We start from the raw sequence: 57,671 nt of genomic DNA on the forward strand, positions 1-57,671 counted from the left end.
CCGCCTGGTCCAGGACCACCGCCCCGATGACCTGGTGGCCTGCATGGACGCCGACTGGCGCCCCCAGTGGCGAGTGGCGCTGATCCCCTCCTACAAGGCGCACCGGGTGGCCGAGGAGGTGGCGGACGAGGTGGACGAGGAGGAGGTCCCGGACACCCTCTCCCCCCAGGTCCCGGTGATCGAGCAGGTGCTGGACGCCATTGGCATCGCCCGGGTGGGCGCCGCGGGATACGAGGCCGACGATGTGATCGGCACCCTGGCGGTGCGCGCCACCGGCCCGGTGGATGTGGTCACCGGCGACCGCGACCTCTACCAGCTGGTGGACGACCGGCGCGGGGTGCGGGTGCTCTATCCGGTCAAGGGAGTCGGCACGCTGCAGGCGGTGGACGAGTCCTGGCTGAAGGAGAAGTACGGGGTGGACGGACCGGGGTACGCCGATCTGGCGCTGCTGCGCGGCGACCCCAGCGACGGCCTGCCGGGTGTGCCGGGGGTCGGCGAGAAGACCGCGGCCAAGCTGCTGGCCTCCTTCGGCGACCTGGCCGGGATCATGGCGGCGGTGGACGATCCGGCGGCACGGCTCACCCCGGCGCAGCGGCAGCGGCTGACCTCGGCCCGGTCGTATCTGACGGTGGCGCCCAAGGTGGTGCGGGTGGCCACGGATGTCCCGCTGGCCCCGTTCGACGCCGCCCTGCCGTCCGCGCCCCGCGATCCGGAGACCTTGGAGGCGCTGGCGGGCCGCTGGGGCCTGGGCGGCTCCCTGCAACGCCTGCTGTCCGCACTGCCGCAATAGATGTTAGGTTAGGCAGACCTAACTTATTTTCCTGGGGGAAGCGTCATGACCGAACGTCCTGAACGTCCCGTCCGCAGCAGCAAAAACCGGGTCACCCGGGCCCGTGTGGTACGTACCGAACGGCTGACCCCGCATATGACGCGGGTGGTGCTGGGCGGGGAGGAGCTGGCGGAGTTCGGGGCGGGGGTGCACACCGACCACTACGTCAAGCTGCTGTTCCCGGTGGCGGGGGTGGACTACCCCGAGCCCTTCGACATCGAGGCCGTCCGCCGGGACTTCCCGCGCGAGCAGTGGCCCCGGACCCGTACCTATACGGTGCGCTCCTTCGACCCTGAGGCGCGCGAACTGACCCTGGATTTCGTGGTCCATGGTGACCAGGGCCTGGCCGGCCCCTGGGCGGTACGGGCCCAGCCGGGCGAGGAGATCCTCTTCCTGGGTCCCGGCGGTGCCTACTCCCCCGATCCGGCCGCCGACTGGCACCTGCTGGCCGGCGACGAGAGCGCGCTGCCCGCCATCGCCGCCTCACTGGAGCGGATCGAGGAGGGTGCCATGGTCCATGCGTTTATCGAGGTCGCCGGTGAACAGGAGCGGCAGAAGCTGGAGTTGGCGCCCGGCATCGAGGTGGTCTGGCTGCACCGGGACGGCCGGCCGGTGGGCGAGGCCCTGACCCAGGCGGTACGGGCGCTGGAGTTCCCGCCCGGCGAGGTCCATGCCTTCGTCCATGGCGAGGCCGGTTTCGTCAAGGAACTGCGCCGCCATCTCCGCCTGGAACGCGGGGTTCCGCGAGAGCGGCTGTCCATCTCCGGCTACTGGCGCCGGGGCCATGACGAGGACGGCTGGCAGGCGTCCAAGCGGGAGTGGAACCAGCGGGTGGAGGCGGAGCAGGAGGGTTCCGCGGCTTAGAGTCCCCCCTGTAAGGGGCGCGGCGGGCGGCGCCGCCGCGCCCAACAGGCTTGGCTACACCGACCGCTGGTAGGAGCGGAAGGTCCGGGTGGACAGCCAGACCGCCACCACCGCCGCCAGCAGCAGCGCCCCGCCGCGGCCGAGCACCACGCCCCAGTCCGGGTCGGCGGACATCGCCGAACGGCCCGCGACCAGTGCCCAGTTGAGCGGGTTGAAGTCCGCGATATGCCGCATCCAGGACGGCATCAGCCCGGGCTTCATAAAGGCTGAGGACAGGAAGGTCAGCGGCAGCAGCAGAAAGCTGTTGATGCCGATGATGGACTCCCGCTGGCGCACCAGCATGCCCAGGGCGTTGGAGCCCGCCCCGATGAGGGTGCCCAGCAGCACCGAGGCGATCACCAGGATCGCCAGACCGCCCACTCCGCCGGGGTACGTGGCCCCGCCCGCCTTGCCGAGCAGCACAATCACCAGCGACTGCACCGCCGTGCTCAGCCCCTGCTGCACCACATTGGCGTTCATCAGCGCGCTGCGGCTGACCGGAGTGGTCAGAAAGCGGTTGAGCGTGCCGCGTTCGATCTCCTCCAGGGTGCCCATGCCCGCCCACATGGCGGTGGACAGAGCGCTCATGGCGACCACCCCGGGCACCAGGTAGTCCAGGTAACTGCCGCCGAAGCCGGGCAGTTCCACCACCTTGCGGAACAGCGCCCCGAAGAGGAACAGCCAGATCACCGGCTGGATCAGGGTGATCAGCAGGTAGGCGGGCTGGCGCACCATCGCCATCAGCTGACGCTGAGTCATATACCAGGTCTGACGCAGGGTCTCGCTCACCGGGCACCTCCGGCGAGCGCCGGGACGGAGTCCGCGTCGGCGAACCGGCGGCCCGCATGACGCAGATAGACGTCGTCCAGGGACGGACGGGCGACGGTGACCGAGGCGGCCCGGGCGCCCTCGCGTTGCAGTACGGCCAGTACGGCGGGCACCGCGACGCCTCCGTCGTCGGCCCGGGCGCTGAGCCGGCGGCCGTCGAGGGTGACCTCGCGGATCCCGGCGAACTCCCCCAGCGCGGTGGCCAGCAGACGCGCGTCCACCTCGCCCGGGGCCTCGTACAGCTCCACCTGGACGGTGTCGCCGCGCAGTTCGGCCTTGAGGCCGTCGGGGGTGCCGGTGGTGACCACCCGGCCGCGGTCCACGATGGCGATGCGTTCCGCCAGGCGGTCCGCCTCTTCCAGGTAGTGAGTGGTGAGCACGATGGTCAGCCCCTCGTCCCCGGCCAGCCGGCCGATCTCCTCCCACATGGCGGTGCGCGCCTCGGGGTCCAGCCCGGTGGTGGGCTCGTCCAGGAAGAGCACCTCGGGGCGGTGCACCAGGCCCAGCGCCACATCCAGCCGGCGCTGCATTCCACCGGAGTAGGTCTTCACCGGGCGGGCGGCGGCGTCCGCCAGCGCGAAGCGGTCCAGCAACTCCTGGACGCGGGCGGTCAGCCGGGCGCCGCGCAGACCGTACAGCCGCCCCTGGAGCAGCAGGTTCTCCCGGCCGGTGGCCACCGGGTCGGCGCCGGAGCGCTGGGCCACCACGCCAATGGCCCGCCGGACCCGGTCGGGGTGGCGCAGTACATCATGGCCGGCCACGGTGGCGGAGCCGGAGTCGGGCCGGGCCAGGGTGGTGAGGATCTTGACGGTGGTGGACTTTCCGGCGCCATTGGGGCCCAGCAGACCGAAGACGGTGCCGGGCCGCACGGTAAGGCTGAGCCCGTCCAGGGCGGTGACCTTGCCGGGATAGGTCTTGGTCAGTGCGCTCGCCTCGACGGCGGGCGGGGCTGTGCTCATCGGTGAGCAACCTCCGTGATCTGGGTGTTCGGTGCAGGCCGAACCGATCCACGGAAGGAAGCCGGGCTATTGTGGGTGTGCCGCACCTCGAGCGCCCGGCCTGCCTGACCGCAGGTCCGTTCGGGGTTATGGACCCCGGCGGGGCTGTTGGCGCAGCGCCGCCGGGGTTCGTCTTTTCCGGCCGGTGATGTCCCGGGTCAGCGATATCCGGGTCGGTGGTCTCCAGCCGGTGATGTCCGGTCGTGGTCTTTAGTCGGTGATGTCCTCCAGGTCCCGCAGGACGTCCGGGATCCTGCCGGTCTCGCTGATCTCGCGCCAGACCTCGGCGCCGCCGAGGGTGCCCCGGTCCAGTTCCTCCTGGAAGCCCTGGATCCAGGCAATTTCCGCCTCGATCATGTGCAGTTGGAACTCCAGCTCGATGAGCACCACTCTGGGCAGGGTGTCCGTGAGGCTGGTGAGGTCCGCGCGGATCGCGGCGGCCTGCGCCCGCCGGGTGGCCAGGCGCCGGCCGAGCAGCTCCCGGGCCTCGTCGATATGCAGGGCGGGCAGCAGCGAGAGGGCCGTCTCGAAGAGCGGGAACTCCCGCGCCGGGACGGCCACCAGCTCGGCCAGCCAGTCATGCATCTCCCGGCGCCCTTCGGCGGTGAGCGCATAGACCGTGCGCTCGGGGCGGTTGCCCTGCCGCTGGACCCCGGAGACCTCGATCAGGCCGTGCTTGCGCAGGCCATGGACGACGGTGGAGAGCGAACCGTAATTGATCTTGATGCTTTGCTCCTTGCCGCGTAGCCGCAGCAGGCGGGCGATCCCGTACTGGTGCATGGGCCGCTCCGCCAGGACGGTCAGCACAGCCAGCGCCAGGGGGTTGTTCACCTTGCGCTTGGCCACCATTACGATTCCTCGCTTCCATATACTCGTGGCCGAGCATATCGCGAGTACCATGCCGCGGTCCAGTACGCGTTATATCGCGTATCGGTAAAGAAAAAGGCCCGCCCCCCGGCAAGGGGGGGCGGGCTCTGCGGCAAGGGGCCGTCAGCCCACCGAGGAGTACGCCACCACTCCGCGCAGCAGACCGTCCACCGCCTTGCGGGCGCTGCGCGCCACCGTGCTGCCGGGCGGAGCGGCCGCCGCGATCTGGCCCAGTACGTCGATCAGTTGCTTGCACCAGCGGACGAAGTCACCGGCGGGCAGCTCCATTTCCCGGAGCACCTCGTCCAGGCTGCCGCCGGATGCCCAGCGGTGCGCGGCCCAGGCGAAGCCCAGGTCCGGCTCGCGCTGGCCGACGCCCTCGGCCTGGTTGATCTTGTGCTCCTCCTCCAGGGCGTCCAGCCGGCCCCAGATGCGCACCATCTCGGTCAGCGCCGAACGGGCCGGTCCGGAGGGCGCCTTGGGCGGCATGGCGTCGTCGGTCTGCCGGGACTCGTACACCAACGCCGAGGCACAGGCGGCCAGATCGGCCGGGCCCAGGCCCTCCCAGATGCCCTCGCGCAGGCACTCCGAGGCCAGCAGGTCCAACTCGCCATAGAGCCGGGCCAGTCGGTGACCATGCTCGGTCACCTCCTCGCCCCGCAGATAACCCAGATCGGTCAGCAAACGGCAGATCCGGTCGAAGGTGCGGGCGATGGTGTTGGTACGGCCCTCGATCCGCCGCTCCAACTGGCGGGTGTCCCGCTGCAGTCGGTGATAGCGCTCGGACCAGCGGGCGTGGTCCTCCCGCTCGTCACAGCCATGGCAGGGGTGCGCCCGCAGCTCGGCGCGCAGCCGGCTGATCTCGGTGTCGTCGGCGGCCGCCGCGCGGGAGCGGCGGTGCCGCTGGGGCACCAGATGACCGGCCTTGGTACGCAGCGCGGAGGCCAGATCCCGGCGCGACTGGGGGCTGCGCGGATTGAAGCTGCGCGGGATGCGCATCCGCTCCAGCGCCTCCACCGGAACCGGGAAGTCCATCGCGGCCAGCCGCTTGACCTGCCGCTCGGCGGTGAGCACCAGCGGCCGCGGACCGTCGAAGGAGTCATAGCCGCGGTGCCGGTCGCTGCGGCCGGGCAGGCCCGGATCCAGCACCAGCGCCAGACCGGCGTACTTGCCGGTGGGCACATGGATCACATCACCGGGCTTCAGCCGCTCCAGCGCCGCGGCCGCCTGCGCCCGGCGCTGGCTGGCGCCCTGCTTGGCCAGCTCGTTCTCGCGCTCCTTGAGTTCGCGGCGCAGCCGCATGTACTCCTCGAAGTCGCCCAGGTGACACTGGATCGCCTCGCGGTAGCCGGCCAGGCCCTCCTCGTTGCGCTGCACCTGGCGGGAGATGCCCACCACCGACTTGTCCGCCTGGAACTGGGCGAAGGAGGTCTCCAGCAGCTCCCGCGAGCGGTGCCGGCCGAACTGGGCGACCAGGTTGACCGCCATGTTGTACGAGGGCTTGAAGCTGGAGCGCAGCGGATAGGTACGGGTGCCCGCCAGGCCCGCCAGCGCCGCCGGGTCCATCCCGCGCTGCCAGAGCACCACCGCATGGCCCTCGACATCGATACCGCGCCGCCCGGCCCGTCCGGTCAGCTGGGTGTACTCGCCGGGGGTGATGTCGGCGTGGGTCTCGCCGTTCCACTTGACCAGCTTCTCCAGCACCACCGAACGAGCGGGCATATTGATGCCCAGCGCCAGGGTCTCGGTGGCGAACACCGCCTTGACCAGGCCCTGCACAAAGAGCTCCTCCACCACTTCCTTGAAGGTGGGCAGCATGCCCGCGTGGTGGGCGGCGATGCCCCGCTCCAGGCCCTCCAGCCACTCGAAGTAACCCAGGACATGCAGGTCTTCACGGGGGATGGACGCGGTGCGCTCCTCCACCAGGGCGCGCACCCGGTGGCGGGCGGCCTCGTCATTGAGCCGCAGGCCGGAGTAGAGGCACTGCTGGACGGCCGATTCACAGCCCGCCCGGCTGAAGATGAAGGTGATGGCGGGCAACAGGCCCTCGGCGTCCAGCCGTTCGATGACCTCCACCCGGCTGGGCGTCCAGATGCGGCTGCGCTGGCGGCGCTCCCGCTCCCGGTCGGCCTCGCGCAGACTGCCGCGCCGCCGGTCCCGGCCCAGCGGGCGGCTGTTCTCCAGCCGGGCCAGGCGCACCAGGTCCGGGTTGACCTCGCGCCGGGTGCCCTGGGCACCCTCCTTCTCCTCGAAGAGGTCGTACATCCGCCGGCCGGCCAGGACGTGCTGCCACAGCGGCACCGGGCGGTGCTCGGAGACGATCACCTGGGTGTCACCGCGCACGGTGTCCAGCCAGTCGCCGAACTCCTCGGCGTTGGAGACGGTGGCGGACAGGGAGACCAGGGTCACCGAGTCCGGGAGGTGGATGATGACCTCCTCCCAGACGGCGCCCCGGAAACGGTCGGAGAGGTAGTGCACCTCGTCCATCACCACATAGCCCAGCCCGGCCAGGACCTGGGAGCCGGCGTAGAGCATATTGCGCAGCACTTCGGTGGTCATCACCAGCACGGGGGCGTCCCCGTTGATGCTGTTGTCACCGGTGAGCAGGCCGACCCGGCCGGCCCCATAGCGGGCCACCAGGTCGTTGTACTTCTGGTTGGAGAGGGCCTTGATGGGGGTGGTGTAGAAGCATTTGCGGCCCTGGGTGAGGGCCAGGTGGACGGCGAACTCGCCCACGATGGTCTTGCCGGAGCCGGTCGGCGCGGCGACCAGCACTCCCTTGCCCGCCTCCAGCGCCTTGCAGGCCTCTATCTGGAAGGGGTCGAGCTCGAATTCGTACATCTCGCGGAACGGGGCCAGAGCGGTGGCCTGCTCCGCGGCGCGCTGCCGGGCCAGGGCATAGCGCTCAGCAGGGGACATGTCCTCGGTCATCTTGCTTACGAGCCTACCGGCGGGCTCTGACAAGCACCCGATCTTTATCGCCGCTCCCGGTCCTGACCGGGCTCGGGCCTTTGCGGGGCTCCCGTCGTCAGCGGGCTCCCGTCGTCAGCGGGCTCCCAGCACCCGCACCGCTCCCGGCACGGCTTCGGCGGTCAGCGGCAGCGGCCCCAGCGGCTCGCCGTCGGCGTAGCCGGTGACCGCCTCGGCGGCCAGGCTGACCCGGGCCGCCCGGTGCACGGTGACCTTGGGGTGGCCGAGATGGCTGCCCCGGTAGACCCGGGGGAAGACGGTCAGCAGGGTGCGGCGGTGGCAGGGACCGACCACGGTGATGTCGAAGAGCCCGTCGTCCAGCCGGGCGTCCGCGCAGATACGCATCCCGCCGCCGTAGCAGGAGCCGTTGCCCACCGCCACCAGGGTCGCCTCCAGTTCCTGCTCGGGCCCGTCGTCCAGCCGCATCCGGTAGCGGATGGGGCGCAGCGCGGCCAGTTCGGCCAGCAGTGCCAGGTCGTAGCGCAGCCGGCCGCGGGGGAAGCGCAGCCGGTTGCCGCGGTCGTTGACCCGGGAGTCCAGGCCGGAGGCCAGTACGGTGCCGAACCAGGTGCCGGAGCCGGTGACCAGGCCCAGGTCGCGCGGGCGTCCGCCGTCCTCCTTGAGCGAGGCGGCGATCAGCCGGGCGGCTGCCTCGCCGTCGCGTACCGGCAGGCCATTGGCGCGGGCGAAGTCGTTTCCGGTGCCCACCGCCACCACACCCAGCGGGGTGCCGGTGCCGGCCACGGCCTGCAGGGCCAGCGAGACCAGGCCGTCCCCGCCGACCGCGATCAGCGCGCCGGTGCCGGCCGCCACCGCCTCGCGGGCCCGGCGCAGCGCGTCGGGGGCGTCCATGCCCAGGACGGTACGGACCGAGTAGCCGGCCCGGCGCAGCACCCGGGCGGCGGGCAGCGCCGCGCGGGCGCCCCGGCCGCGGCCCGCCGTGGGATTGACGAAGAGCGTGAGATCGCTGGTCACCTGCGGACCTTATCGGCAGCCCGGCGATCCGCGGGCCGCGGGACCGGCGGGCGGGCCGGATCAGGTCACATCGTCATAGCCGCCGCGGTGGGCGGTGCGGTCCTCAGGGTGCTCGGGCAGCGCGGGCACCGGCTCGGCTTCGCCGATGGCCTGCGGGGTCAGGTCCAGCTGGGAGGCCTCGTCGTCGGACAGCCCGGCGTCCGGGTCGCGGCGCCGGCGGCGCTTGTCGTTGAGCAGGGCGATGCCGACCGCGATGAAGTAGAGCACCACCATCGGCCCGGCCAGGGCGAGCATGGAGAAGGCGTCGGCGGTGGGGGTGGCCACGGCCGAGAAGACCGTGACGCCCATGATCATGCCGCGCCACCAGCTGAGCATCCGGCGGCCGGTGAGCACCCCGCCGAAGTTGAGCATGATCAGCACCAGCGGCAGCTCGAAGGCCAGGCCGAAGACCACCACCAGGCGGACCACCAGGTCGATGACCTCGTCCAGCGGCAGCAGGTTGGTGACCCCGCCCGGGGTGAAGTCGATCAGCATCCGGGCCGCCTTGGGCAGGATGAGATACGCGAACCAGCCACCGGCGGCGAACAGCGGAACGCCGGCCGCCACAAAGCCCAGGGCGTACTTCTTCTCGTGCCGGTGCAGGCCGGGGGCGAGGAACGCCCACAGCTGGTAGAGCCAGATCGGGCTGGCCACCACCAGGCCGGACATCACCGAGACCTTCACCGCCAGCGAGAACGGCTTCATCAGGCCGGACATGGTGATGTTGCCGCAGGGCTTGTGGTCGCTCTTGTGGCTCAGCTGCGCCAGATCGACGTCACACTGCACCGCCTTCTGGATGGGGTGCTGGAAGAGCTGGATGATGTCCTTGTAGAAGAAGGCCGCGATGATGGCCACGACCACGATCGCGAAAACGGACTTCGCCAGCCGGTTGCGCAGCTCGCGAAGGTGCTCCACGAGCGGCATCCGCCCCTCGGGGTCCTTCTCCATCTTGCGGGCGGACTTCAGCAACCCACATCCCTATCTCGTGCGGCAGACGGTGACCGGGGACGGCCGTCTGATCGTCCTGGTCAGCCCTGCGGGGAACGGTCGGCGTTCTGGTGCACCGGGCGGGAGTTCACAGCGCCGGGAGCCGCCTTGATCGTACGTGGCGCGGGCCGCCCCGCGTCAGCGGGCGGGCCGCCGGCGGCGTCCCCGCCGTCCGGGCACGGGAGCCCGCGCGGGCCGAGCCGTCCGAACATAAGCGTGTACCTTCTCACCGAAGCGCAGGGAGGGTGCGATCGTAACGCGCGGTGGTGAACGCCTGGCAATGCCTTGACGTACACCGGGTTCCGCCCGCCCGGTCCAGGGTAACCGGCGGGCGCGGTGATCACTCCTGACGCAGGGTGCGGGCGGCCCGGGCGGCCAGCGGGGTGGCGGCCCGTTCCAGTTCCTCGGTGGCGCGGGTGATCCGCCGCGAGCTGACATCGATCTCCCGGGCCAGTCGGCGCACCTGGACCAGCACACGGGCGGTGAGCACGCCGAGCGCGGCGATCCCGCAGAAGCCGAGGGCGATGGCGGTCATGGGCCAGAACATGCGGTGAAACCTATCGGTGGCCGGGGCGGGGGTGTGATCAGGCGGTGGAGTGCAGCCGCAGGGTGCGCACCCCGCCGCCGGTGAGCAGTTCGACAATGCGCTCACCGGCCGGTTTGCGCACCGCCGAGCCGCAGTCGGGGCAGGTGAAGGAGTAGAAGGTGGTGCGGCTGCTGGCGCCGATGGCCAGCCGCAGCGCCCCCGCGTGCAGTTCGAAGCGGCCCCGGCAGTCGGGGCAGGCGGCCTTGAAGACGGCGGTGGCGGTGGCGGTCGCGTCCATGGCCGGCCCTCACTCCCCGTACGCGGCCAGGGCCGCCCGGGCCGCCTCCCGGGCGCTGTCGGCCAGGTCCGGCGGGGAGACGATCCGGCCGTCCGGGCCCAGGCGCAGCGCCAGCCGGCGCAGCGAGGCCGGGTCGGGGGTGCGCAGGGTGATGCGCAGGCCGCCGTCGGGCAGTTCCTCGGCGCTGTCATGGGGGTAGTACTCGGCCACCCAGCGGCCGCCCGGTCCGACCTCGATGATCACCTCGGGGTCCTCGGCGGCGGGCTGCACCAGCCCGGCGGACAGATCGCGCAGTTCGACCGGCGGCGGGTCGGCGGGCTCGTCCAGCAGCCGGATCTCGGCCACCCGGTCCAGGCGGAAGGTGCGCCGGGCCTCGGAGAGACGGCACCAGGCCTCCATATAGGTGTGGCCCACGGCGAAGAGCCGGATGGGGTCCACCTCGCGCTCGGTGAGCTCGTCCCGGGCGGGCGAGTAGTAGCGCAGCCACAGCCGGCGGCGCTCGGAGATGGCCCGGTCCACATCGGCGAAGACTCCGCCTTCGGACTCGAAGCTCACCGAGAGCCGGGAGCTGGCCCCGGCGGCCTCGCCGGCCGCGGCCTCGATCTTGGCGGTGGCCCGCAGCAGGGCCTGGCGGTCGCTCTCCCGGAGACCCGGCAGGGTGGCCACGGCGCGGGCGGCCACCAGCAGGGCGGTGGCCTCGTCGGCGGCCAGCCGCAGCGGCTCGCCGGTGCTGGTGCCGGAGGCGTCCGGGTTGTGCCACCAGATGCGGTCGCCGTCGGTGTCGATGTCCAGCAGATCGCCGCCGCGGAAGCTGGTGCCGCACATGGGCAGTACGTCCAGGTCGCCGATCAGCTCGTCCTCGGTGATACCGAAGGCACGCGCCACATCGGCCACCCGGGCCCCGGGACGCTCGCGAAGATAGGTGACCAGGGACAGCATCCGGCGGGTCTGGTCAATGGCGTTTCCGGCCATATGAAGTGGGTTCCGTTCCCTTCCCGTGGGAGTCCTGTGGAGCCTGCTCAGCCCTTGGCCACGGCACGCAGCCGCTCGACGACCTCGGCGCGCAGTTCGGCCGGTTCCAGCACCACCACATCCGGGCCGAACTCCACCAGCCAGGCGTCCAGCCCATGGCCGTAGGGGATTTCCAGTTCGTCCCAGCCCTCGCCCAGCTCGCGCACCTTCAGCGCGCGGGCGCGCAGCGGATAGCCGTGGCCGGCCCGTACCTTGATGCGGGCGGTGCCGGTGGCGGTCTCGCCCGCCCAGCTCTCCACCGTCTCGCGCACCGTGACATGGTCGGGGACCGGGGCGGTGAAGGGCAGCGAGCGGGAGCGGACCTTGCCGGTGATCCGGGAGAGGCGGAAGACCCGCTCGGCCTGCCGGTCGCGGTCCCAGCCGGCCAGATACCAGTGGCCGCGCCAGCACTCCAGGGTCCAGGGCTCGACCTGGCGCTGTTCCGGGCGGGCGGCGTTGGCCTTGCGGTACTCGAAGACCACCGGGCGGCGGTCACGGGCGGCCAGCATCAGCGGCTCGAAGGCGGCCTCGTGCACCGGGATACGGGGCTCCAGGGCGCTCTGGGTCCCGTACGGGTCCTCGGCCGGCGGCATTCCGGCGGCGGCCAGCTTCTGCAGCGCCCCGTTGGCGGCGGCGGCCAGCCGGGCCTGCTGCCAGACCTTGGCGGCCAGCCCCAGGGCGGCGGCCTCCGCCACATCCAGGGTGATGGGGGGCAGCCGGTTGCTGTCGCGGCGGGCGAGGTAGCCGGTCTCGCCGTCCACACCCTCCACGGTCTCGATGATCAGGCCGAGTTCGCGGAGGTCTTCCTTGTCCCGCTCGAACATGCGGTTGAAGGCGTCGTCGCTGCCCTGAGTGGTCACGCCGGACCCATTGACCGAGCCGAACGCCGCGCCGCTTCCCGGCCCGAAGGCCTCGATGTATGCCTCGATGGAGCCGCGCAGCTCCCGCTTGCTCAGCGGACGGCGCGTCCCCAGCAGGCACAGCGCCAGATTCATCAGCCGCTCGGCCTTGGCAATCGCCATCGACGCCCTCTCGCCCCGTCCTGGTGTTGTTTCAACCGATGACCGTACCGTCCGCAGCGCGCACGGCAAAAGCCGAGGGCCCGCGCAACTGCGCGGGCCCTCGGCTCCGGGATGCGGACCCCGGAAGGGGTACGGACCTCAGACGCCCATCAGGTCACAGACGAAGATCAGCGTCTCGCCGGGGGCGATGGCGTTGCCCGCGCCCCGGTCGCCGTAGGCGAGGTGGGCCGGGATGGTCAGCTTGCGCCGGCCGCCGACCTTCATGCCCTGGATGCCGCGGTCCCAGCCCTCGATGACCTGGCCGGCGCCCAGCTTGAACTCCAGCGGACGGCCCCGGTTCCAGCTGGCGTCGAACTCCTCGCCGGTGGAGAAGGCCACGCCCACGTAGTGGACCTTGACGAAGTCTCCGGCCTTGGCGACCGGGCCGTCGCCCTCCCAGATCTCGACGATCTCCAGGTCGGTCGGAACCGGACCCTCCGGGAAGTCGATCTCCGGCTTCTCGATGTTCACCTAAGTGCTCCTAGGAACGGGTGCTGCGGATAACCGTGCAAGTTTCGCAGATGACCGGTCAGACCTTGCCCACGATGTCCACCACAAAGACCAGGGTGGCTCCCTTGGGGATGCCGCTGGTCTGCGGGGGGTTGTCGCCATAGGCCAGATTGGCCGGGATCACCAGCTCCACCCGGTCCCCCACATGCTTGCCGACCAGCCCCTTGTCCCAGCCGGGGATCACCGCGCCCACCCCGATCTGGAAGGCGGTGGCGCCGGGCGGGGAGTGGTCCCAGGTGGAGTCGAACTTCTTGCCGTCGTCCCACTTGACCCCGGTGTACTGGGCGATCAGCCCGTCCCCGGTCTTGACCTCGGGGCCGCTGCCCTTGATCAGCAGCTGCTGCTTCAGATCGGCCGGCGGCTTCTCCCCCTTGGGAATGGTGATCTCCGCGGGCTTGTGGGACTCCACCATGACCTGCGGCAGACCCGCCTGGGGCGGCTGCGGCTGCCCGGAAGCCTCCGCCTTGGGGTCCACCTGCTGGGCCCCGACCACATCCAGGACCCACAGCAGACCGTCCTCGGGGTTCAGCTGGCTCTGCCCGGCCTGGTCGCCGAGCATCGACTTCACCGTGCCCTCGACCCGTACCCGGGAGCCCACCCGCTGCCCCTGCAGCGCGTCGATCACCTTGGGCGGCACCAGCTGGCCGGCCGGCAGCCCCAGCTGCTGCACCGCCTGGCGGCGCACCCCATTGCCCACCTGGGACTGCTGCGCCCAGGAACCGTCGAAGGTCTTGCCGTCCTTGAGCGTCTCGGCGGCATAGTCGGCCCGGACGAAGGCGCCCTTGGCCACCCTGGGCCCATTGCCCTGGGACACCACCGACACCGTCAGACTGTCCTTGGCCTTGGCGCCCTTGGAGGAGGAGATCACCGGCTTCTCGCCGAACTTGCCCTCCACGGTGACCTTTCCGGACCCCTCGTCGGAGCCACAGGCCGCGGCGGTGAACAGCAGCAGCGGGACGGCCAGCGCGGTGACCCGCCGGCGAATCCGCCGGGCATTCCGCGGATTCGGATTCTTCGGACAGGAAGGAAGACGGGGGATATGCACCCCGGAGAATCGCAGCATCGGTCCAACTCGGGCTAGGGGGTGGCTGAACAGTGGCCGCCACTCTATGACCTGAGTCGCTCCGGATTGCCGCGTTCGACACGGAGATACGCCGGATCCGACGAACCCGGCGCACACCCCGTCACATTCCGGCGATCAGCTTTTCCACCCGGTCGTCAACCGACCGGAAGGGGTCCTTGCACAAAACGGTGCGCTGCGCCTGGTCGTTGAGCTTGAGATGCACCCAGTCGACGGTGAAGTCCCGCCGCTGTTCCTGGGCCCGCCGGATGAAATCCCCGCGCAGCCGGGCCCGGGTGGTCTGCGGCGGCACCGACTTGCCCTCGAAGATCTTCAGGTCATTGCACACCCGGGCCGCCTGGCCGCGCCGTTCCAGCAGGTAGTACAGGCCGCGGCGGCGGTGGATGTCATGGTAGGCCAGGTCTATCTGGGCCACCCGGGGGTGCGACATGGTGATGTTGTTCTTCGCCCGGTAGCGCTCGATGAGCTGATACTTCATCACCCAGTCGATCTCGGTGGCAATACGGTCCAGGTCCTCCTCCCGCACCGCCTCCAGGGAGCGCCCCCACAGCTCCAGCACCCGCTCCACGGTGCCGGTGCGGATGCCGCGGCGCTCGCAGAAGTCCACGGCCTTCTCGTAGTACTCCTGCTGGATCTCCAGCGCGGAGGCCTCCCGCCCGCTGGCCAGCCGCACCTTGCGCCGGCCCGTTATGTCATGGCTGACCTCGCGGATGGCGCGGATGGGGTTCTCCAGGGTCAGGTCCCGCATCACGGTGCCGGCTTCGATCATGCGCAGCACCAGGTCGGTGGAGCCCACCTTGAGCAGGGTGGTGGTCTCGGACATATTGGAGTCACCGACGATCACATGCAGCCGCCGGTAGCGCTCGGCATCCGCGTGCGGCTCGTCCCGGGTGTTGATGATCGGACGCGAGCGGGTGGTCGCCGAGCTGACGCCCTCCCAGATGTGCTCGGCGCGCTGGCTGACGCAGTAGACGGCGCCGCGCGGGGTCTGCAGCACCTTGCCCGCCCCGCACAGCAGCTGCCGGGTGACCAGGAAGGGAATGAGGATGTCCGCCAGCCGGGAGAACTCCCCATGTCTGGCCACCAGATAGTTCTCATGGCAGCCGTAGGAGTTCCCGGCCGAATCGGTGTTGTTCTTGAACAGATAGACGTCGCCCGCGATCCCCTCCTCGTGCAGGCGGCGTTCGGCATCGACGAGCAGGCCCTCGAGAATGCGCTCCCCCGCCTTGTCATGGGTGACCAGCTCGATCACGTTGTCGCACTCCGGAGTTGCGTATTCCGGGTGCGAGCCCACATCGAGGTAGAGCCGGGCGCCGTTGCGCAGGAAGACATTGCTGCTGCGCCCCCAGGAAACGACTCGGCGGAAGAGGTAGCGCGCCACTTCGTCAGGGGACAGCCGGCGCTGTCCCCTGAAGGTGCATGTGACGCCGTACTCGTTCTCCAGCCCGAAAATGCGGCGGTCCATGCCTGAACACTACGCCTGATGCCCTGAGCTGAAACCGGGTTCGACGGCAGCGTTCCGATCGTTTTCCGAGCGCGCCACGACCTCCGAGCGGGTCGCGGGAGCGGTCAGCACGCGCCGGCCCAGGACCAGCACCAGCAGCGCCGCGGCACCGCCGCCCACCGCGACCCCGAACCCGGCCGGGACACCGCCCTGTTCGACGGCCGGGCCGGCGAGGGCGGTGCCGATGGAGGCGCCCACACCGAAGGAGGTCACCAGCCAGGAGAAGGCCTCGGTGACGGTGCCGCGCAGCGCATGCCGGTCCACCACCACAAAGGCACAGGCCAGCGAGGGCGCCAGGAACACACCGGCGACCCCGGCCAGCACCGTCATCCACAGCGCGCCGGGCACCAGCAGCAGCGGAAGGTAACCCAGGGCCAGCCCGGCGACCAGCACCCGCAGCCGCTGCTCGGGGCTGCCGGCCCACTGGCGGGCGCCGTAGACGCTGCCGCCGATCAGGGCGCCCACGCCCAGCGCGGAGAGCAGATAGCCGGCCACCGCGTCACCGCCGTGCTCCCCGCCGTAGGCCACCGCGGCCAGGGCGATGGAGCCCAGCGCGCAGCCTATGCAGAAGAAGGCGCCCAGCAGCACCAGCAGTCCCGGCGAGCGCAGCGCGCCCAGCCAGTGGGCCTCGCGCGGCTCGCTGCGCCACTGCCGGGAGGGCGGGGTGGTGACCACGGCCAGCGCGCCCAGCACCCCCAGCAGGCTGATGACGCCCAGCGCGGCGGCCGGGGACCACAGGCCCACCAGGCCGGTGATGATCAGCGGCCCGACCACGTACATCACTTCCTGGGCGATGGCGTCCAGGGAGTAGGCGGCGTGGATGCGCCCCTCGTCCTTGAGCACCGAGGGCCACAGGGCCCGCAGCCCGCCCTCCAGCGGCGGGGTGAAGAAACCGGAGACGATCATGGCGGCATAGGCCGCCGGCAGCGGGTCCAGGCCCAGGACGGCGAAGAGGGTCATGCCCAGCGCGGCCAGGGTGGCCGAGGGCAGCATCACCCGGGGCTGGCCATAGAGGTCCACGGCCCGGCCCAGCAGCGGCTGGCCCACCGCGTTGGCCACGCCATAGACCGCGGAGAGGGCGCTGGCCAGGCCGAGGCTGCCGCCCTCGGCGCGGACGAAGAGGACGATCGCCAGCGCGGCGGTGGCATTGGGCAGCCGCCCCACCAGGGTGCCGGTGAGCAGTCGCGCCGCATGCCGCGTCTTGAGCATTTCGACGTATCCGCCGCCGCCCGCCATCGTTTTCCTCTCGGTTTTACGTATAACCTTCGACGTTATACGTACCATGACGGCAAGCTCACGGTCCAACCGTGTGCAGGTGAGAGGGGCGGAGGGGCCGTGACCGAAGTCGAGCGTGCCGGGGAACGCTGGCCCACCGTCCGGGGCACCCGGGCCGCCCCAGCCCGCGCCACCAGCCGGGATGTCGCCCGCGCGGCCGGAGTCTCCCAGGCCACCGTCTCCCTGGTGATGGGCGAGAAATGGCGCGGCCGGGTTTCCGAGCGGCGCGCCGAGGCGGTCCGCTCGGCCGCCCGCGCCCTGGGCTACCGGCCCAACCGCGCCGCCCGCGACCTGCGGCTGGGCCGCACCCGCACCGCCCTGCTGGTGGTGCCCGCGCTCACCAATGAGTTCTTCGCCCGGGTCTACGCGGGCGCCGCCCGGGTGGCCGGCGAGCATGGCGTGGGCGTGCTGCTCTACCCCTCCCTGGAGGGCATCGGCCAGGCCCGGGACCCCTTCCCCTCGGCCCGGGCCACCCTGGACGGGGTCATCGCCTCCTCCATGGCGGCCGACGCCCTGACCGAGCTGCGCGAGGGCGACCTGCCACTGGTGATGCTGGACAGCGACCCCGGCCGGGCCGAGGCGGCGGCCACCGTCAACTTCGACATCGCCGACGGCATACGGCAGGTCACCGGACATCTGCTGGCCCTGGGCCACCGCCGGATCGCCCACCTCGCGGCCGATGTGGACTCCTGGACCTTCCGGGTACGCGCCCAGGCGCTGGCCGAGGCGGTGCGCCGGGCCCCCGGCGCCGAGCTGACGGGCACCGAGACCGCCGCCCTGACCGTGGCGGCCGGGCGGGCCGCCGCCGAGCGGGCGCTGACCGGCCCCGGGCCCCGGCCCACCGCACTGGTCTGCGATGACGACATCCTGGCCGCGGGCGCCTGCAAGGCCGCCCGCCGGCTGGGCCTGCGGGTACCGGACGAGGTCTCGGTGACCGGCTTCGACGATCTGTCGCTGGCGACCGCGGTGGACCCGGAGCTGACCACCGTGCGGCTGCCCGCGGAGGCGGTGGGCGAGGCGGGTATGCGCACCCTGATGGCCGTACTGGACCAGCGCCCGGCGCCCGGCGCCGCCCTGCCGGTGGAGCTGATAACCCGCGGCTCCACCGCCCGCCCCGCGCAGGCGAGTTGACGCCACGGCAATGCCCCGGGCCCTGAACCGCGCGGTAGGGCCGCGTGGTTCAGGGCCCGGGGCAGGCAGCGGCAGGCGCTACTCCGCGCCGGAGCCCTCCTCCGGCTCCTCGGCGACGGCCGCGTCCGCGCCCGGCCCGTCCTCCAGCAGCCGCTGGAGCTGGCGGCCCAACAGCCGCTTGAACTTGCGCTGTTGCGGCCGCGTACGGTCCAGCACGGCCACCTCCAGCTGCTCGGCGGTCAGTGTGCGCTCACCGCCGTTGGTGTCCCGGGCCAGCGACTCCACGGCCAGCTTGAGCGCCTCGGAGAGGGTCATCCCGTCCCGGTGACGCTGGCCGAGGTAGTTGCTGATCTGGTCGGCGTTGCCGCCCACCGCCACCGAGCCGTGCTCGTCCACGATGGAGCCGTCGTGCGGCAGCCGGTAGATCTGGTCGTCCTCCGGCCCCTCCCCGACCTCGGCCACGATCAGCTCGACCTCATAGGGCTTCTCCCCCGCGCTGGAGAAGATGGTGCCCAGGGTCTGCGCATAGACATTGGCCAGGCCGCGGGCGGTGACATCGCCCCGGTCGTAGGTGTAGCCGCGCAGGTCCGCATAGCGCACCCCGCCGATGCGCAGATTCTCGAACTCGTTGTACTTGCCGACCGCCGCGAAGGCGATCCGGTCATAGATCTCGCTGACCTTGTGCAGGGCGCGGGACGGGTTCTCGGCGACGAAGACCACGCCGTCGTTGTACTGGAGGACCACGACACTGCGGCCACGCGCGATGCCCTTGCGGGCGTACTCGGCGCGGTCGGCCATGGCCTGCTGGGGTGAGACGTAGAACGGCGTCGACACCGGTTATCCGTCCCTTTCTGTCAGTGGCGAATACATCCCGGAAGCCCTAGAGCAGCGCGGCCCGCGGACCGTCCGGCTCCTGGAGCCGGCGCTCATGGATCGCCCGGACGATCTCCGAGCACTGGTCCTCGGTCAGCCGCCGGAACCCCTCGTCGGTGATCACGGTGACGATCGGGAAGATCCGTCGCGCCAGATCCGGGCCGCCGGTCGCCGAGTCGTCGTCCGCGGCGTCATAGAGCGCCTGGACGACCAGGGTGGTGGCCTGCTCCTCGGTCAGGTCCTCGCGGAAGAGCTTCTTCAGCGCCCCCCGGGCGAAGAGCGAACCGGAGCCGGTGGCCGCGTAACCCTGCTCCTCGGAGCGCCCGCCGGTGACGTCATAGGAGAAGATCCGGCCCTTCTGCCGGTCCGCATCCCAGCCGGCGAACAGCGGGACCACGGCCAGGCCCTGCATCGCCATGCCCAGGTTGCTGCGGATCATCGTGGACAGCCGGTTGGCCTTGCCTTCCAGCGAGAGCGGGACGCCCTCCACCTTCTCGAAGTGCTCCAGTTCCAGCTGGAAGAGCTTGACCATCTCCACGGCGAGGCCGGCGGTGCCGGCGATGCCCACGGCCGAGTACTCATCGGCCGGGAAGACCTTCTCGATATCGCGCTGGGCGATGACATTGCCCATGGTGGCCCGCCGGTCGCCCGCCAGCACCACCCCGCCGGGGAAGGAGGCCGCGACGATGGTGGTGCCATGCGGGATCTCCAGAGCTCCCTTGACCGGCGGCAGCGGCCGGTTGCCCGGCAGCAGCTCCGGCGCGTGGCTGCCGAGGAAGTCCATAAAGGAGGACGAGCCCGGCGTCAGGAAGGCAGCTGGTAGACGCCCGGTGCTACGAGGGTTGGCTTCCACACGTTTCCTTCCAGGTAAGCGATGGCCCGGCGCAGGCGCCGGGATCGTCGTTCAACTTGCCGAGTGCCGAATTGCAGTTGAAGCACAGTACGCCACGGACCTTACCTGTCTCGTGGCAATGATCCACATGGGCTGCGGGGGCCACCAGGCGGATACGGCAGACCCCTACCTGCTCTGCGATCATCTCGTCTCGCTCGGCTTGGGTGATTCCGTAGGTGCGCCTGAGATGGCCCGAGCGGCCGGCGTCGGCCCGGCATGTCTTGCAAGCGGTTGCCAAGCCATCGGAGGCGGAGGCGTTGCGATGCCACGCGGAGTGCGGCCTGGTTACCCCGCAACGCAGGCAGTGCTTGTGCCCTTCGGACACATCCACCCTTGGGCGAACCCTTTTGCCCAGCAGTACCTGACGCTTGCGATGGTACTCAGCCACGCAGTCGCGACAGTGCCGCTGCAAGCCGTCCGGGTTCGACCTCTTGACCGCGAAGCACGTGCGCGGTTTGTCCTGGCCACAACCCGCGCACCGCTTCGTCTCCGCGCCCTTCACCCAACCCCCAGACCTTCGATTCGAAGGTGAAATCGCGATTCGGAGCCCTATTCGCCGCCCTTTTGAACGAATGACCTCACGAAGTCCTCCGCATTCTCCTCGAGGACATCATCAATCTCATCCAGCACCGAATCCACGTCGTCCGACAGTTTCTCGTGCCGCTCCTTGAGGTCCTCCGAAGCCTGCGCGTCCTGCGCCTGCTCCTCCACCTCCTCCGTCGAGCGCGTGGCCTTCTGCTGTCCGCCGCCGGTGTCCTTGGTCGCCATACCCCTCACCCCGCTCGTTCGACGTGCAAGATCGGACGTACATTTCCTGACCCTACAAGCCGGGGCCGACATCGGCTCCGTACTTGCTCCAACGCCCGGGAACCACCCTGATGATTCCCGGAACACCTCTGTCTCAGACGCTCGGCCGCCCGGCCCCTCGCCGCTCAGCCGCCCGACAGCACCCGTACCAGCTCCTCCGCCGTGCGGCAGCGGTCCAGCAGCTCCTTGACGTGGTTGCGGGTGCCGCGCAGCGGTTCCAGGGTGGGCACCCGCTGCAGGGAGTCCCGGCCGGGCAGATCGAAGATCACCGAGTCCCAGGAGGCCGCGGCCACATCGTCCGCGTACTGCTCCAGGCAGCGGCCGCGGAAATAGGCCCTGGTGTCCTCCGGGGGCGCCGTGCAGGCCCGTTCCACCTCGCTCTCGTCCAGCAGCCGCTTGATCCGGCCGCGCGCCGCCAGGCGGTTGTACAGGCCCTTGTCCGGCCGTACATCGGCGTACTGGAGATCCACCAGGTGCAGCCGGGCCGCGTCCCAGCCCAGGCCGTCCCGGCGCCGGTAGCCCTCCAGCAGCTCCCGCTTGGCCACCCAGTCCAGCTCGCCGGACAGACTCATCGGGTCGCTCTCCAGCCGGGTCAGCACATCCTCCCAGCGGGCCAGGACGTCCTTGGTCTGCTCGTCGGCGTCCGCGCCCAGCCGGTCCTCCACATGCTTGCGGGCCAGCTCGAAGTACTCCATCTGCAACTGCACCGCGGTCAGCGTGCGCCCGCTGCGCAGGGTGATCAGCCGGCGCAGCGTGGGGTCATGGCTGACCTGGTGCAGGGTGCGCACCGGCTGGTCGATGGCGAAGTCGGCGGAGATGAAGCCGTCCTCGATCATGGACAGCACCAGCGAGGTGGTGCCCAGCTTGAGGTAGGTGGAGATCTCGGAGAGATTGGCGTCGCCGATGATCACATGCAGCCGGCGGTACTTCTCGGCGTCCGCGTGCGGCTCGTCCCGGGTGTTGATGATGGGCCGCTTGAGGGTGGTCTCCAGCCCGACCTCCACCTCGAAGTAGTCGGCCCGCTGGCTGATCTGGAAGCCGTGCTCCCGGCCGTCCTGGCCGATGCCCACCCGGCCGGCGCCGGTGACCACCTGGCGGGAGACGAAGAAGGGCGTCAGATGGCGCACGATGTCCGAGAAGGGGGTGTCCCGCTTCATCAGGTAGTTCTCATGTGTGCCGTAGCTGGCGCCCTTGTTGTCGGTGTTGTTCTTGTAGAGGTGGATCGGCTGGGCACCGGGCAGCCGGGCGGCCCGCTCGGCGGCCTGCGCCATGATCCGCTCCCCCGCCTTGTCCCACAGGACCGCGTCCCGGGGATTGGTGATCTCCGGGGAGCTGTATTCGGGGTGGGCGTGGTCCACATAGAGCCGGGCGCCATTGGTGAGGATGACATTGGCCAGGCCGATGTCCTCGTCGGTGAGCTGGCTGGCGTCCGCGGCCTCACGGGCGAGGTCGAAGCCACGGGCGTCCCGCAGCGGATTCTCCTCCTCGAAGTCCCAGCGGGCACGGCGTGCCCGTTGCATCGCGGCCGCGTAGGCGTTGACGATCTGGGACGAGGTGAGCATGGCATTGGCGTTCGGGTGACCGGGGACGGAGATCCCGTACTCCGTCTCAATGCCCATTACTCGCCGTACGGTCATGCGGCCCTCCTTGCCCGGCGCCCCCTGGTGGGTTCGGCGCTCAAGTACCGCTGCGCATCCGATCCGTGTACGGTCCGCGATCCCCCACTGCGCTTCGCGGCGGTACCGCAGAGCCTAGAACGGCTTTGCGGTGGTGGGGAGATCATTACAGTCATTGCTCCGGTTCGTGCCGCTCGGCGTGGACCAACGTGTTCAACGTCTTCCCAGGCGTAAAACACGTCCGGCCGCGGAGTCCCCGGACCGGCCCGCCAGGGGCGGGTGGTCCGGGGACATCCGCAGCCGGACGGGGCTGTTACAGGTACTGGCCGGTATTGGCCACCGTGTCGATGGAACGCCCGGTGTCCGCGCCCTGCTTCCCGGTGACCAGGGTGCGGATGAAGACGATCCGCTCGCCCTTCTTTCCGGAGATACGGGCCCAGTCGTCCGGGTTGGTGGTGTTGGGCAGGTCCTCGTTCTCCTTGAACTCGTCCACGCAGGCCGCCAGCAGGTGGGAGACCCGCAGGCCCTTCTGGTCGTGGTCGAGATAGGCCTTGATCGCCATCTTCTTGGCCCGGTCCACAATGTTCTGGATCATGGCGCCGGAGTTGAAGTCCTTGAAGTAGAGCACTTCCTTGTCACCGTTGGCATAGGTGACCTCGAGGAAGCGGTTCTCCTCGGACTCGGCGTACATCTGCTCCACCACCGACTGGATCATGCCGTCCACGGTGGCCCTGGCGTCCCCGCCGTGCTCGGCGAGGTCGTCGGCGTGCAGCGGCAGGTTCTCGGTGAGGTATTTGGAGAAGATGTCCTTGGCGGCCTCGGCGTCCGGACGCTCGATCTTGATCTTCACATCGAGGCGGCCGGGGCGCAGGATCGCGGGGTCGATCATGTCCTCGCGGTTGGAGGCGCCGATGACGATGACGTTCTCCAGCCCCTCCACACCGTCGATCTCGGAGAGCAGCTGCGGGACGATGGTGTTCTCCACGTCCGAGCTGACCCCGGAGCCGCGGGTGCGGAACAGCGAGTCCATCTCGTCGAAGAAGACGATCACCGGCGTGCCCTCGCTGGCCTTCTCCCGGGCGCGCTGGAAGATCAGCCGGATGTGCCGCTCGGTCTCGCCGACGTACTTGTTGAGCAGCTCGGGGCCCTTGATGTTGAGGAAGAAGCTCTTCCCCGCGGGCTTGCCGGTGACCTCGGCGACCTTCTTGGCAAGGGAGTTGGCCACCGCCTTGGCGATCAGCGTCTTGCCGCAGCCGGGCGGGCCGTAGAGCAGAACACCCTTGGGCGGCCGGAGTTGGTGCTCCTTAAACAGGTCGGGGTAGAGGTAGGGGAGTTCGACCGCGTCGCGGATCAGCTCGATCTGGTTGCCCAGGCCGCCGATCTTTGTGTAGTCGATGTCCGGTACCTCTTCGAGGACGAGCTCCTCGACCTCGCTCTTGGGGATCACCTCGTAGACATAGCCGGAGCGGGGCTCCAGCAGCAGGGCGTCGCCGGGGCGGATGGTGGTGTCCAGCAGCGGCTCGGCGAGCCTGACCACCCGCTCCTCGTCGGTGTGCCCGATCACCAGGGCGCGTTCGCCGCCCTCCAGGATCTCCTTGAGGGTGACGATGTCCCCGGCGCGCTCGAAGGCCATGGCCTCGACCACATTGAGGGCTTCGTTGAGCATGACCTCCTGGCCGGGCCTGAGCTCGCCCGCGTCCACACTGGGGCTGACGTTCACCCGCAGCTTGCGGCCACCGGTGAAGATGTCCACCGTGCCGTCCTCGTTGTTCTGCAGGAAGACACCGAAGCCGGCGGGCGGCTGGGCGAGCCGGTCAACCTCTTCCTTGAGGGCCACGATCTGATCGCGGGCCTCACGCAGGGTGTTGGCGAGCCGCTCGTTCTGAGCGGACACCCCGGCCAGGTTGGTCTGGAGCTCGACGATCCGCTCTTCGAGAATCCTCGTGTGACGCGGAGAGTCGGCGAGCTTCCGCCGCAGGACGGCGATCTCCTGCTCGAGATAGGCAACCTGGCCCGCGGGGTCGTCGGACCCCCGCCCCGGCCGGATGCCGCGGTTGTTGTCGTCGTCGTGGGCTGCCACGGTCCTCACCTCCTCCAAGGGGAGCTGGACGCTTCCTGACCCTACCTGGGCCGGTGCAGGTTGAAACCCCTAGATCACAAACCCGGTAGGAGTGTGTCCGATCTTCACCCTTGCGCACGTCCTCACGTGAGGGGAATACCCACCCATCAACATCGGAAAGCGGGCGGTTGTATCGTCAAGACGGTCAACACCCGTCAGTGCTGGCTCTAATTGGTTCATCGCAGGGAGAGGAACGGCAGTCGAGATGACCGTGCAGAACGAAGGCCCGGCAGCCGTCGCCGAGGAAGCCCTCGAGGTGTGGATCGACCAGGATCTGTGCACCGGGGACGGCATCTGTGCGCAGTACGCGCCGGAGGTCTTCGAGCTGGACATCGACGGTCTGGCCTATGTGAAGAGCCCCGACGACGAGTTGCTGCAGGACAAGGGCGCCACCACCCCCGTTCCGCTGGCCCTGTTGACCGATGTCCGGGACTCCGCCAAGGACTGCCCGGGGGACTGCATCCACGTACGGCGCGTATCGGACAAGGTCGAGGTCTACGGCCCGGACGCCGAGTGAGGCACCGGGCGAAGCGCTGAGTGACCCCTTAGACACTCCCCGCGACCGGCGCCGCGGTCAGCGCGAACTTGCCGTCCTGCCAACGCCATTGGACCGAGCGCCGCAGGTCGGGACAGCAACGCGGCACGCTGGGCGCCGAGTAGCCGAGCAAGGTGGCCGAAATCAGGCCCTGGCGCACCGAGAAGCCGGTGACGCTCATCTTCTGCGCGGGGTCCACCAGCGTGGCGGTCAGCCGGGGCGCCCCGCCCGGTCCGGCGGCCGGGGAGAGCACATAGACACCGCTGGGCGGGGTACCGCCGCCGGAGGCGCAGCGCACCACCGCGACCGTCTCCGGCCGTCCGTCTCCGTCGAGATCGGCGACGGCCTGATGGACCACATCCAGGCCCGCCGGGCCGCAGTTGAGCGGATAGTGCGCGGTACGGGCGTCGGGCGCGGCCGCCGGGGGCGCGGAGGCGGTGGCGGTGTCGTCGCCGGGGCCGAGCAGCGCGGCGCCGGTGAGCACCGCGGCCAGGGTCAGGGCGGTGACCAGCCAGTGGACGGGGCGGGTTCGGGTGTGCGGGAGTCCTGCCGGGGGCTGCACGCGCGCTGGCTCCTGTGAGGGCGGTGGCTTCAGGGAACGGCCGCATCGTCGCACACCACTTGACGGCGGGGAACGGCGGGCTTGGGCCAACGCCCGGGCGCCGCCGCCGAGTTCGGCTCGGCGACGGCGCCCATGGTTCGGTGCTGCTCGGCGGTGGGTCAGGAAGCGCTCTGCCCGCCCGGCCCGGTGTAGTCCTCGCCGTACGCGCCCTTGGCCGGGCGGCGGCGGCGCAGCGGGGGCTCCACCCCGTCGGCCAGGCGGCGGGCGGTCAGCAGGAAGCCGGTGTGCCCGATCATGCGGTGGTCCGGGCGTACCGCCAGGCCCTCCACATGCCAGGTGCGGACCATGGTCTCCCAGGCGGAGGGCTCGGCGAAGCAGCCGATCTCCCGGATGGACTCCACGGTCCGGGCCAGCTGGGTGGTGGTGGCCACATAGCAGCACAGGATGCCGCCGGGGACCAGCGCCTTGCGGACGGCCTCCAGGCACTCCCAGGGGGCCAGCATGTCCAGGATGATGCGGTCCACATCGGTCTCGGACAGGTTGTCCTGGAGGTCGCCGACCGTGAGCTTCCAGGCGGGGTGCGGGCCGCCGAAGTAGCGCTCCACATTCTGCTGGGCGATCTCGGCGAAGTCGGCCCGGCGCTCATAGGAGTGCAGCATGCCCTGGTCGCCGATGGCGCGCAGCAGGAAGCTGCTCAGGGAGCCGGAGCCGACGCCGGCTTCCACGACGCGGGCGCCGGGGAAGATGTCGGCCATCGCCAGGATCTGCCCCGCGTCCTTGGGGTAGACCACGGCGGCTCCGCGCGGCATGGACAGGACATAGTCGGGGAGCAGGGGGCGCAGCGCGAGGTAGGCGACGTTTCCCGTGGTACGGACAACACTGCCCTCGGGAGCACCGATCAGCTCGTCGTGCGGGAAGGCACCCTTGTGGGTGTGGAACTGCTTCCCGGCTTCGAGCGTGAAGGTGTAGTGGCGTCCCTTGGGGTCGGTGAGCTGGACCTGGTCCCCGACCTGGAAGGGCCCGCGACGGCGGGCGGCACCGGTCGGTTCGGACATGTGACCAGCGTACCGGGTCGCCGCGCCGGGCTTGTACGGGTGTGGTCCCGCTCACCGCCCGGGGCGGCGTGAGTGCGGCGGCAGCCGCGGCCGGGTCAGGACGGGGTCCTGGCCATCGCGGCGACGAAGGCGCGCTCCACGTCCGAGGTGGACAGGACGCCGTACACCTCGCCCGTGTCCTCGACGACCAGGTACTCGGACGCGGGAGTGGCCCGCAGGACCTCCAGCAGTTCCTCTCCCGAGAGCTCCGCGGGAACGCGCATGCCCTCGGTGATGTCCTGGGCGAGGGATCCCACCGGCACCCAGGGCCGCCGGTGCACCGGCACCGCCACAATGGCCGCCTCCCGTACCAGCGCGGTGGGTGTGCCCTGCCCGTCCACCACCACCAGTGCCCGCGCCCCGGCCTCGTTCGCCCGGCGCAGTGCCTCGGAGAGCGGGGTGGCGGCCGGCACCGGTACCGCGCGCCGGGTGAGGGTACGGGCCCGCAGCCCGGGCAGCCGCTCCCGCAGCCGGGCCATCCGCAGGCTGTTCCCGGCCCCGGTCCAGATGATGGCGGCCAGGATCGCGGCCAGCAGCGCGTCGGTGACCGAGTCGGCGCTGCCGAAGCTCTCCTCCCGGTCGGCCCGGGTGAGCAGGGGCAGCCCGATGAGCACCGCCACGGCCAGCGCCCGGCCCACCCAGGCCGCGGCCACCGTGCCGGTCATCGGCCGGCCGCTGAGCTTCCAGACCACCGCGCGCAGCATCCGCCCGCCGTCCAGCGGCAGGCCGGGCAGCAGGTTGAAGGCGGCGACCAGCAGGTTGGAGACCATCAGCCCGGCCAGCAGCACCCCGGGCACGGTGCCGGCCTCCACGGCCTGCATGCCCAGCCAGAACAGGCCGGCCAGCACCAGGGAGAGCAGGGGTCCCACAAAGGCCAGGACGAACTCCCGGCCGGGGGTCTCGCTCTCCTTCTCGATCTCCGAGACGCCGCCGAAGAACTGCAGCTGGATCCGGCGCACCGGCAGTTTGAAGCGCAACGCGGCCACGGTGTGGGCGAGTTCATGCACCAGCACCGAGGCGTAGAAGGCCACCGCGAAGAACAGGGAGACCAGATAGCGGGCCCGGCCGAGTTCGGGCAGCACCCGGTCCAGCTGGCCGCCGAAGACCCAGGTGATCAGCGCGGCGACCAGGAACCAGCTGGGTGCCACATAGACCGGCACCCCAAAGGGGCGGCCCATCAGGATGCCGCCCCCCGTTTCGCGCGGGCGCTGCGGTTTGCGGTCCTCGCCGGCGCCCCCGCCGCCGGAACGGCCCTGCCCGCTTTTGTCCACGGTGTCCCCTCGTCGGATGCGGCCCCGCACCCGCCCGGTGCGCAGTGGTCTGCCTCGATCATGCAATGCGGGGGCCAGTGCCGTCGATGGTATGCCGCACGATGTCGGTCACGGGCCGTAGGGTTCGTGGCATGGAAACCGCTGAACAGGATGGCCCGCAGGGGCGTGCTCCGGCCCGGCCCGCTTCGCTGTCGCCCTCCCGGGCGGCCGATTTCATGCGGTGTCCGCTGCTGTACCGGTTCCGGGTGATCGACCGGCTGCCGGAGAAGCCCAGTGCCGCGGCGACCCGGGGCACGGTGGTGCACGCGGTGCTGGAGCGGCTCTTTGACGCGCCCGCCGCGGAGCGCACGCCGGAGCGGGCGCGGGCGCTGCTGCCGGGTGAGTGGGAGCGGCTGCTGGCCACCCGTCCGGAGCTGGCGGAGTTGTTCCCGGGCGAGGGCGGCGCGCTGGACGAGGAGCTGCTGGCGCGCTGGCTGGCGGAGGCGGAGCGGCTGGTCGAGCGGTGGTTCACCCTGGAGGACCCGACCCGGCTGGAGCCCGCCGAGCGGGAGCTGTTTGTCGAGACGGAGCTGGATTCCGGGCTGCTGCTGCGCGGCATTGTGGACCGGGTGGATGTGGCGCCCACCGGTGAGGTGCGGATCGTCGATTACAAGACGGGCAAGGCCCCGGCGCCGCAGTACCGGGCCGAGGCCCTGTTCCAGATGAAGTTCTACGCCCTGGTGGTCTGGCGGCTGCGCGGGGTGGTGCCGCGCCGGCTCCAGCTGGTGTACCTGGGCAGCGGCGAGGTGATCACCTACGACCCGGCCGAGGCGGAGCTGCGGCTGGTGGAGCGCAAGCTGCGGGCGCTGTGGGAGGCCATTGAGCTGGCCACCGAGACCGGGGACTGGCGGCCCCGGCCGACCAGGCTGTGCGGCTGGTGCGATCACCAGGCGCACTGCCCGGAGTTCGGCGGTACTCCCCCGCCGTATCCGCTGCCGCTGCCCGCCCAGCGTCCGGCGGTGGACGGGGCCGAACCCGCGCAGGGCAGAATGGACCCGGTCTAGCGAAGGAGTGTTCCTGTGGCGATCCGCGTCCTACTGGTCGATGACCAGCCGCTGCTGCGTACCGGCTTCCGCATGATCCTCGAGGCGGAGCCGGATCTCGCGGTGGTCGGCGAGGCCGGGGACGGTCTGCAGGCGCTCGACCAGGTGCGCGCCCTGCAGCCGGATGTGGTGCTGATGGACATCCGGATGCCCCGGATGGACGGGGTGGAGGCGACCCGGCAGATCACCGGCCCGGAGCGCAACGGCCCGGCCAAGGTGCTGGTGCTGACCACCTTCGACCTGGACGAATATGTGGTGGAGGCGCTCAAGGCGGGGGCCAGCGGGTTTCTGCTCAAGGACGCTCCGGCGCATGAACTGGTGCAGGCGATCCGGGTGGTGGCGGGCGGCGAGGCGATGCTGGCGCCCAGCATCACCCGGCGGCTGCTGGACAAGTACGCCGGCCATCTCCCCTCCGGCGAGGAGCCGCTGCCGGACACCCTGCACACCCTGACCGACCGTGAGGTCGAGGTGCTCAAGCTGGTGGCCCGGGGGCTGTCCAACGCGGAGATCGCGGCGGATCTGTTTGTCAGCGAGACCACGGTGAAGACCCATGTGGGCCATGTGCTCACCAAGTTGGGCCTGCGGGACCGGGTGCAGGCGGCGGTCTACGCCTATGAGAGCGGCCTGGTGCGCCCCGGCGCGCAGTAGAACCGGTGGAGGTGGCGGCCCCTGGAGGGCCGGGCCGCCACTCTCCGGCACCGCTCAGCTCTTGCTGATCTCCCAGAAGCGGAAGACGGTGGAGGCGTCCAGCGTCCACTGCAGGCCGTTGATCTTCTCCGCGGCCACCGCGTACTGCTTGCCCTGCCACAGCGGGAGCACCGGGACATCCTGGGCCACGGTGTTCTGGATTTTGGTGAAGTCGGCCGCGGTGGCGGCCCGGCTGGCCTCGGCGGCGGTGGCCGGCAGCCGGCTGGCGATCTCCTTGGACTCATAGGAGTTGTGCAGCTCGTTGTTGTCGCTGCCGAAGAAGGGCGCGGTGAAGTTGTCCGGGTCCGGGAAGTCGGGCACCCAGCCCTTGGCATAGACCGCGAACTTGCCCTCGTCCACGCCCTTTTCATACTCGGGCAGCGGCACGCTCTGGACGTCCACATCGAACAGCCCGCTGGCGTTGAGCTGCTTGGCTATCTCGTTGAACTCCGGTACGGTGCCCGGCCCATAGCGGATCGGGGTGGCCCACAGGGTGAACTTGACCTTGTCGTGGATGCCGGCCCCGGCCAGCGCCGCGGCGGCCTTGTCACGCTGCGGATGGTCGCCATAGGTGTCGAAGAACGGCGTGCGGTGGCCGGTGATGCCGGCCGGAACCACCGAGTACAGCGGCTCGGCGGTGCGCTTGTAGACATCGCGGACCAGGGCGCTGCGGTCCACCAGATAGGCAACGGCCTTGCGCACGGCCAGTTTTCCGGCCACCGGGTCCTTGGTGTTGAACACCAGGTGCTGGACCTCGGCGCTGCTGCCCTCGACGACCTTGATGCTGTTCTGCTTGCCGCTGGCGCTGGCGGTCTCCAGGTCGGCGATGTCCTTCATGGCCAGACCACGGTAGGCGATGTCGATATCGCCCTTCTGCAGCGCCTTCTTCAGCCCTTCCTGGTCACCGTGGAAGAGCTTCATGGTCATGCCGCTGTTGTGCGCCTTGGCGGGGCCCTTGTAGGAGCCATTGACCTTGAAAACGGCCTTGTCCTTGTCGAAGGACTCCAGCTTGTAGACGCCCGAGCCAATGGCCTTGCCATCGGTGCGCAGCTTGTCCGCCGGGTATTCCCGGTGGTCCACGATGGAGCCGGCGCCGGAGGCGATCTTCGAGGGGAAGGTCGCGTCCGGCCGCTTGAGGTGGAAGACCACGGTCTTGGCGTCCGGCGTCCTGATGTCCTTGATGGTGGACAGCATGGAGGCCGCCGGGCCGTTCTTGTCGTTGATCCGCAGCGTGCGCCGGAAGGAGAAGGCCACGTCCTCCGAGGTGAGTCCATGGCCATTGCTGAACTTCAGGCCGTCGGCCAGCGTGCACTGGAAGGTGGTGCTGGTGTTGTCCGTGAAGCCGCACTTGCGTGCGGCTTCCGGCTGGGGCTGGGTGCTTCCCTTGGGGAAGCTCAGCAACGACTGGAAGACATTGTTGAACAGCACCCAGGAACCGGGGTCGTAGCCGGAGGCCGGATCGGTGGTCACCACCTCGTCCGACATCCCCATGACCACCGACTCACCGGTGCCCGCCGCCTTGCCGTCCTCCGAACCGCACCCGCTGAGCAGGGCGGCTGCGAGCCCCGCGCCGAGCGGAGCGGCAAGCCACTGGTCACGTTTCCTCACGTGCACGTTCCTCACAGTTCTCGGATTCCGAATCGGGCCATGGCCCGCTCAAAAGGTCGTTCTGTGGAGCTGGTTGTACAGGTGGAGCGTTGTGTTGCCGTTGTGCTGTCGTTGCTGCGATATGGAGTTGTGGTCTATGGAGTTGTGGCCGGCGGCCGGTCAGGCGCCGCGCCCCAGCTCCCAGGGCTGGAGTTCGGAGCCGCCGTTGAGCGCCCACTCCGCGCCGGTGATGTTGTCGCGGGTGGCGATGTACTGCTTGCCCTGCCACAGCGGGAGCACCGGCACCTCGTCGGCGACGATGTCCTGCGCCTGCTGGAAGATCTTGGCGGCCGCGTCACGCTGGGCCAGCTGGCGGGACTGCGGGATCAGCGCCTCCAGCTTGGCGTTGCGGTAGGGCGAGTGCTGGAAGTTGTCCTTGCCGAAGAAGGGGGCGATGAAGTTGTCCGGGTCCGGGAAGTCGGGGAACCAGCCCATGCCGTAGGCGGGGAACATGCCCTTGGCCGTCTGGGCCCGGTACTGCGACCACTTCACGTCCTGCAGCTGGACGTTGAACAGACCGGTGGAGTTCAGCTGCTTCTGCAGCGCCTTGTAGGCCTTGGCCTGGGCCTGGCCGTAGTGGCTCGCGGAGTAGGCGATGGTGAACTTCACCGGAGTGCTGACGCCGGCCGACCGCAGCAGGGCCCGGGCCTTGTCGGCGCTGGGGTCCTGGTACTGGTTGGAGAAGGAGTTCTGGTGGCCCGCGATACCGCTGGGGACCATCGAGTACAGCGGGTCGGCGGTGCGGTCGTAGCCGTCGCGGGTCAGCGCCTGCCGGTCCACCAGCTGGGCGATGGCCTGGCGTACGGCCTTGGGCTTGACCGCCGGGTCGTCGGTGTTGAAGGCCAGGTAGCCGATCTCCTGACCGGTGGACTCGGTGAGCTTGACGCCCTTGCCGGAGGCGTTGCCCAGCCGGCCGATCTGCTCGGGCTCCAGGGTGCGGTTCATCACATCGATGTCACCGTCCTTGAGCGCCTTCTCCATCGCCTGGGAGTCGTCGTAGAAGCGCATCTCGATGTCGCTCTGCGGCTTGACGGCACCCTTGTAGTCGGAGTTCTTCGACAGGACCGCCTTGACCACCCGGCCGTCCTGCTCCTCCGTCTTCAGCTTGTACGGGCCCGAACCCACCGCCTCGAAGCCCTTGTTGAGCTTGTTCTTGTCATAGGCGCCGCTGTCCACGATGGCGGCGGCCGGGGTGGCCAGCTTCTGCGGGAAGGTGGCGTCGGGGGTCTTCAGCTGGAAGACGACCTCATGGTCGTTGGGCGTCTCCACCCGGTCGATGTTCTCCAGCAGCGAGGCCGGGCCGTTGTCGAAGTTGATGGCCAGGACCCGCTCGATGGAGAACTTGACGTCCTTGACGGTCACCGGGCGGCCGCTGGAGAACTTCATCCCGCTGCGCAGGGTGCACCGGAACTGTTCGCTGTTGCGGTCCACAAAGCCGCACTTGGTGGCGGCGTCCGGCACCGGGTCGGTGCCGGAGCGGGGCAGCCGCAGCAGCGTCTGGAAGGTGCTGTGGATCACATTCCACGCGGCGATGTCGTACGCGGCGGCGGGATCGAAGGGCGCGGGCGCGTCCTCGGTCTCCTCGAACCGGTCGGTGGTGCCGATGACGATGGCATCGTGCTTGCCGGACCCGCCGCTGCCGCCACAGGCGACGAGTACGGGTGCCAGCAGCCCTGCCACAGCCGGCAGCACCAGCGTCTTGCGGTTCATGGTGTGGGGTTCTCCCTGTGGTGCGATCGGCACCGCGGGCGACAGCGGCGGGGGGTGTGCCGGTCGCACGGGCAGCCGTGAAGTACTCGCGAAAGATTAGTGCGCGCGCCGGGTGGCACCGGAACGGGGCCGAGCTGATGCGTGGTCACCGTCCGGTGACGCCTCGCTACGGCCGGGGCGGCCGGGCCCGGGAACGATCCATGGCACTACCCCACCAAACGGGACACAAGGGTGCGCTTCTCCCCCTTGGAGAGCACTCCAACTTCCTCTTGGCCAGAGGGCGGTGGCATTTGCCCGGTGATGAACATCACTCGGCCAATAGCGGGAAACCGCTTGGAAATTGAAACCGTAATCGATCTCGGTGAGGTCTCGGTGAGACGAGGTTGGCCGGTCAGGCGCGGATCACCGAGCGCAGGAAGTCCAGATCGACGTGTTCCAGGGACGGGACCACGGTGCGCCCGGCGGCGGGCGGGATGACGGACACCGAGGGCACCGCCACCACCGGGCAGCCCGCCGCCTCGGCCGCGGCCACCCCGGTCAGGGAGTCCTCGATCACCGCGCACCGTCCGGGCTCGGCGCCCAGCCGGGCGGCGGCCAGCAGGTACGGGTCCGGGTGGGGCTTGTTGCGCTCGGTCTCGTCACCGGAGACGGTCAGGGTGAAGTTGGCCGGGCCCAGGGCGGGCAGCACCCGGTCGATGATGTGCCGGTGCGAGGCGGAGACCAGGGCGGTGGGCACCCGTTGCGCGGCCAGCTCGGCGAGCAGCCGCCGGGCGCCGGGCATCAGCGGGACGCCGTCGCCGAGCATCTCCGCGAAGCGGACGTTGAGCAGGGCGGTGAGCTCGGCCACAGCGATTCTGGCGCCGGTGGCCTTGATCAGGAAGTCGGCGCAGCGGGTCATCGGGCCGCCGGCCACCACTTCCCGGTACTCCTCCAGGAGCTGGTGGCCCAGCTCGGCGAAGACCGCGACCTCCACCTGCCACCAGAAACCCTCGGTGTCCACCAGGGTGCCGTCCATGTCGAGCAGCACGGCCTGCAGGGTGGGGCGTGGGCCGGGGCGGGTCGTGGTGAGGACGGGGATGCCGCTGGTCATGGGCGTACCTCCGAAAGGTCCGAAGGGGGCGAGAAGGCCGGTCCGCCCTGGAGGGCGGACCGGCCTTCACCGGACGACAAGTCTACGTCCGCGGTGCGGAATGCGCCTCTCGCTTTTACGCCCTTCCCACGGGGGTGCGCCCTCGCCCCGTCAGGGGCGCGGGGAACTGCGCGACCGGCCACGCACGACTCGCGGCCGAACGCCGACGGGAGTCGGCAGACGCCGTTTCGTGGCCGCTCGCGGCGAGTAAACCGCGTCTGCCGACGACCGTTGTCGCTCGGCCGCAGGCCGTGCGTGGCTGATCGCGCAGTTCCCCGCGCCCCTGGGGGCTCACCCGGCAATGAAACCGCGTCTGCCGACCACCCTTGCCGTCCGGCCGCAGGCCGTATGCGGCTGATCGCGCAGTTCCCCGCGCCCCTGACGGGGGCGCACCCCGGCGACGGAACGGCGTCTGCCGACGAGCGTCGTCGTTCGGCTGCGGGCCCGCCTGGGCCGGGCGCGCAGTTCCCCGCGCCCCGGACGGGGCGCACCCGGCGAAGGGGCGTGGGCGCTACCGCGCGTTGAAGTACTTTGCCTCTGGGTGGTGGATCACGATCGCGTCCGTGGACTGTTCGGGGTGGAGCTGGAACTCCTCCGAGAGGCGGACTCCGATCCGTTCGGGCCGGAGCAGGTCGGCGATCTTCGCCCGGTCCTCCAGGTCCGGGCAGGCGCCATAGCCGAGGGAGAAACGGGCCCCGCGGTACTTCAGGGCGAACATGTCCTCCACGTCGGCCGGGTCCTCCCCGCCGAAGCCCAGCTCGGCCCGTACCCGCGCGTGCCAGAACTCGGCCAGTGCCTCCGCCAACTGCACGGAGAGACCATGCAGTTCGAGGTAGTCGCGGTAGGCGTCGGCCTTGAAGAGCTCGGCGGTGGCCTCGCCGATCCTGGAGCCGACGGTCACCACCTGGAGGCCGACCACATCCCGCTCCCCCGACTCCTCCGGGCGGAAGAAGTCCGCCAGGCACAGCCGGCGCCCCCGGCGCTGCCGGGGGAAGGTGAAGCGAGTGCGCTCAGTACCGTCCTCGTGCAGCAGGATCAGGTCGTCGCCCTTGGAGTAGCACGGAAAGTAGCCGTAGACCACGGCCGCTTCCAGCAGGTTCTCCGTGTGCAGCCGGTCCAGCCAGCCGCGCAGCCGGGGCCGGCCCTCGCTCTCCACCAGTTCCTCGTAGCCGGGCCCGCCGCCGCGCGCCTGCTTCAGGCCCCACTGGCCCTTGAACAGCGCGCCCTCGTCCAGCCAGGAGGCGTAGTCGCGCAGCGGGATGCCCTTGACCACCCGGGTGCCCCAGAACGGCGGCACCGGCACCGGGTTGTCCACCGCCACATCGGAGCGCACCGAGCCGTCCTGCGGCTCCGGTTCCTCGACGACCGCCGTGGCGGCCCGTACCCGGCGCTGTTTGAGCTCCGGCAGGGCGGCGCCGGGGACTCCGCGCTTGACCGCGATCAGCGCGTCCATCAGCCGCAGGCCCTCGAACGCGTCCCGGGCGTAGCGGACTTCGCCCTCGTAGATCTCGTGCAGGTCCTGCTCCACATAGGCCCGGGTGAGCGCGGCCCCGCCCAGGATCACCGGATAAGTGGCCGCCAGCTTGCGCTGGTTGAGCTCCTCCAGGTTCTCCTTCATGATCACCGTGGACTTGACCAGCAGCCCGGACATCCCGATCACATCGGCGCGGTGTTCCTCGGCCGCCTCCAGGATCGCCGAGACGGGCTGCTTGATGCCCAGATTGACCACGTTGTAGCCGTTGTTGGACAGGATGATGTCCACCAGGTTCTTGCCGATGTCATGGACGTCACCGCGCACCGTGGCCAGCACTATGGTGCCCTTGCCCTCGGCGTCCGACTTCTCCATATGCGGTTCCAGATAGGCCACCGCGCTCTTCATCACCTCGGCGGACTGCAGCACAAAGGGCAACTGCATCTGGCCGGAGCCGAAGAGCTCGCCGACCACCTTCATGCCTTCCAGCAGGGTGTCGTTGACGATGTCCAGGGCCGGGCGCTCGGCCAGGGCCTGGTCCAGGTCGGCCTCCAGGCCGTTCTTCTCGCCGTCGATGATCCGCCGCTGCAGCCGCTCCTCCAGCGGCAGCGCGGCCAGTTCCTCGGCCTTGCCGGCCTTCAGCGACTTGGTGTCCACGCCCTCGAACAGCTCCAGCAGCCGCTGGAGCGGGTCATAGCCCTCGCGGCGCCGGTCGTAGATCAGGTCCAGGGCGGTGCGTACCTGTTCCTCGTCCAGCCGCGCGATGGGCAGGATCTTGGCGGCGTGGACGATCGCCGAGTCCAGCCCGGCCTTGACGCATTCGTCCAGAAAGACCGAGTTGAGCACCAGCCGGGCGGCCGGGTTGAGGCCGAAGGAGATATTGGACAGGCCCAGGGTGGTCTGCACCTCGGGGTGGCGGCGCTTGAGTTCGCGGATGGCCTCGATGGTGGCCAGGCCGTCCTTGCGGGACTCCTCCTGGCCGGTGCAGATGGTGAAGGTGAGGCAGTCGATGAGGATGTCGGATTTCCGCACCCCCCAGTTACCGGTGAGGTCGGTGATCAGCCGCTCGGCGATCTCGACCTTCTTCTCCGCGGTACGGGCCTGGCCCTGTTCGTCGATGGTCAGCGCGATCAGGGCGGCGCCGTGCTCCACCGCGAGCCGGGTGATCCGGGCGAACCGGGAGTCGGGGCCGTCACCGTCCTCGTAGTTGACCGAGTTGATCACCGCCCGGCCGCCCAGCTTCTCAAGTCCCGCCTGGATCACTGCCGGTTCGGTGGAGTCCAGCACAATGGGCAGGGTGGAGGCGGTGGCGAACCGTCCGGCGATCTCCGCCATATCGGCCACCCCGTCCCGGCCGACATAGTCCACGCACAGATCCAGCAGATGGGCGCCCTCGCGGATCTGCTCCCGGGCCAGTTCCACACAGTCGTCCCAGCGGCCGTCCAGCATGGCCTCGCGGAACTTCTTGGAGCCATTGGCGTTGGTGCGCTCGCCGATGGCCAGATAGGCGGTGTCCTGGCGGAAGGGCACGCTCTGGTAGAGCGAGGCGGCCCCCGGCTCGGGGCGCGGGCTGCGCTCGGCGGGCGTCATCTCCCGTACCCGTGCCACGACTTGGCGCAGATGCTCGGGGGTGGTGCCACAGCAGCCGCCGACCAGCGACAGCCCGTACTCACGGACAAAGGTCTCATGGGCGTCCGCCAGCTCGGCCGGGCTGAGCGGGTAGTGGGCGCCGTCCTTGCCCAGCACCGGCAGACCGGCGTTGGGCATGGCGGAGACCCGGACGCGGGCGTGCCGGGACAGATAGCGCAGGTGCTCGCTCATCTCGGCGGGCCCGGTGGCGCAGTTGAGGCCGATCATGTCGATGCCCAGCGGCTCCAGCGCGGTGAGCGCGGCACCGATCTCGGAGCCCAGCAGCATGGTGCCGGTGGTCTCCACGGTGACCTGCACCAGCAGCGGCAGGTCCGCCCCCAGGGCGTTCATCGCCCTCCGGGCGCCGATCACCGAGGCCTTGGTCTGCAGCAGGTCCTGGGTGGTCTCCACCAGCAGGGCGTCCACCCCGCCGGTGATCAGGCCCTCGGCGTTCTGCTGATAGGCGTCGCGCAGCACGGTGTAGGGAGCGTGGCCCAGGGTGGGCAGCTTGGTGCCGGGGCCCATGGAGCCCAGCACCCAGCGGGTGCGGCCGTCGTGGGCGGTGAAGTCATCGGCGGCCTCCCGGGCGATCCGGGCCCCCGCCTCGGAGAGTTCATGGATGCGGTGGGCGATCTCGTACTCGCCCAGCGCCGAGTGGTTGGCGCCGAAGGTGTTGGTCTCCACACAGTCCACACCCGCCTCGAAGTAGGCGGTGTGCACCGAGCGCACAATGTCCGGGCGGGTGATGTTGAGGACCTCGTTGCAGCCCTCCAGCTGCTGGAAGTCCGCCAGGCTCGGATCCTGTGCCTGGAGCATCGTGCCCATCGCACCATCGGCCACCACCACTCGGGTGGCGAGCGCCTCGCGCAGTTGCGCGGGCCTGGGGGTACGGACGGTCGATGGCTGCGGAGAGGCCATGGGTGTGCTCCCGTGATTGCGACGGCTGTCGGCTTTGCGCCCTCCGGGGGAAGGCGCACGCCGCAAGCCTAGCCGTAGCCTCCGCGGAAAGCAGGGGGTCACCTGGGGCAGTACGGCCCGGTCAGCGATCATGGGGACGTCCGGTGAGCTACCTCTGGGTCGGCATCGGCCGATACTGTTCAGCAATGCCGAACGGCATATGGAGGAGGTTGCTCGATGGCACGGACCATCCAGTCGCTCGAAAGGGCCGCCGCGATGCTGCGGCTGCTCGCGGGTGGCGAGCGGCGGCTCGGCCTGTCCGATGTGGCTTCCGCGCTGGGGCTCGCCAAGGGCACCGCGCACGGCATCCTGCGCACCCTGCAGCAGGAGGGGTTCGTCGAACAGGACCCGGCCTCCGGCCGTTACCAGCTGGGCGCCGAGCTGCTGCGGCTGGGCAACAGCTATCTGGATGTGCACGAACTGCGTGCCCGCGCCCTGGTGTGGGCGGACGACCTGGCCCGCTCCAGCGGCGAGAGCGTCTATCTGGGCGTGCTGCACCAGCAGGGCGTGCTGATCATCCACCATGTCTTCCGCCCCGACGACAGCCGCCAGGTGCTGGAGGTCGGCGCCATGCAGCCGCTGCACAGCACCGCCCTGGGCAAGGTGCTGTGCGCCTACGACCCGGTGGCCCACAGCGAGCTGGCCGACTCGGCCCGGGAGGCGTTCACCGACCGTACGGTGACCGGCCTGGCCGACCTGGAGGGCGTGCTGGACCTGACCCGGGCCCGCGGCTGGGCCTCGGATGTCGAGGAGACCTGGGCCGGACTGGCCTCCATCGCCGCCCCCATCCACGACCGGCGGCGGATGCCGGTGGGCGCGGTGGGCATCACCGGCGCGGTGGAGCGGGTCTGCGAGGAGGGCGAGCTGCGGGCCCAGCTGGTGGCCTCGGTACGGGACTGCGCCCGCGCGGTCTCCCGCGATCTGGGCGCCGGCCGGTTCTGAGCCCTTCGGGGGGTTTTGCCGGGCCATGAACGGGCCCCCGAGACCCCCTCGTTACCGGTCGGTATCCGAACGTAGATTTCCGGTCTCCTGTCCGAGAGTTTCCGGTCACACAGCCCTTGACGTGCCCTTAACCGTGCAGAAAACTGCCGGTCATCGGTCGGCATTGTCGAACATCTACCGACAATATTCGCTAAGGTGTGCAGTGCCGCGGGACCGATCACCGCTCTCACTCGAGAGCGCGGACCACCGGAGGGACCCGGGGTTCGCCTTCCCCTGGACGAAGGACAAAGGAGTCGCGGGTGTCCAGCTCCGACATCTTCACCGGCGAGACCATCGGTACCGCCGTACTGATTCTGCTCGGCGGCGGCGTCTGTGCCGCCGTCACTCTGAAGCGATCCAAGGCGCAGAACGCCGGCTGGCTGGCCATCACCTTCGGGTGGGGCTTCGCCGTCCTGGCCGGCGCGTACATCGGTACCAAGTCCGGTGCCCACCTCAACCCCGCCGTGACCCTGGGTCTGGCCATCGACGGCGCGGTCAAGTGGAGCGATGTGCCGCTCTACATCGGCTCCCAGCTGCTGGGCGCGATGATCGGCGCCACCCTGGTGTGGCTCGCCTACCACGGGCAGTTCAAGGCCCACCTCACCGATCCGGAGATCGTCGAGAGCCTCAACCCCCACGAGGGCATGGTCGATCAGACCGCCGAGCCGGAGGCAGGCCCGGTGCTGGGCATCTTCTCCACCGGCCCCGAGATCCGCAACGCGGTGCAGAACCTGGTGACCGAGATCATCGCCACCGCCGTGCTGGTGCTCTTCATCCTCACCATGGGCCTGACCAAGGGCCTGGCCACCAGCGGCACCGGCACCCTGATGGTCGCCCTGGTCGTGGTCGGCATCGGCCTCTCGCTCGGCGGCCCCACCGGCTACGCCATCAACCCCGCCCGTGACCTCGGCCCGCGCATCGTGCACGCGCTGCTGCCGCTGCCCAACAAGGGAGGCTCGGACTGGCGCTACGCCTGGATCCCGGTCGTCGGCCCGCTGGCCGGTGCGGCCCTTGCCGCCGGTATCCACAAGCTCGCATTCTGACGCCCAGCCGAGACCACAGACTTCAGGAGCACACACCACATGACCACCACCCACGGCCACGGCCCGTTCATTGCCGCGATCGACCAGGGCACCACCTCCTCCCGCTGCATCGTCTTCGACCGGGACGGCCGCATCGTCTCCGTGGACCAGAAGGAGCACGAGCAGATCTTCCCCAAGCCGGGCTGGGTCGAGCACGACGCCAAGGAGATCTGGACCAACGTCCAGCAGGTCGTCGCGGGCGCGGTGGAGAAGGCGGGCATCACCTCCGCCGACGTCAAGGCCATCGGCATCACCAACCAGCGCGAGACCACCCTGCTCTGGGACAAGAACACCGGTGAGCCGGTCCACAACGCCATCGTCTGGCAGGACACCCGCACCGACGCGCTCTGCAAGGAGCTCGGCCGCAATGTCGGCCAGGACCGCTTCCGCCGGGAGACCGGCCTGCCGCTGGCCTCCTACTTCTCCGGCCCCAAGGTCCGCTGGCTGCTGGACAATGTCGAGGGCCTGCGCGAGCGCGCGGAGCGCGGCGAGATCCTCTTCGGCACCATGGACTCCTGGGTCATCTGGAACCTCACCGGTGGTGTCAACGGCGGCGTCCATGTCACCGACGTCACCAACGCCTCGCGCACCATGCTGATGAACCTGCGCTCCCTGGCCTGGGACGAGCGCATCCTGTCCTCCATGGACATCCCGGCCGCGGTGCTGCCGGAGATCCGTTCCTCCGCCGAGGTCTACGGCACCGCCAAGGGCGGCGCCCTGGAGGGCGTCCCGGTCGCCTCCGCCCTCGGCGACCAGCAGGCGGCCCTGTTCGGCCAGACCTGTTACGACAAGGGCGAGGCCAAGTCCACTTACGGCACCGGCACGTTCATGCTGATGAACACCGGCGACGAGCCCGTCCAGTCCTACAACGGCCTGCTGACCACGGTCGGTTACCGCATCGGCGACCAGAAGCCGGTCTACGCGCTCGAGGGTTCCATCGCCGTCACCGGCTCCCTGGTGCAGTGGATGCGCGACCAGATGGGCCTGATCAACAGCGCGGCCGAGATCGAGACCCTGGCCAGCTCGGTCGAGGACAACGGCGGCGCCTACTTCGTCCCCGCCTTCTCCGGTCTGTTCGCCCCCTACTGGCGCTCCGACGCCCGTGGTGTGATCGCCGGTCTGACCCGTTATGTCACCAAGGCGCACATCGCCCGCGCCGTCCTCGAGGCCACCGCCTGGCAGACCCGCGAGATCACCGACGCCATGACCAAGGACTCCGGCGTCGAGCTGACCGCGCTCAAGGTGGACGGCGGCATGACCTCCAACAACTTGCTGATGCAGACCCTCTCGGACTTCCTGGACGCGCCCGTGGTGCGCCCGATGGTCGCCGAGACCACCTGCCTCGGCGCCGCCTACGCCGCCGGCCTGGCCGTCGGCTTCTGGCCGGACACCGACGCGCTGCGCGCCAACTGGCGCCGGGCCGCCGAGTGGACCCCCCGGATGGACTCGGACACCCGGGACCGTGAGTACAAGAACTGGCTCAAGGCCGTCGAGCGGACCATGGGCTGGATCGACGACGAGAGCTGACGAGGAGCAATCATGACTACCCCGCAGAGCGTTCCGACCCTGGGAACGCACCCGGCTGCCGGCGCCAACCCGGGACGGGCCGAGACCCGGGAGAGACTGTCCAAGGCGACATACGACCTCCTGGTGATCGGCGGCGGCATCCTGGGCACCTCGGTGGCCTGGCATGCCGCACAGTCCGGGCTGCGGGTCGCGATGGTGGACGCCGGTGACTTCGCCGGCGCCACCTCCTCCGCCTCCTCCAAGCTGGTCCACGGCGGTCTGCGCTATCTGCAGACCGGCGCGGTCAAGCTGGTGGCGGAGAACCACCATGAGCGCCGGGTGCTGGCCAAGGACGTGGCCCCGCACCTGGTCAACCCGCTCACCTTCTACCTGCCGGTCTACAAGGGCGGACCGGTGGGCGCCGCCAAGCTGGGCGCCGGTGTGTTCGCCTACTCCGCGCTCTCCGCCTTCGGCGACGGCGTGGGCAAGGTGATCTCCCCGGCCCGGGCCAAGGCCGACAACCCCGGCCTGCGCACCGACAACCTCAAGGCCGTGGCGGTCTACTACGACCACCAGATGAACGACTCCCGGGTGGCGGTGATGACGGTCCGCGCCGCCGTGGAGTCCGGCGCGGTCGTCCTCAACCACGCCGAGGTCACCGGCCTGCGCTTCACCCATGGCAAGGTCAGCGGTGCCGAGCTCAAGGACCGGATGGACGGCACCGAGTTCGGCATCGACGCCCGCGTGGTGCTCAACGCCACCGGCCCCTGGGTGGACCACCTGCGCAAGATGGAGGACAAGGGCGCCGCCCCCTCCATCCGCCTGTCCAAGGGCGCGCACATCGTGATGAAGCGCAAGTCGCCGTGGAAGGCCGCCATGGCCACCCCGATCGACAAGTACCGCATCACCTTCGCCCTGCCCTGGGAGGACCAGCTGCTGCTGGGCACCACCGACACCCAGTACGAGGGCGACCCGGCGGACGTCCGGGCCACCGAGGCCGACATCCAGCAGATCCTGGACGAGGCCGCGCACTCCATCGTCGATGCCGACCTGGACCGCTCCCTGATGACCTACGCCTTCGCCGGTCTGCGGGTGCTGCCCGGCGGCCCCGGCGACGTGGCCCAGGCCAAGCGGGAGACGGTGGTCAGCGAGGGCAAGGGCGGCATGCTCTCGGTCGCCGGCGGCAAGTGGACCACCTACCGCCACATCGGCCGCACCGTGATGAAGAAGCTGGCCCAGGTGCCGGGCAGCCCGCTGACCGAGGACATGGAGCCCGTCTCCGACCTGGTGCGCCGGGTGCCGCTGCCGGGCGTCGCCAACCCCAACGCGGTGGCCCACCGTCTGCTGATGGACCGCGAGCCGGGCAGCCGGATGGACCCGCTGACCGCCCGTCACCTGGCCACCCACTACGGCTCGCTGGCCTTCGACATCGCCCGCCTGGCCAATGACAACCCGGAGCTGGCCGAGCGCATCCACCCCGACGGCCCGGAGATCTGGGCCCAGGTGGTCTACGCCCGCGACAACGAGTGGGCCGAGACCGTGGACGATGTACTGCGCCGCCGCACCACCCTGACCATCCGCGGCCTGGACTCCGAGGACGTCCGCGCCCGGGTCAAGGAGCTGCTGAACGACAAGGGCTGACGGCCCGTCCGCTGAGCCGCTGGACCGAGGGGAGGGACGCACCGCGCGCCCCTCCCCTCGGCGCGTCCCGGCGGGCAACCGTCCGGCCCGTCATCCCGTCCCAGTCAGCAGACGAAAGGGAACAGATGAACTGGCCGGCCCTGCTGCGCCGCCGCCCCGGTAAGCGCACGGTGCGGCGGCTCACCCTCGCCCTGGCACTGGCGCTGCTGCTTCCGGTGGCGGCCGCGGCAAGCGCGCTGCGCGCCTCCTATGCCGGTGCCCCGGCTCCGGACGCGGTCAGCCGCGGCCATGACGCGCTCTGGCTGGGCCACGCCTGGGTGGACGGCCGGCGTACCGAGGCCGATCTGGCCCGGCTGAAGCGGCGCATCGCGGACACCGGGGTACGTGATCTGTACGTCCACTCCGGGCCCCTGGAGCACGACGGCACCCTGCCCGCCGCCGACTACCCCCGGGCCCGGTGGCTGATCGACGCGGTGCACCGGGAACTGCCCGGGGTGCGGATGCAGGCCTGGCTGGGCGATGTGGTGGTGCGCCAGGGCCATGGCGGGCTGCGGCTGGACTCGCCGGTCACCCGGTACCGGGTGACCGCCAGTGCCCGGCAGGTGCTGGCGGCCGGCTTCCAGGGCGTACACCTGGACGTGGAGCCGGTGCGCGACGGCGACCGCGGCTTCCTGGCCCTGCTGGAGGAGCTGCGGCCGGTGGTGAACTCCGGCGGCGGGGTGCTCTCGGTGGCGGCCCAGCAGATAGACCCGCTGCCCTCGATGCACACCGCCTCGCATCTGCTGGGCAGCCCCAAGTGGTGGTCGCAGGACTACTTCGGCGAGGTGGCCCGGCGCAGCGACCAGATCGCCCTGATGTCCTATGACACCGCGATGCCCTGGGAGAGCCTCTACGGCGGTTATGTGGCCCACCAGACCACGCTGGCCCTCAAGGCCACCCCCAAGGATGTGGACCTGCTGATGGGCATGCCCTTCTTCCATACCGAGGACATGGGCCACCAGGGCCATGCGGAGACCGCCGCGGCGGCGGTGCGCGGCGCCCGGCTGGGGCTGACCCGGCAGGACCGCCACCGTGAGCACTTCGGCCTCGGCCTGTACGCGGACTTCGCCGCCACCGACGCCGACTGGCGTGCGTACCGCGAGGGTTGGGGCGTCCGCGGGTGAGACCCCGGGGCCCGGGCCGGAGGTGGCGAGCATCCCGTCCGGGGGCTGCGAACGCCCCTCGGGGAAGTCGTAGGCTTGGGACACGCAAGGCAACTGCACGAACGGCAGCCGGAGGCGGTACTTCACCAGTGCTCCCCGGCCGGAAGGAGGCGCTGGGTGATCGAGCTTGAGGGGGTTCCCGAGCTGATCGACCCGGTCATGATCTGTGCCTTCGAGGGCTGGAACGACGCCGGTGACGCCGCCTCCAGCGCGGTGGCGCACCTGGACCGGGAGTTCAAGGGAGAGGTCTTCGCCGCGCTGGACGCGGAGGACTACTACGACTTCCAGGTCAACCGGCCCACGGTCTGGCTGGACGGCGGGGTACGCAAGATCACTTGGCCCACCACCCGGCTCTCCGTGGTACGCACCGGCGGCCCGGGCGGCGCCGGCGGCCGTGACCTGGTCCTGGTCCGGGGCATCGAACCCAGCATGCGCTGGCGGTCGTTCTGCAACGAGATCCTGGGCTTCGCCCATGAACTGGGCGTGGAACTGGTGGTGATCCTGGGCTCGCTGCTCGGCGACACCCCGCACACCCGGCCGGTGCCGATCAGCGCGGTCACCTCCGACCCGGATCTGGCGCGCACCATGGGCCTGGACGAGTCCCGTTACGAGGGCCCGACCGGGATCGTCGGCATCCTCCAGGAGGCGTGCACCCATGCCGGTGTCCCCACGGCCAGCCTGTGGGCCGCCGTGCCGCACTATGTCTCCCAGCCGCCCAACCCCAAGGCGACGCTGGCCCTCCTCAACCGCCTGGAGGACCTGATCGACCTGCGCATCCCGCAGGGCGACCTGCCGGAGGACGCCCGCGCCTGGCAGCGCGGGGTGGACCAGCTGGCGGCGGAGGACAGCGAAGTGGCCGAGTATGTCCAGTCCTTGGAGCAGGCGCGGGACACGGCGGACCTGCCGGAGGCGTCCGGCGAGGCGATTGCCCGCGAGTTCGAGCGCTATCTGCGCCGCCGGGACGGGCAGGCTCCGCCGCCGCCGGGCGGGCTGGCGGCGGAGCCGGGGGTGCCGGACGCTTCGCATCTGCGCGACAGCACGAGTGGGCGCACCCGGCCGCCCAAGCCGGCGCCGCCGGCGAAGGAGGGCGACGACACGGACGAGTCCGGCCCCTCCGAGCCGGAGGACTGACCACCGGTCCGCACCCGGCGACGATTCGGCGTCTGCCGATGACCGTTGCCGTCCGGGTGCGGGCCGTATGTGGCTCATCGCGCAGTTCCCCGCGCCCCTGGAAGGGGCGCTGCGTTGCGGGCAGTCGTGCCGCAGGGCGGCACGGGTGGGCGCAACGCGACCACCGGGTCGCACCCGGAAGCGAAACCGCCTCTGCCAGCGGCCGTTGCTGTTCGGGTGCGAGCCCGCGTGAGCTGATCGCGCAGTTCCCCGCGCCCCTGAAGGGGCGCACCCGGCGACGGACTAGCATCTGCCAAAGTCCGTCGCCGGTCGGCCGCAGGCCGTGCGTGGCCGGCCGCGCAGTTCCCCGCGCCCCTGACGGGGGCTAGCCCAGCATCACCGTGAAGGCCCGATCCGTCCTGCGGCTCGCGGTCTTGACGTGGATGACCCCGCCCCGGTCGGCGGGGTCGTACCACCAGCCCTCGGTGGCGTGATCGAAGGCGGCACGCGTCAACTGGTGCGGCAGCCTGCGGCCGTCGAGCGTGGCGAGGCGAGGCGCATGCCCGCTGTGCACCGTGAACTGGTAGGGCCGCGCCGTCTGCTGACCCTTGAAGTGGCCGTGTTCGGCGCCCACTTGGAGGAGAACCGGGCCCCCGGCCCGCGGCGCCCAGGTGGTCAGGGTCTGTTGCGCATACGCACCCCTGCGATGCTCCCGGGTCACCCCGTCGTCCTCGTAGCGGGTGAAGGAGGAACGTCCCTGCGGATAGACATCCCAGGCCAGCGGGGAGTCCGCGGTCCGGTCCCGATAGGAGCGGATCCCCGGCCACATCGGGATATTGGCCCCGCCCCTGACGAACAGCGGCAGGGTGTCCAGCGGCGCGTGATAGCCGTTGACCGTGGTCGGCCCCTGGTATGTGCGGCCGGTCCAGTAGTCGGTCCAGGTGCCCTTGGGCAGATAGATGCCGTTACGCACCTCGGTGTCCTGGTACACCGGCGCCACCAGGAAGTAACTCCCGCTCATGAACTCATACTTGGCCGCGTCCGTCGCCGCCCTGGGGTCGTCCGGGAACTCCAGCGCCAGCGGCCGCACCGGCCCCACCCCGGTATGGGTGGCCTCTGCCGCATAGCTGTACATATACGGCAGCAGTGACTCCTTGAGCTTGAGATACTTCCGGTTGATCGAGGTGTACGGCTCTCCGTACCGATAGGGCTGCTTGTCACTGGGCGCCCAGCCGTCCATGGTCATCACGGCCGGCAGAAACGCCTTCCACTGCAGATCGCGCACATAGGTCTTGGGGCTGCCGCCGAAGATGCCGTCCACATCACCGGTGGTGTACGCCAGACCGGACATGGTCGCACCCGCATAGGTCGGAATCTGCCAGCGGATGTACTCCCACGATCCCTTCTGGTCACCGGACCACTGCACCCCACACCGCTGGGCGCCGGACCAGCTCTCCGGGGCCCAAGTGAAGCCCCGCGCATCGCTGTTGTCCTCGATGCCCCGGTATGCGGCCTTGCAGCCGTCCAGTGCGAACTTGTACCCGTCCCCCACCCAGGCCACATCCAGCTTGGCGATCCGCTGCCCCGCCTTGACCTGGTCGGCGAGCTTTGCCAGGCCGTCCTCGGTCCACAGCCCCATCGCCATCTTGTCCTTGGCCAGGCCCTGGCCGGCCTGCGCCAGGTTCTCGTACCCGCACCCATAACCGTCGTTGACCAGCATCCAGCCACCCGGCATGTCATGGTCCACATAGCCGTCGGCGACCTTGAGCGCGTCCAGGGTGTGCCGCTCTCCCCGGTTCTTGTTGTGCAGATAGCAGTCCGAGTCGCCGATCTCCAGGCCGTACAGCGGCGGCAGGAAGGGCTTTCCGGTCAGCCGGGTGTACTGCCCGATGACGTCCTTCATCGACTTCCCCGCGAAGTAGTAGGCGTCGAACCGCCGTTCCTTCTCGCTGGTCGTCACCGGATCACCGAACCGATAGGTCCCCGGCGCATAGGTGTTCCGGTAGACGCCGTACCCGGCCGAGGAGAGGTAGAACGGCACCGAGTTGGGGTGCCCTCCGTCGTCCCAGTTGTAATCGACCCCCACCTCGACGGTCTTCCCCCGGTGCGAGGTGTTGCCCCGCCCGTTCTGCATCCCCGCGCCATAGAACTGCTCATCGGCGCCCCGTGCCAGGGTCTGGGTGGTCTGCTCCTTGTCCCAGCTCAGCCCCTTGGTCTCGGCCCATATACGGTGGCCGTCCGCCCGGTGGAGGGCGAACCGCAGCGGCTTCTTGTACACCCGCAAGGTCACTTCGGCGGTGCTCAGTTCATAGCGGTCGCGCTTCTCCCGCCACCAGGTGCGCGGCGCGGCGCCCTGCGGCAGCACGATGTCCTTCCCCGCCGGGTCGGCGTATGTCCCGTCCGGCGCCAGCTCCAGCCGGAACGTCTCCGCACCGGTGAACGAGACCCGGGCCTCGGCCTCCCCGGCCCGTATCCGGTAGACGGATCCACGAGCGGTGAAACCGGTGACGTCCCCCACCGTGGTCGCCCCGTCCCCATGCGCACTCCCCACGGGCCCGGCCAGCGCCGCGACCAGCCCCAGCACGGCGCCGGTGACCAAGGTTCTCAACCGAGTTGCTTTCCTTGGTTTCCTCATGCGGCGTGCTTAGCGCCCGCGACGGATGGGGGGCCATGGACAGGTGTTGCGGACTCCTGGACTTCTCGGGTCCGGTTCAGACCATCGCCTCATGGACGAAGCACCACCGCCAGTCCTCACCGGGCTCGAAGGAGCGGATAATGGGATGCTCCTCCGCATGGGCATGCGCCCTGGCATGCCGGTTCGGCGAGGAGTCACAGCACCCGACATGCCCGCAGGTGAGGCACAGCCGCAGATGCACCCAGCTGGAGCCGATCCGCAGACAGTCCTCGCAGCCCTGCGGGGTGCGGGGCGTCACCGGCCGCACCAGGGCGAGATGGGGATCTTGGGAAGTGGACATTTTTGCCTCCCCTGGGGTGCGCACGCTTCCAGGCTGACACCGCCACCCCTGATGTCAAACGCTGACGGCCGCGAAGCGATCCCCTGCGGGTGCGCCCGTCCGTACCTGATCAGCAGCCCCGTCCAAGAGCCCCCAACACCGTCGGCGAGCGGCCGTTCTCGGGACACAGTTGGAGCTGCCGGTGCAGACCGTAGCCGACGGCCCTTGGAGCGCCCCATCGCCGACTGGCCGCCCGGCCGCCCCGCGTCCCTGACCAAGGTGCACCGTGCAACCGTGGCGGAAAACCTTTGCGCCGCCAGCCGATTTCGCCACGGTTTCCCGACTGGGAGTGCGTCGCAGGCACGCAACGCCGCCAGCGATCAGAGGTTGACCGCCGCCGGACCCTGCAGCGGGGCAAGGGGCACGAAACGCAGGAGCCGCATGCGCCAAGTCGCGCTTATACCGCCGTTCCACCCTGCCGGTCGATCGGGATCTCATAGGCGATCTCCCAACGCACGTCCGGCACCACGATGTTGGCCGTCTCGACCGGGCGGCCTTCCGTGTCGAAGTAGGTGCGCTCGATCTCGGTGACGAGGTCCCCCAGGCTGATGCCCAGCAGGTTGGCCTGTGCCTGGGTGGCGCGGGCCGGGCGCGGGATCTCGACCGCCGTTTCGATGACGACGCCGATGGAGCGCATGCGCTCCACGACGCCCCGGCCCGCGAACGGCCCGAGTTCCGGGAGCACCACGGGAGTGTCACCGGTGATGGCCATCGGCTCCCAGCTTTCGGAGAGCTGTACCGGTTGGCCGTCCGCCAGGAACTCGTACACGGTCCGGACGCAGAGGTCGCCCGGCTCAATGGCGAGCCGTTGCGCGATCGGCTCCGGCGCCGGGACCCGTGCTTCCGAGTGCGATTCCCAGGAACCGCGCCGGCCTTGCTCGTTCATGTCGGAACGGAACGGGGAGTCCTGGCGCCACTCGCGATGGCGGGAACGAACCATGCGCAGGCGCTCGCGCGGGGCACGGACATCGGTGCCCGATCCGGCGCGCCCCTCCAACAGTCCTTCGATGATCAGGCGTTCCTGAGCCTTCTGCAGAACGTTGGGGCCTACGCCGTAGTCCAGGGCCAGTTGAGCCCGGGAGGGCAGTCGTTCGCCCACGGTCCACTCACCCGCGCCGATCCGGCGGCGCAGGTCATCGGCGACCCGCAGATAGGGCGGTTGTCCAGCGGCCATGAGCTCTCTTCGTGCTGCCATCGGGCGGGAAGCGGCGGCATTGACAACCTAGTGCATTAGCTGGATTCAAATGCATTAGAAATACTCAGCGCGATCAACTGCTTACCCCGGGGCACCTGTGCGCACCGCAAAAGCCCAGGCCGTGGCACTGGCCGCCCGGTTCGCCGCGGCGACCGGCCAGGAGCCGCGCACCGAGGAGGGCACCGACCGGATCCGGGTGGAGGTCGATCTGCCGTCGGCGTTGAGCGATCCGGCGCGCCGCATCGTTCTCGCCGGGCTGGCCGCCGCCGACAGATATGGACACGACTTCACCGGGCATGGCGCGGTCGTCTGGGCCGAACCGGACCTGAGGAGGGCTACTTGACCACCCCGGAATTCACGCACTGGCTGACGCCGGCGGCGTCCGATCCGCACACGGCGCTGAAGTGCCGGCAAGCGGGCGAGACCGCCACACTGCTGGTGGGCCGCCAATGGGACCTGGTGCAGCCGGAGTTCACGCTGGCCACCGCCGCGATCAGCCAACTCAAGGCGAGGGAGCGGCACATCGGGCCGTACCTGATGGGCGGCACCGAACGAGCCATGTGGTGGCCGCTCCCGCTCCGTACCGCGCACCGGCTCTCCGGTGTGCCCGGTGCCGTCGTACGCCCGCATGGCTCGGAGTTGTTCGTGCCGCCGCCCGGCAAGTACCTGGGCGACCGCGTCTGGCTCATCCGGGAGCCGTACACACTCACGGACGCGGACGAGCTGCGTACCGCGGTGTGCGCGGCGCGGGATGGGAGCCGGGTGTGACGGGGCTCCACCGCACCGGCGATGGGTACGGGCCGTCGCCGGGCACGCCCACGCCGCGGAGCAGCCCCGCACCGCTCGGGGCGAGCGCCGGTCAGGGACCGGGAGTGCCGACCGGCGAACACTCCTGCTGGTTTTCACTGGGGATGGTTCCGCAGATGGTCACCGTCTCCGGCGGGTCCTCGGAGGTGACGGCCAGCATCCGGGTGTAGGTGTCGGTCCCCACCCTGATCCGGGCGTCCTCGTTCCGGCCCCGCTTGTCCTTGATCTCCACGCCGTCGCCGACGGTGCCGTTCTCGATGCGCCCCCAGACCGCCTGACAGGACGGGCTGTAGCGCAGCTGGATCTGGAGCCCGCGCAGCCACGTCTGACGGACCGTCTCCCCGTCCAAGTGGCAGTCCATGGCCTGCGGTTCACGGGAGAGGCACAGGTCGCTCTTACAACCCACCTTGACAGTCCCGGCGACCGGGGCGGCCGCCGCGGAGGCATGCCCGCTCCCATGGTCCGTGAGAAGCAGTGTGGCGGCACTGCCGGCCGCCGCGCCCAGCCCGAGGTAGCCCAGGGCCAGCAGACGGTGCCGCCAACCATGCGGCCACCGTGGCCGTTTCACGGGCTCCGGTGCGTCCAGGGCAGGTGCCGGCCCGGTCTCCGCCGTGGCGCGCTGCCACAGGTCCCGCAGCGCGGCGGGGTCCTCCCCGGCGACGGTGGCGAGCTGCTCGACGGCGATCTCGGTCGGCATCTGCTTGCCGTTGAGGAACCGCTCCCAGGACGAGCTGCTGTAGTTGGTCCGCTCCGCCAGCCGCCCATAGCTGAGGTTCGAGGCCTCCTTGATCCGCCGCATCTCCGCCAGGAGCCGGTCCCTTGGAGCCGGGTCCTCGCCCGTGCCCCGTCTCCCGCCCTTGATCCGCTCTGCACCGCGCATGCGGCGCACCCCCTCTTGCCATCGTCCTACTGAAGCGTACCGAGTATGCACGGGAACCCCGGAGGTCTCATGCTTGCCCTGAGGCGGATGCAGCGCGAATTGCCGCCACGACGGGCACGGCCGGCCGCGGCCTTCGCCGGTGGAAATTCCGCCCCGTGGCCACGGCCACAACCGCCGGGCGCCGCAATGCGCATTTGCGTCGGGGCGATCCAGGGCGGGGAATCCCAAGTCAGAGGAATCCGCCTGGAAGAACAACGACCCGCCGTTGTCAACGGGTAAAGGGGCCGGGAGTTCAGCGGATTGCCCGCGGGTCCGGCTGCCGGTGCGGTGCGTGTGATGCGCCGGTGAGCATCGGTCATTCGTCCGGCAGGCTCAAGCCCCTCGGCGGAGGCGATGGCACGTTAGCGAACCGGAAGAGCTCACCAAGATTTCGTCCCCAGTCGGTCCTCGTCCGCTCCGGGAACCGAATATGGCGCCCGGGGATACCGAGATGCCCACTACCCGTTCTTCGGCCGCGGTGACGCCGGTTCCCCCACCCCCAATGGCAATCAGTTGGTTCGGCTTCCATCCCCTCCGGTGACGGTCCAGCCGCGGCCGACCAACACCGTCGGCGGTCGCGCCAGTTGCCTCCCCAGCCGTCCCGGCCGGTCCCGGGACGCCTCAGGGACGCCCGGGACACCGGCAACCGCGGGACACGGGGTTAGCGTGCGGTGACCTTCGATCCGGAGAGAGCCCATGCCCGCCGTCAGGGCGCACCGGTGTTCTCCGGCCAGTCCCGAAAGGAATCCCCTGTGCCCACCATGACCGTCAAACGCCGTGCCCGTATTGCCGCCGCCCTCACCGGCGCCGTGGCTGCCGTGGCACTGTCCTTCGGGGGCCCCGCGTACGCCGAGAACGACCCGACCGTGGCGATTGACTCCAATAATTCCGACAGCATCGAGTCGCCGGCAGCGTGCGACGGGCATTCGGATGACTTCCGATTCCGCTTCTACTACCACTCCAATTACCAGGGCGCATGGGTGAACGTCGGCCATCCCGTCTACGACCTCACGTCCCTCGACTTCGGCGTCGGCCACACCGCCCCGCCGCTCCGTTTCTGCCCCGGCACGGGCGACGGGAGCGGGCAGCAGGCCGCCAACAACTCGGCTTCTGTCTACAACTGGTACGACGGCTACTGCGCCAACGTCTATTACAGCGCTGGTTACCGGGGTCCTGTGGATCACTTTGGGCCGAGCAGTGGCGGCAACCTGTCCGGCACTCTCAACAACAACAACAGGTCCATCAACTTCACCCACTGCTGATGACCGCTGCCCGGGTCCCGGCCGGCCCTGCCGGGATCCGGGCCCGGGTGCGCACAACGAGGAACGACGCATGCGAAGTCCCCATCGAATCGCCCGTCGGGCAGCAGCCGCTGTGGGCCTCTTCACCCTTGCGCTGACGGGGTGTTCGCAGGGCGGGGCCGCCCCGGCGCAGTCCGCCCGTTTCTCCCTCGGGTCCCGGGCCGGCGCCGATCCCGCAACCTGGACCCTGCCGCTGCTCGCCTACCGGCCGACCGCGGAGCAGGACAAAAGCATCGCCGACGCGGAGACCACACTGGTCCGGCAGTGCATGAAGCGGCTGGGGATCGACTGGAGCCCGGCGCCCGCCCTGCCGCCGATCGGCCCCAGGAACCTGCTCGACTGGCGCTACGGCATCCATGACCCGGAGCTCACCGCGCGGCGCGGCTACCAGCCCGACGCCGCCCAACTGGCCCGCTACAACGCGGCCGTCCGCGCCCAGTCCGCCCGGCCCTCGCCGTCCATCGACACCCAAGTCGCCCTGGGCGGCACGGACATGCCCGCCGATGTGGTCAAGCAAGCGAGCCCCGAGGTCAGGAACGGCTCACTGGGCGGCCGGAAACTGCCGCCCGGCGGCTGCTTCGGCGAGGCCCGCCGGACCCTGGGCAGCGCGACCCACGGCATCAGCCCCCTGGTGCAGAAGCTGACCAACGCCTCATACGGGGAGTCGAAGAACGACCCCCGGGTCAAGGAGGTCTTCGGCCGGTGGTCCGCCTGTATGCGGGAGAAGGGACTGAAGTACGCGGCGCCCATGGACGCCAATGACGACCCCCGCTTCCGGCCGAACCCCAACGGCGTTTCACCGCTGGAGATTTCCACCGCCATGGCCGATCTGGCGTGCCGCGACACCTACCGGGTCGCCGAGGTGTGGCACGAGGCCGAGGTCCGGGTCCAGCTCGGGTACATCCAGCGGAACAAGGACGCCCTGACCGCCGACCGGCGAGCCCTCGACGGCGTCATCCGCGTGGCGGACCGGGTCAACTCCCGGGTCTGAGTTCCCTGGTGGCCGTCCGCCATCGCCCACTCGTACCCGGACACGGCGGAGCCGCGTATCGGCACCGCCCCGTGCCCCGGCGGGGCGCGGTATCCCACCATCTACAACATCGGAGATCTCCTTGAGACTTCGCAGCAGAGCCCGCGGAGCCCGGGTTCCGGTGGTCACGGCGGCAGCCCTGGCCACGGTCGCCGGGCTGTTGCAGGGCACCTTGGCCTGGGCCGGGCAGGCGCAGCCTGCCGCGGCCCGGCCCCCCTCATCCGGCCCGGCCGCGCCCAATGCCGTGGCGCCCGCACACCGCAACGACCTCCTCGGCAAGAACTGGCAGAAGTCGGCCGACCGCGCCTGGACCACGGCCGGGGACGCGACCGGCTTCCATGTGCTGGTCGCCGACGCCGGCGCCGGCTACACCTGGCGGACGGCGGCGACGCTGTCCGAGCCGGGTCTGGAAACCGACCAGTGGATCGGCAACGCCTGTGTGACCGGTTCGGGCAAGCGGGCCGTGGTGGTCTACGCCCCCAGGGCGTTCACCAATCGCGACTACCTCTTCGACCGGGGCGCCTTCACGGCGATCGTGGACCTGCGGTCGGGGAAGGTGACCAAGCTGCCGCTGAACGCGAGCCTGGCCTACTTCAACCCCGGTTGCGGTGCGGGCGAGACGGCGGTGGTCACCCAGGCCGACGCCGAGGGCAAGAGCGAACAGACCCGGCTCCAGACCGTCGATACCGCCACCGGAAGGATCGTCTCCACCGGGACGATCGACGGCCAGGCGACATCCGCGGTCCCGGTCGGCAAGGACGTCATAGCCGCCGCCGGGCCGCATCTGATCAAGGTGAGCCCGGCCGGAAAGGCCGATGCGGTGGCCACCACGCACGGCATCGCCACGCAGCTGCGCCCGGACGCCGAAGGCAATGTCGCCTTCCTGGAACCCGGCAAGGGCGGCAAGGCCGACGTCCGGCAGTTGCGCGGACGCACCGTCCAGACCCTGGCCGAAGGCAAGTTGGGCCAAATCGGCCTGGCGCAGGGCGCGGGCGGCAAGGTCTTTGTGACCGGCCGGAGCACTACGGCGCACGCCGGTCTGCCGGCGACCATGCGCCGCATCACCGGGGCACCCGCCCAGGCGGAGCTGTCGACCAATGGCGAACTGGCCATCGACCAGGCCGTTCCCCGGCACCTCGCCGACACCGTGGCCTCTCCGCTGCACCGGGCCGCGACCCGGGCCGCCGAGCCGGTCGAGATCAAGGCGACGGCCACCGGCACCAGCAAACCGGTGGCCTTCACCGTCCCCACCCGGCAGACCCCGGCCCAGGCCGGCACCGGAGGCAAGCCCTCGCCGCTGCTCCCGTTTGTCGCGGGCGGCAAGAGCACCGGCAAAAAAGCACTGGCCCGTTCCGGGGCCAAGGCCGATGACTCGGGTGGCCCCGCCACCGACCCGGTGGACGAGGACCGTTACTGCTCGGTGCCACGCAATGATGTGCACACCCAGGTCCTCCAGCCCACACCGGCGCAGGTGGAATGGGCTGCCGACATGGCCATCCGGGGTCTGCTGACTTCCGACCACATCAGCCGGCCCGCCGACTGGCACCACTCGGGCCTGCCCGCCTGGTCGCCCCAGGGCATGTTCCCCTCGCACAGTCTCGTCACCGGCGGCCGGGTCCCGGCACAGGTTCTGCTGGGCATCCTGGCCCAGGAGTCCAACCTGTGGCAGGCCACCTCGCACGCCGAGCCGGGCGAGTACGGCAACCCCCTGGTCGGCAACTTCTACGGCACCAACATCTATCCCGGCACCGACGGTTATGACCCCAACCTCGTCTGGAAGGTCAACTGGCCGAAGGCGGACTGTGGTTATGGCATCGGCCAGGCCACCGATGGCATGCGCATCTCCGGACACCCCAAGGAGCACGAGGGGCTCCTGCCCCCGGCCATGCAGCAGGCCGTCGCCCTGGACTACGCCACCAACATCGCCTACTCGATAGAGATCCTGCAGGACAAGTGGAACGAACTACACACTGCCGGCACCCAGATCAAGCTCAACGACGATGACCCGGCCCGCCCCGAGAACTGGTTCGCCGCCGTCTGGGACTACAACGGGGGCCTCAATGTCCGGGGCAGCAACCCGGATCTGCCCAACGCCTGGGGGCTGGGCTGGGCCAACAACCCGTCCAACCCCAAGTACCCGGTCCGCGGGGCGTTCCTGGACAACAATCACTATGCCGACGCGGCCAAGCCGCAGAACTGGACGTATGAGGAGAAGGTGATGGGCTGGGGCGCCTTCCCCATCGACACCGGACACTCCTACGACGACAACGGCAAGCCGAACGGCGGTAATACACACGGTTATGGGGCGGCCTGGTGGACCGACCCCATGGCACGGACCTTTGCCATCAAGCCACCGTTCGGGACCTTCTGCGACGCCACCAACGGGTGCGACCCGGGCGCCCCGCCGGTCTGCCACACCGTTGCCTGCTACAACCAGCACTGGTTCAACCACGACGTCACCTGGAAGAACTGCGGCAACAAGCCGACGGCCCCCAATGGGCCGGTCAGAGAGTGCGGCAACGAGTACCTCACCTACAAGACGGTGCGCGGCGAGCCCGGTGACGCCCACCCGCCGACCGGTCCCTGTGACTCCGGTGCGCTGCCCGGCGGCACGGTGCTCGTCGATGACGAACCCGACGACGCACCGCAGAACCGCTGCGGCTCCCATGGCTGGTCCAGCAACGGCTCGTTCTCCTGGGAGTTCCGCCCGGACGACAAGGGCAGTTACGAGGCCAAGGAGGACCTCCACCAGATGGGCGGCGGCTTCGGCGGCCACTACTGGTTCTCCCACGCACGCCAGCCCAACAACTGGGACAACTATCTGACCACGAAGGGCACTTGGACGCCTCATCTGAGCGATCACATCTACAAGGTGCAGGCGTTCATCCCCTATCCCTCGCAGACCACCAAGAGCGCTCACTACGAGATCACCACCAAGGACGGCAAGGTCCGCGAACGGGTCGTCGATCAGTCCAAGGCCAACAACGCCTGGCTGACCATCGGCTACTTCCAGCTCGGCTCGAACGCCAAGGTCTCGCTCAGCAATGTCACCAGCGACTCCACCTCCGGGGAACTGGATGTGGCCTACGACGCGCTCGCGTTCGTTCCGGTGGAGGGGACGTATGAGCACCACACCCTGGACGCAGCGGCGATCTTCGAGAGCAACCAGAACCTGGACACCGATACCCCCTGGCTGATGAAGACGCCCATGCGGACGCGTCAGACCATCTACGACTGGGCGCACTCGCGCACAGCCGGCGGTCCGGCCTTCGACGGCCATGGAGGGGTGATCGGCCTGTCGCACTTCAAGGTCTGCCCGAACGGCGAGTTCGACGACCTCTGCGTCGGCCCCAACGTCGCCACCGCGACAAAGGTCTGGCAGGCCGACGTCGAGGCAGCCGGGACCGACCCCAACCACCACCCCTCGGAGGCCGACTGGCTGGGATTCGCGATACCCGCCCCACCGGCGACGATCGACGAGCACACCTTCGACGACGACCGCTCCTACAAGATCAAGACGCATATCGACGCGTCGTACATCGTCGGCCCGGACGGCAAGATCATCCCGGGGTCCGAGGAGGTGGCGGACTCAAGCCGGACCGGCAACACGGAAATCGCCCCGTTCGTCCGTGAGTTCATCCAGGCGACGGTCAAGGACTACGGCTCTCTCGGTGTCACCCTGCCCGACCTGTCCTTCGACGCCAAGGACGGCAATGTCACCGGCCAGACGACCCATGTGGAAAACCCGCTGGTGACCGGTGTCACCCCCGGGCAGGCCTATCGTCCGGCCCAGAAGCCGACCAGCATCGACTCCAGTGGCAGGTGCGTGACGACCAAGTACATCAGCGGCGGCAGCATCGGATACCGCCCGCTCGACGAGGCGCCCGGCACCGACACCAATGTCAGCGCCTGGGCGGACAAGCTGAAGAGCCTGGCCGCCAAGCGGCTGATCCCCGACGACGTCGCCGACACGGCCGGCGACATCTACAGCCTGTTCTTCCGCAAGCCT

47 protein-coding genes and 1 pseudogene (2 of these 48 cut by a window edge) are annotated in these 57,671 nt (G+C 70.0%); 17 read left to right on the forward strand and 31 right to left on the reverse strand.

Features of this window, described 5'->3' with window-relative positions:
• Nucleotides 1–790 carry the 3' portion of a 5'-3' exonuclease gene (locus tag CV755_RS05230; RefSeq protein WP_109279029.1) on the forward strand. Its footprint begins 116 nt before the window's first position, so the window shows 790 of its 906 coding nt (coding positions 117–906); the start codon falls outside the window, past its left edge; it ends in the stop codon at nucleotides 788–790.
• A 45-nt stretch (nucleotides 791–835) separates the two neighbouring features.
• On the forward strand, nucleotides 836–1,693 hold the full coding sequence (locus tag CV755_RS05235) for a siderophore-interacting protein (RefSeq protein WP_109278947.1): 858 nt from the start codon (nucleotides 836–838) through the stop codon (nucleotides 1,691–1,693).
• A gap of 54 nt (nucleotides 1,694–1,747) precedes the next feature.
• Here the strand turns inward: CV755_RS05235 and CV755_RS05240 are convergent, their stop codons facing one another.
• The 14 genes from CV755_RS05240 to CV755_RS05305 form a co-directional block, all read right to left on the reverse strand.
• Complete coding sequence (locus CV755_RS05240; protein ID WP_109278948.1) at nucleotides 1,748–2,521, reverse strand: ABC transporter permease; 774 nt, start codon at nucleotides 2,519–2,521, stop codon at nucleotides 1,748–1,750.
• Nucleotides 2,518–3,519 carry an ATP-binding cassette domain-containing protein gene (locus CV755_RS05245; protein WP_109278949.1) on the reverse strand — a complete coding sequence of 334 codons (1,002 nt, stop codon included), beginning with the start codon at nucleotides 3,517–3,519 and terminating at the stop codon, nucleotides 2,518–2,520. Before CV755_RS05245 ends, CV755_RS05240 begins: the two co-directional genes overlap by 4 nt.
• A gap of 249 nt (nucleotides 3,520–3,768) precedes the next feature.
• The gene (locus CV755_RS05250) at nucleotides 3,769–4,407 is read right to left on the reverse strand and encodes a PadR family transcriptional regulator (protein WP_109278950.1); all 639 of its coding nucleotides are present in this window, start codon (nucleotides 4,405–4,407) and stop codon (nucleotides 3,769–3,771) included.
• A gap of 141 nt (nucleotides 4,408–4,548) precedes the next feature.
• Complete coding sequence (locus tag CV755_RS05255) at nucleotides 4,549–7,356, reverse strand: DEAD/DEAH box helicase (protein ID WP_109278951.1); 2,808 nt, start codon at nucleotides 7,354–7,356, stop codon at nucleotides 4,549–4,551.
• 114 nt (nucleotides 7,357–7,470) lie between these two features.
• Nucleotides 7,471–8,370, reverse strand: a complete 900-nt coding sequence (locus tag CV755_RS05260; RefSeq protein ID WP_109278952.1) for a diacylglycerol kinase — start codon at nucleotides 8,368–8,370, stop codon at nucleotides 7,471–7,473.
• A gap of 60 nt (nucleotides 8,371–8,430) precedes the next feature.
• Nucleotides 8,431–9,378, reverse strand: a complete 948-nt coding sequence (gene tatC, locus CV755_RS05265; RefSeq protein WP_109278953.1) for a twin-arginine translocase subunit TatC — start codon at nucleotides 9,376–9,378, stop codon at nucleotides 8,431–8,433.
• 358 nt (nucleotides 9,379–9,736) lie between these two features.
• A complete protein-coding gene (locus tag CV755_RS05270) occupies nucleotides 9,737–9,943 on the reverse strand; it encodes a hypothetical protein (protein ID WP_109278954.1) in 207 nt (68 codons plus the stop codon).
• 37 nt (nucleotides 9,944–9,980) lie between these two features.
• Nucleotides 9,981–10,220, reverse strand: coding sequence for a hypothetical protein (locus CV755_RS05275; protein WP_109278955.1), 240 nt, complete (start codon nucleotides 10,218–10,220; stop codon nucleotides 9,981–9,983).
• Between the two features lie 9 nt (nucleotides 10,221–10,229).
• Entirely contained in the window at nucleotides 10,230–11,192 is a 963-nt protein-coding gene (locus CV755_RS05280; RefSeq protein ID WP_109278956.1) for a helix-turn-helix transcriptional regulator, read from the reverse strand.
• Nucleotides 11,193–11,239: 47 nt separating this feature from the next.
• Nucleotides 11,240–12,253 (reverse strand): helix-turn-helix transcriptional regulator, encoded by a 1,014-nt coding sequence (locus CV755_RS05285; RefSeq protein ID WP_109278957.1) that lies wholly within the window; start codon nucleotides 12,251–12,253, stop codon nucleotides 11,240–11,242.
• A gap of 138 nt (nucleotides 12,254–12,391) precedes the next feature.
• On the reverse strand, nucleotides 12,392–12,763 hold the full coding sequence (locus CV755_RS05290) for an FKBP-type peptidyl-prolyl cis-trans isomerase (RefSeq protein WP_109278958.1): 372 nt from the start codon (nucleotides 12,761–12,763) through the stop codon (nucleotides 12,392–12,394).
• 58 nt (nucleotides 12,764–12,821) lie between these two features.
• The gene (locus CV755_RS05295; RefSeq protein WP_109278959.1) at nucleotides 12,822–13,865 is read right to left on the reverse strand and encodes an FKBP-type peptidyl-prolyl cis-trans isomerase; all 1,044 of its coding nucleotides are present in this window, start codon (nucleotides 13,863–13,865) and stop codon (nucleotides 12,822–12,824) included.
• Nucleotides 13,866–13,986: 121 nt separating this feature from the next.
• Nucleotides 13,987–15,348, reverse strand: a complete 1,362-nt coding sequence (gene pafA, locus CV755_RS05300; RefSeq protein WP_109278960.1) for a Pup--protein ligase — start codon at nucleotides 15,346–15,348, stop codon at nucleotides 13,987–13,989.
• A gap of 9 nt (nucleotides 15,349–15,357) precedes the next feature.
• Entirely contained in the window at nucleotides 15,358–16,623 is a 1,266-nt protein-coding gene (locus tag CV755_RS05305; RefSeq protein WP_109278961.1) for an MFS transporter, read from the reverse strand.
• Nucleotides 16,624–16,722: 99 nt separating this feature from the next.
• Between CV755_RS05305 and CV755_RS05310 the strand changes: the two genes are divergently transcribed.
• Nucleotides 16,723–17,793: a LacI family DNA-binding transcriptional regulator gene (locus CV755_RS05310; protein ID WP_109278962.1), complete on the forward strand. Its 1,071-nt coding sequence runs from the start codon at nucleotides 16,723–16,725 to the stop codon at nucleotides 17,791–17,793.
• A 78-nt stretch (nucleotides 17,794–17,871) separates the two neighbouring features.
• On the opposite strand, the gene prcA is transcribed toward CV755_RS05310, so the two are convergent.
• The 6 genes from prcA to arc form a co-directional block, all read right to left on the reverse strand.
• Entirely contained in the window at nucleotides 17,872–18,627 is a 756-nt protein-coding gene (prcA, locus tag CV755_RS05315) for a proteasome subunit alpha (RefSeq protein ID WP_109278963.1), read from the reverse strand.
• Nucleotides 18,628–18,673: 46 nt separating this feature from the next.
• Nucleotides 18,674–19,519: a proteasome subunit beta gene (gene prcB / locus CV755_RS05320; RefSeq protein WP_109278964.1), complete on the reverse strand. Its 846-nt coding sequence runs from the start codon at nucleotides 19,517–19,519 to the stop codon at nucleotides 18,674–18,676.
• Nucleotides 19,500–19,703: an endonuclease domain-containing protein gene (locus tag CV755_RS36880; protein WP_338323617.1), complete on the reverse strand. Its 204-nt coding sequence runs from the start codon at nucleotides 19,701–19,703 to the stop codon at nucleotides 19,500–19,502. The genes prcB and CV755_RS36880 overlap by 20 nt, the downstream gene beginning before the upstream one ends.
• A gap of 404 nt (nucleotides 19,704–20,107) precedes the next feature.
• On the reverse strand, nucleotides 20,108–20,326 hold the full coding sequence (locus CV755_RS05330; RefSeq protein ID WP_020939002.1) for a ubiquitin-like protein Pup: 219 nt from the start codon (nucleotides 20,324–20,326) through the stop codon (nucleotides 20,108–20,110).
• A gap of 164 nt (nucleotides 20,327–20,490) precedes the next feature.
• Nucleotides 20,491–22,002: a depupylase/deamidase Dop gene (dop, locus tag CV755_RS05335; RefSeq protein WP_193553352.1), complete on the reverse strand. Its 1,512-nt coding sequence runs from the start codon at nucleotides 22,000–22,002 to the stop codon at nucleotides 20,491–20,493.
• A gap of 292 nt (nucleotides 22,003–22,294) precedes the next feature.
• Entirely contained in the window at nucleotides 22,295–24,061 is a 1,767-nt protein-coding gene (arc, locus tag CV755_RS05340; RefSeq protein WP_109278966.1) for a proteasome ATPase, read from the reverse strand.
• Nucleotides 24,062–24,305: 244 nt separating this feature from the next.
• Between arc and CV755_RS05350 the strand changes: the two genes are divergently transcribed.
• Nucleotides 24,306–24,617 (forward strand): ferredoxin, encoded by a 312-nt coding sequence (locus CV755_RS05350; protein ID WP_109278967.1) that lies wholly within the window; start codon nucleotides 24,306–24,308, stop codon nucleotides 24,615–24,617.
• A 28-nt stretch (nucleotides 24,618–24,645) separates the two neighbouring features.
• Here the strand turns inward: CV755_RS05350 and CV755_RS05355 are convergent, their stop codons facing one another.
• The 3 genes from CV755_RS05355 to CV755_RS05365 all read right to left on the reverse strand — a co-directional run bounded on the left by CV755_RS05355 (nucleotide 24,646) and on the right by CV755_RS05365 (nucleotide 27,562).
• Nucleotides 24,646–25,197, reverse strand: coding sequence for a hypothetical protein (locus tag CV755_RS05355; RefSeq protein ID WP_109278968.1), 552 nt, complete (start codon nucleotides 25,195–25,197; stop codon nucleotides 24,646–24,648).
• Between the two features lie 158 nt (nucleotides 25,198–25,355).
• Entirely contained in the window at nucleotides 25,356–26,252 is an 897-nt protein-coding gene (locus CV755_RS05360) for a tRNA (adenine-N1)-methyltransferase (protein WP_109278969.1), read from the reverse strand.
• Nucleotides 26,253–26,347: 95 nt separating this feature from the next.
• Nucleotides 26,348–27,562: a site-2 protease family protein gene (locus CV755_RS05365; RefSeq protein WP_241560978.1), complete on the reverse strand. Its 1,215-nt coding sequence runs from the start codon at nucleotides 27,560–27,562 to the stop codon at nucleotides 26,348–26,350.
• 131 nt (nucleotides 27,563–27,693) lie between these two features.
• Here CV755_RS05365 and CV755_RS05370 point away from each other — a divergent pair, with 131 nt between their 5' ends.
• Nucleotides 27,694–28,605, forward strand: coding sequence for a RecB family exonuclease (locus CV755_RS05370; protein ID WP_241560979.1), 912 nt, complete (start codon nucleotides 27,694–27,696; stop codon nucleotides 28,603–28,605).
• Between the two features lie 15 nt (nucleotides 28,606–28,620).
• Nucleotides 28,621–29,292, forward strand: a complete 672-nt coding sequence (locus tag CV755_RS05375) for a response regulator (protein ID WP_109278971.1) — start codon at nucleotides 28,621–28,623, stop codon at nucleotides 29,290–29,292.
• A 54-nt stretch (nucleotides 29,293–29,346) separates the two neighbouring features.
• Here CV755_RS05375 and CV755_RS05380 read toward each other — a convergent pair whose 3' ends face one another.
• The 4 genes from CV755_RS05380 to metH form a co-directional block, all read right to left on the reverse strand.
• Nucleotides 29,347–30,939: an ABC transporter substrate-binding protein gene (locus CV755_RS05380; protein ID WP_109278972.1), complete on the reverse strand. Its 1,593-nt coding sequence runs from the start codon at nucleotides 30,937–30,939 to the stop codon at nucleotides 29,347–29,349.
• Nucleotides 30,940–31,098: 159 nt separating this feature from the next.
• Entirely contained in the window at nucleotides 31,099–32,688 is a 1,590-nt protein-coding gene (locus CV755_RS05385) for an ABC transporter substrate-binding protein (protein WP_109278973.1), read from the reverse strand.
• Between the two features lie 391 nt (nucleotides 32,689–33,079).
• Nucleotides 33,080–33,778 carry an HAD family hydrolase gene (locus CV755_RS05390; RefSeq protein WP_109278974.1) on the reverse strand — a complete coding sequence of 233 codons (699 nt, stop codon included), beginning with the start codon at nucleotides 33,776–33,778 and terminating at the stop codon, nucleotides 33,080–33,082.
• Between the two features lie 550 nt (nucleotides 33,779–34,328).
• The gene (metH, locus tag CV755_RS05395) at nucleotides 34,329–37,835 is read right to left on the reverse strand and encodes a methionine synthase (RefSeq protein WP_109278975.1); all 3,507 of its coding nucleotides are present in this window, start codon (nucleotides 37,833–37,835) and stop codon (nucleotides 34,329–34,331) included.
• Nucleotides 37,836–38,051: 216 nt separating this feature from the next.
• On the opposite strand from metH, the gene CV755_RS05400 reads away from it, so the two are divergent.
• The 6 genes from CV755_RS05400 to CV755_RS05425 all read left to right on the forward strand — a co-directional run bounded on the left by CV755_RS05400 (nucleotide 38,052) and on the right by CV755_RS05425 (nucleotide 45,417).
• On the forward strand, nucleotides 38,052–38,816 hold the full coding sequence (locus tag CV755_RS05400; protein ID WP_109278976.1) for an IclR family transcriptional regulator: 765 nt from the start codon (nucleotides 38,052–38,054) through the stop codon (nucleotides 38,814–38,816).
• 299 nt (nucleotides 38,817–39,115) lie between these two features.
• Entirely contained in the window at nucleotides 39,116–39,898 is a 783-nt protein-coding gene (locus tag CV755_RS05405) for an MIP/aquaporin family protein (protein ID WP_109278977.1), read from the forward strand.
• Between the two features lie 39 nt (nucleotides 39,899–39,937).
• Nucleotides 39,938–41,464 carry a glycerol kinase GlpK gene (gene glpK / locus CV755_RS05410; RefSeq protein WP_109278978.1) on the forward strand — a complete coding sequence of 509 codons (1,527 nt, stop codon included), beginning with the start codon at nucleotides 39,938–39,940 and terminating at the stop codon, nucleotides 41,462–41,464.
• A 12-nt stretch (nucleotides 41,465–41,476) separates the two neighbouring features.
• On the forward strand, nucleotides 41,477–43,084 hold the full coding sequence (locus CV755_RS05415) for a glycerol-3-phosphate dehydrogenase/oxidase (protein ID WP_109278979.1): 1,608 nt from the start codon (nucleotides 41,477–41,479) through the stop codon (nucleotides 43,082–43,084).
• Nucleotides 43,085–43,209: 125 nt separating this feature from the next.
• The gene (locus tag CV755_RS05420; RefSeq protein WP_109278980.1) at nucleotides 43,210–44,247 is read left to right on the forward strand and encodes a glycoside hydrolase family 18 protein; all 1,038 of its coding nucleotides are present in this window, start codon (nucleotides 43,210–43,212) and stop codon (nucleotides 44,245–44,247) included.
• A 156-nt stretch (nucleotides 44,248–44,403) separates the two neighbouring features.
• Nucleotides 44,404–45,417: a PAC2 family protein gene (locus tag CV755_RS05425; RefSeq protein WP_109278981.1), complete on the forward strand. Its 1,014-nt coding sequence runs from the start codon at nucleotides 44,404–44,406 to the stop codon at nucleotides 45,415–45,417.
• 370 nt (nucleotides 45,418–45,787) lie between these two features.
• Here CV755_RS05425 and CV755_RS05430 read toward each other — a convergent pair.
• From CV755_RS05430 to CV755_RS05440, 3 genes and pseudogenes are all read right to left on the reverse strand, one after another.
• Nucleotides 45,788–48,031 (reverse strand): annotated as a pseudogene (locus CV755_RS05430) (glycoside hydrolase family 31 protein); the annotation flags it as partial.
• 76 nt (nucleotides 48,032–48,107) lie between these two features.
• On the reverse strand, nucleotides 48,108–48,371 hold the full coding sequence (locus CV755_RS05435) for a UBP-type zinc finger domain-containing protein (protein WP_109278983.1): 264 nt from the start codon (nucleotides 48,369–48,371) through the stop codon (nucleotides 48,108–48,110).
• Between the two features lie 436 nt (nucleotides 48,372–48,807).
• Nucleotides 48,808–49,584, reverse strand: a complete 777-nt coding sequence (locus CV755_RS05440) for a GntR family transcriptional regulator (protein ID WP_109278984.1) — start codon at nucleotides 49,582–49,584, stop codon at nucleotides 48,808–48,810.
• Nucleotides 49,585–49,702: 118 nt separating this feature from the next.
• On the opposite strand from CV755_RS05440, the gene CV755_RS05445 reads away from it, so the two are divergent.
• Both CV755_RS05445 and CV755_RS05450 read left to right on the forward strand, forming a co-directional pair.
• Nucleotides 49,703–49,948 carry a hypothetical protein gene (locus CV755_RS05445; RefSeq protein WP_109278985.1) on the forward strand — a complete coding sequence of 82 codons (246 nt, stop codon included), beginning with the start codon at nucleotides 49,703–49,705 and terminating at the stop codon, nucleotides 49,946–49,948.
• The gene (locus CV755_RS05450) at nucleotides 49,945–50,373 is read left to right on the forward strand and encodes a hypothetical protein (protein ID WP_109278986.1); all 429 of its coding nucleotides are present in this window, start codon (nucleotides 49,945–49,947) and stop codon (nucleotides 50,371–50,373) included. The genes CV755_RS05445 and CV755_RS05450 overlap by 4 nt, the downstream gene beginning before the upstream one ends.
• 91 nt (nucleotides 50,374–50,464) lie before the next feature.
• Here the strand turns inward: CV755_RS05450 and CV755_RS05455 are convergent, their stop codons facing one another.
• Nucleotides 50,465–51,292, reverse strand: a complete 828-nt coding sequence (locus CV755_RS05455) for a helix-turn-helix domain-containing protein (protein WP_109278987.1) — start codon at nucleotides 51,290–51,292, stop codon at nucleotides 50,465–50,467.
• 791 nt (nucleotides 51,293–52,083) lie between these two features.
• Between CV755_RS05455 and CV755_RS05460 the strand changes: the two genes are divergently transcribed.
• The 3 genes from CV755_RS05460 to CV755_RS05470 form a co-directional block, all read left to right on the forward strand.
• A complete protein-coding gene (locus CV755_RS05460) occupies nucleotides 52,084–52,593 on the forward strand; it encodes a hypothetical protein (protein ID WP_109278988.1) in 510 nt (169 codons plus the stop codon).
• Between the two features lie 70 nt (nucleotides 52,594–52,663).
• A complete protein-coding gene (locus CV755_RS05465) occupies nucleotides 52,664–53,623 on the forward strand; it encodes a hypothetical protein (RefSeq protein WP_153068577.1) in 960 nt (319 codons plus the stop codon).
• A gap of 160 nt (nucleotides 53,624–53,783) precedes the next feature.
• A protein-coding gene (locus CV755_RS05470; RefSeq protein WP_109278990.1) for a golvesin C-terminal-like domain-containing protein crosses the window boundary here: on the forward strand, nucleotides 53,784–57,671 show its 5' portion. The gene runs 426 nt beyond the window's last position; the window shows 3,888 of its 4,314 coding nt (coding positions 1–3,888); it begins with the start codon at nucleotides 53,784–53,786; its stop codon lies beyond the right edge, outside the window.

This window comes from Streptomyces orinoci, assembly GCF_003121295.1.
Taxonomy (GTDB): Bacteria; Actinomycetota; Actinomycetes; order Streptomycetales; family Streptomycetaceae; genus Streptomyces; species Streptomyces orinoci.

Bases quoted from the DNA above. Each gene is read 5' to 3' on its own strand.
- CV755_RS05280 (WP_109278956.1), bottom strand. From the start codon at position 11,192: ATGGCCGGAAACGCCATTGACCAGACCCGCCGGATGCTGTCCCTGGTC.
- CV755_RS05255 (WP_109278951.1), bottom strand. From the start codon at position 7,356: ATGACCGAGGACATGTCCCCTGCTGAGCGCTATGCCCTGGCCCGGCAG.
- dop (WP_193553352.1), bottom strand. From the start codon at position 22,002: ATGACCGTACGGCGAGTAATGGGCATTGAGACGGAGTACGGGATCTCC.
- CV755_RS05305 (WP_109278961.1), bottom strand. From the start codon at position 16,623: ATGGCGGGCGGCGGCGGATACGTCGAAATGCTCAAGACGCGGCATGCG.
- CV755_RS05350 (WP_109278967.1), top strand. From the start codon at position 24,306: ATGACCGTGCAGAACGAAGGCCCGGCAGCCGTCGCCGAGGAAGCCCTC.
- CV755_RS05400 (WP_109278976.1), top strand. From the start codon at position 38,052: ATGGCACGGACCATCCAGTCGCTCGAAAGGGCCGCCGCGATGCTGCGG.
- metH (WP_109278975.1), bottom strand. From the start codon at position 37,835: ATGGCCTCTCCGCAGCCATCGACCGTCCGTACCCCCAGGCCCGCGCAA.
- CV755_RS05370 (WP_241560979.1), top strand. From the start codon at position 27,694: ATGGAAACCGCTGAACAGGATGGCCCGCAGGGGCGTGCTCCGGCCCGG.
- CV755_RS05330 (WP_020939002.1), bottom strand. From the start codon at position 20,326: ATGGCGACCAAGGACACCGGCGGCGGACAGCAGAAGGCCACGCGCTCG.
- CV755_RS05285 (WP_109278957.1), bottom strand. From the start codon at position 12,253: ATGGCGATTGCCAAGGCCGAGCGGCTGATGAATCTGGCGCTGTGCCTG.
- CV755_RS05270 (WP_109278954.1), bottom strand. From the start codon at position 9,943: ATGTTCTGGCCCATGACCGCCATCGCCCTCGGCTTCTGCGGGATCGCC.
- CV755_RS05275 (WP_109278955.1), bottom strand. From the start codon at position 10,220: ATGGACGCGACCGCCACCGCCACCGCCGTCTTCAAGGCCGCCTGCCCC.
- glpK (WP_109278978.1), top strand. From the start codon at position 39,938: ATGACCACCACCCACGGCCACGGCCCGTTCATTGCCGCGATCGACCAG.
- CV755_RS05440 (WP_109278984.1), bottom strand. From the start codon at position 49,584: ATGGCCGCTGGACAACCGCCCTATCTGCGGGTCGCCGATGACCTGCGC.
- pafA (WP_109278960.1), bottom strand. From the start codon at position 15,348: ATGGACCGCCGCATTTTCGGGCTGGAGAACGAGTACGGCGTCACATGC.
- CV755_RS05295 (WP_109278959.1), bottom strand. From the start codon at position 13,865: ATGCTGCGATTCTCCGGGGTGCATATCCCCCGTCTTCCTTCCTGTCCG.
- CV755_RS05360 (WP_109278969.1), bottom strand. From the start codon at position 26,252: ATGTCCGAACCGACCGGTGCCGCCCGCCGTCGCGGGCCCTTCCAGGTC.
- CV755_RS05385 (WP_109278973.1), bottom strand. From the start codon at position 32,688: ATGAACCGCAAGACGCTGGTGCTGCCGGCTGTGGCAGGGCTGCTGGCA.
- CV755_RS05435 (WP_109278983.1), bottom strand. From the start codon at position 48,371: ATGTCCACTTCCCAAGATCCCCATCTCGCCCTGGTGCGGCCGGTGACG.
- CV755_RS05420 (WP_109278980.1), top strand. From the start codon at position 43,210: ATGAACTGGCCGGCCCTGCTGCGCCGCCGCCCCGGTAAGCGCACGGTG.
- CV755_RS36880 (WP_338323617.1), bottom strand. From the start codon at position 19,703: ATGATCGCAGAGCAGGTAGGGGTCTGCCGTATCCGCCTGGTGGCCCCC.
- CV755_RS05415 (WP_109278979.1), top strand. From the start codon at position 41,477: ATGACTACCCCGCAGAGCGTTCCGACCCTGGGAACGCACCCGGCTGCC.
- CV755_RS05245 (WP_109278949.1), bottom strand. From the start codon at position 3,519: ATGAGCACAGCCCCGCCCGCCGTCGAGGCGAGCGCACTGACCAAGACC.
- CV755_RS05250 (WP_109278950.1), bottom strand. From the start codon at position 4,407: ATGGTGGCCAAGCGCAAGGTGAACAACCCCCTGGCGCTGGCTGTGCTG.
- CV755_RS05235 (WP_109278947.1), top strand. From the start codon at position 836: ATGACCGAACGTCCTGAACGTCCCGTCCGCAGCAGCAAAAACCGGGTC.
- CV755_RS05455 (WP_109278987.1), bottom strand. From the start codon at position 51,292: ATGCGCGGTGCAGAGCGGATCAAGGGCGGGAGACGGGGCACGGGCGAG.
- CV755_RS05390 (WP_109278974.1), bottom strand. From the start codon at position 33,778: ATGACCAGCGGCATCCCCGTCCTCACCACGACCCGCCCCGGCCCACGC.
- CV755_RS05465 (WP_153068577.1), top strand. From the start codon at position 52,664: ATGCGAAGTCCCCATCGAATCGCCCGTCGGGCAGCAGCCGCTGTGGGC.